Below are 57,671 nucleotides of genomic sequence, written 5' to 3' on the forward strand. Positions count from 1 at the left end.
CACCTTGCCAAGATTTAAAAATTCTCTTTTGCTTGTCTTTAGATAGGCTATCAATAATCTGCTTATGAGTTAATCCGGATTTTTGTAATCTTTTATAGGTAGAAGTTCGCCTGGCAATTTTTTCCATCAATTTTTTATCCTTTAACCATGGTGCATTGGTACCGTAGCTTTTTTCAAAACTATTTTGAAGCTTAGACATATGTTCTACCATTACATCTTCAGCTAATTGTTGCATCTTGTAATTAAGCGTAGTGTAAATTTTGAGTCCAGAGGTATAGATATTATAATCTGTTCCACTTTCATTCTGTACAGCGATCCAACGCAACATTTTTCTACGAACTTCCTCCCTAAAGTAGGGTGCAATACCAGCGTTGTAATCAAATTCCCTATAATCTAGATCAAGGTCTTCTTGAGAAAATTTTGTAACCTGTTCTTCCGTAATAAAATCGTTGTTGTACATGGCACGTAATACCAAATTACGTCTGCCCAAACTTTTTTCTGGAAAAATTCTAGGATTGTAGCCATACGTAGCTTTTAACATCCCTACCAAAGTGGCAGCTTGTGGAGCAGAAATATCCTTGGTTCTGGTATTAAAGAATTTAAGGGCAGCGCTTTCTATACCAAATGTATTATCACCAAATGAAACGGTATTTAAGTAATTGGTCAGTATTTCTTTCTTAGAGTAAGTTTTCTCCAATCGTTTGGCAATGATCATTTCCTTGACCTTATTGACAACTATATTTGTTTTATTTCTTTCTTTTCTTGGGTACAGGTTTTTCGCTAATTGTTGGGTTAACGTGCTGCCACCGCCAGATGAATTATCACCTAAAAGTATAGTTTTAAAACCTACCCGAACAAGACTTCTAATATCAATACCAGAGTGCTCATAAAAACGTTCGTCTTCAATGGCGATCAAGGCGTGTATCAAATGTTCTGGAAAATCCTCGTACGCCACCGGTTGCCTATCATATAAATAATATTTGCCGATCAATACACTATCTGCGGTAAATACTTCTGATGCCATTTGATATTGAAAATTGGAAAGCTCCTTTTTTGAAGGGATTTTCCCCCATAACCCAATATTTATACTACTGATAAAAAGTATAAACAATGCAAAAAGACAGAGAATACCTAAGCCTATAATTTTAAGTAATCCTTTTTTTCTATTAGTGCTGCTACGTTTCTTCTTCATCATTTATGCAAGTTCTGATATAAATTTAATCTTACCAAGTTTTAACAATACCTTAAATTCTGATGTACTATTTTTGGGCAAAATTTAGACGATGAAGTATATCTTTTTTTTATTGGTACTAGCAGCCAATGTTACATTTGCAAATGATATGTATTGGTCAAAAACCGGGCATAGGGTAGTAGGTGAAGTTGCAGAGCAGCATTTGACTAAAAAAGCAAAGAGAGCGATCAATGATTTATTGGAAGGTGAAAGCTTGGCTGCTGTTGCAAATTTTGCAGATGAAATAAAATCTGATCGTGCCTATCGCAAATTTAGCGCATGGCATTATGTAAACATTCCTTTTGGGAAAACTTATGATGAAATAGAAAAGAACGAATATGGTGATTTGGTACAAGGGGTGAAAACCTGTTTGGAAATCATTAAGGACAAGAATAGTAGTAAGGAAGACAAGGCATTTTATCTTAAGTTTTTGGTTCATCTTATTGGTGATCTACATCAACCTATGCATGTGGGTAGGGCAGAGGATAAAGGAGGTAATGATATACAATTGCAATGGTTTGGCAATGGTACCAATTTGCATAGGCTTTGGGATTCCAATTTGATAGACGAAAATGGAATGAGTTTTACAGAGCTTGCTGTGGAATATCCTAAAATGTCCAAGCAACAAATTAAGTTTTTGCAAAAAGGATCTTTGCTAGATTGGGTTGAAGAATCTCACTTATTGGCAGAGAAAGTATATGCCTCAGTAGAGGTTGGGGAAAAATTAAGCTACCGTTATAGTTACGACTGGTGGCACACCGTAGAAGATCAATTGCAAAAAGGAGGCGTTAGGTTAGCGGCGGTTTTAAATGAAGCTTTTAAATAATTAGCGCTTAGATATTTTATTGCCAGAGATGTTTCGTTGTCTAGAACATCGAAATCTATCCGTATCATCTGTACGAAGTTTGGCGTGTTTTGTAGCACGACCTTGAACACGTTTGCGCCACATTCTAAAACTGCTTGGTTTCATTTCGCGACGCATAACTTCAATGGTTTCTTGTTCGCTAATTCCAAATTGAAAAGTTATGGCTTCAAAAGGAGTACGGTCTTCCCAAGCCATTTCAATAATACGGTCTAATTCTCTTTCTGTAAATTCTTTATTCATAGCGTGATAAAGGTACTACATGAAATGATAAAGTAGAAACTTGTTCATATTTTGTTGTAGCTCAAAAAAAGTAAACAATAGGATAAAAAAACAAATCCGGATAGTGTATGAAAACACCATCCGGAAGCTGTAAAATTTTGATACTATATATAAGGTATAAAACTTACACCAAAACATTCTTTAATTCATTTCTATATTCTGAGGGGTTTTGCCCTGTAAATGCCTTGAACGATTTATTAAAATGAGAAAAGTTGTTGAAACCACATTCAAAACAAACTTCAGTAATGCTTAATGGTTTTTCCGCCAAAAGTTTAGAAGCGTGTACCAAACGGTATTCATTTACAAATTGTACAAAGGTCTTATTGGTGATCTTTTTAAAGTATCTACAGAAAGAGGGTATGGTCATACTGACCATAGATGAAATTTGCTCTAAGGTAATTTCTTCCCTAAAGTTATTCTTGACAAAATTAAAAACGATATTTATCCTGTCATTATCCTTTACATCTGTAGCAAAAGAGAATCCTTCTGCGTTCAACAAGCGCATATCGTCAGAATTTCCGAGGTCGTTCAATATATTAAGTATGGAAAGTAAGCGCTGAAAATCTGTTTGATATTCTAACACTTCCATTTTATCACCAATTTTTCTTTTGGTTTTTCCAGAGAAAGCAATACCCCCGCTGGCACTATTAAAAAGCTTTTCAATTTTCTTCATTTCAGGAATCTTAAAGAAATCTGTTCCAAGAAAATCGGTTTTCATTTGCACAACGGTTTCACTGGTGTTACCGGTAAGTGCATCGGTAAACCCGCAATGTGGTAAATTACTACCTATTAATATAAGGTCGCCATTTGTATAATAAGATACGTGACTACCTATTTGTCTTTTTCCTGAGCCACCATTAACATATACCAGTTCTAGTTCTGGGTGGTAATGCCACAGGTTATTTCGGTTAATTCTGTTCTCATCAAACTTTTGGTAAGTAAATGAATGACCAAAATCGGGCTTTATGGCTTCAAATGTAGGTTTATGTTTTACCATGGTAATACTTGTTTGTACTATAAAATTAAACATCAAGTTTTAGATGTTCTTTGCAAAATTAACTAAAATATGTGTAATCTTAACATAGGGGTAATAACGAGTATGTAAGTAGGTTAAAATAGAACATAAATTGGGAAAATATGATGTAGTAAGAGCTTTATAACGGCTGTATGTTTGTAGTGTAAATTATAATGAACCCGTAAAATAATTTATTATGAAAAACCTAGTAAAATTCACAACAGTTGTTGCCTTTATGTTCGCTACAGTAGCAGGCATGGCAAGAGAGCCAAAGTTAAACCTATTATCTGCAGGAAAAGCCAAGAGTGTGGTTTTAACGATGGATGCATCTTCTAACGGTGTACAGGTTAAGTTAATGGATTCTGATTTAAATGTTATTTATTCAGAGAAAATGACACAGGGTCATTTTAGCAAGAAATTAAATTTAAAAGATTTGACAGATGGTGTATACTTCCTATCTGCCGATGATAACATGACAAAATATTCATATACTATTGTTTTAGATAACAATGATGTGAAAATCGTAGAATCTGATGAAGATATCAAGCCTTTCTTTAGAAAGACCGATAACATGATCTTCATGAACTATTTAAACTTAGACAAGTCTAAATTATCTATAAAGATATACGATACAGAAAGTAGAACAGTATTTACACAAGAAGTAGCAGACGAAATGATCGTTGAAAAAGCTTTCAATTTCGCAGATGCTTTCCCAGGTACTTACACTGTAACAGTGAAGTCAGCTGGTAAAACATATACTGAAGAGTTTGTTGTTAATTAAGTTGATTTAAGTTGATTAAGAAGGGGACGGGAGCGTCCCCTTTTTTGTTTTCTATACTTTTAAGTACGTAAATGCCCAGTACATAAGGGCAAATTGTATTGGTAGTCGCAATAAAAGTGCCCATTTAGGAAAACCGGCACTAGCCTTTTCACTAGACAACATATAAAAGTGAACCAATAAAAATACTGCTAACATCGCTATTATACCATAAATAGCAAGGTCTTTTGTTTCTTTGAAAAACAACCCTACACCTAAAATAATTTCAGCAATACCACTTAATAAGACTAAAGCTTTATGAAACGGAAGGTACCTGGGCATTATTCTCAGATATACCTTGGGTTTTATAAAATGTAAGGTACCTGCAATAATATAAATTGCGCCCATTACATATAAATGCCAAGGATATGTCATAAGTGAATAAAGTTATGCTTTTGTATTAGCTGAAATCCAGTTCATTATTTTTTCTTCTAGAAGTGCTAATGGAACACAGCCAACTTCAAGAACTTTTTCATGAAAAACCTTAATGTCAAAATCTTTACCAAGGTTGGCTTCAGCTTTTGCCCTAAGTTCTAAAATTTTAAGCTGCCCTATTTTATAGGACAAGGCTTGACCAGGGTTTGCCATATATCTTTCAATCTCTGCAGTAATACTAGCTTCGGATTCAGCCTCGTTATCCAAAGAATATTGAATTGCTTTTTCCCTAGACCACCCTTTAGAGTGTAGACCGGTATCTACCACCAAACGAACTGCACGATGCATTTCTGCACCAAGCATCCCAAAATATTGGTAAGGGTCCGTGTAAAGTCCTAATTCTTTACCTAATGATTCTGTATATAATGCCCAACCTTCACCATAGGCACTATACCAAAGAGTCTTTCTAAACTGTGGTAAACTTTCATTTTCTTGTGTCAATGAAATTTGAAAGTGGTGACCTGGTATAGCTTCATGTAAAAACAGATCTTCGTCAGAATACGTATTGTAAGAAGTAACATCTGGTATGGGAACATAGAAAATACCTGGTCTTGTACCATCTAAAGACCCGGGATTGTATTCTGCGCTGGCCGATGCTTCTCTGAAAGCCTCTGTTCGTCTAACCTCGAACGGAGTTTTCGGTTGTTTGCTGAACAAGGCATTTACCTTGGGCATCATTTTTTTATGAATGTCGTTAAAATTATCAATAACCTGTTGGGGGTCTGTAAATGGCATTAACTCTTTTTTAGCGCGAACTTCATTAAAAAATGCTTTTAGATCCCCTTTAAAGCCAACTTGTTTTTTAACGTTTTCCATTTCTGCACTAATTCTGGCAACCTCTTTTAACCCAATTTCATGAATTTCATCTGCCGTTAAATTAGTGGTAGTGTATAATTTAATTTGGTGCGCATAAAAAGCATCTCCATTGGGTATACCTTGTATACCACTGGTTTCTCTGCCGGCATTTAGATATTCGGTTGCCATAAAATCATGCAATTCTTTGTAGGCAGGAATAATTTTGTTGTTAATGATTTTCGTATAGGTATCCGTCAACCTTAATTGATCTGATTCGCTAAAGTCAGCTGGAAAGTTCTTAATTGGAGAATAGAACAAATTGTTTTCTAACTTGGCATCTGCAACACTGGCTAACTGCGGTAAAACTTTTTTGATAAGTGATTTTGGCAGAACATTTTTAGCCTTTATACCCTCTTGCATTTTAGTTTTTGCAGATTGAAGCCATACCACATAATCTTCTAAACGCTTACTCCAGTTTACGTAGTCGTCGGTTGTTTTAAATGGCTGTGCACTTGTACCACCTGCTAATTGCCCCATCATAAGATTCATTGACCACATCTGATCAATAGGCGTATAATTTTCAAAAGCAAGACCTTCTAAGTTAACCTTACACTCCCATTTAAGAATTTCTTTGGACATTTGCTCACTTTCAGAAAGTTTTGCGTCTTCAAATTTTTCAGCTCTTTCTAAATACGTTTGGTAATAGTTTACCAATTCCTTCTTAAACGAATCAGAAAGAAAATTAGGTAGGGTGTCATTATATCTATTATCACCTTGAAAAGTGGCGTTCAGCGGATTCAGTTTTAATCCGTCGTCATAATAATGAGCCAATAAAGTTATGAAGCCAACATTATGAACGGTAGGATTTGTAGAAACCTCTCCATTAGTTTTTAGTTGGGCTTGGGTATAAAGCCCAGTTATTAAGGCAAATGCAATTATTATGTTTTTCATTAAGATGGGTATTAAAAATTAAGATAAGTACTTTTTGAACCTATCTTTCTTGTACTGTGGTACAGATTCGTTGTTCATGAACAGTTCAAGTAAATCTCTTGATTTAACTTTTGAGAACATTAGTTCATAAAATTGCTGAATGGTTAAAGTGTTTTTAGATTGCTCAACTAAAATTATCTCATCACCTTTTGTTACGCTACCTTCCTTTAAGATTTTAACGTAAGTGCCCGGGTGGTTATGGTCAATAAATTCTTTAAGTATTTTTTGTGATCCAAATCTAACTCCTAGTTTATAACAAGGTTCACGTGGTTGGGTAATTTGTACAATAGCCTCGCCAATTTTGTAAATATCTCCAACACGTACTTTAGATTCATCAAAGCCGTCTACCGTTAGGTTTTCACCAAACATGCCCCAGTCCCATTTCAAATCCGGGTAGCGGCTTTTCCAATAATCATAGTAATCGGCAGAAAAAAGGTAGCACGCTTTATTTGAGCCGCCATGATGTACACGGTCTATAACCGTATCGTTCTTAACATCATTTTCAGTTAAAAATAACGATGTAGATGTTGGGTATTTAAAGATGCCGGTTTGCTCATTGGCACCGTTCCATTCAAAAGTAACCGGGTCTCCTAAATTTGTAGAAATCACCTTCATGCGGTGAAGATAAAAAAAGCACCAATAAATATGGTAATAGGTTTACTTAAAGTTGACCAAACAGTTATTAAATTGGTTAAAAACAGGTTCTGTGAATCGTTAATCAACGATTTTAATACTTAAATTTTACAAATTTCTAAATTCAATAATAAGCTATAGTCTTAATTGGTTAATATGGTATCAGCTGCTATTCTGTTATTTTGAGTATTAGATGATGAAATGTTCTCTGGAAAGTACCAGAAGGGAATGTTAACTAATACTTTTTCAATAGTCTTAGATTCTGAATCCAATTTATTTTCTTTTGTAGGTCCGGTAATAGTCAAAATGTGTTTTCCTTCATCTAGGTTTTTAATATTTAAATAAGTTTCAAAACCCATTCTGTCTTTTGCATTTGAGCTAATAATAAAATCACTTAAGTATATATTTGAATCTATATGTATCTTGTAGATTTCATTAACAGTTTTAAGGTATTCTTTTAAATTCAATGAATCTTTTATTCCAGCAGCATCATTAAAACCGCTTTTAATTCCATTAGTTGTCGAAGATTGAAAACCTCTATTATCGTCCTTAGGTATAAGGTTAGAGTTTTTATCATATATAAAATCTTCCATTTCTTTATTATGTAATAAAAAAACAGGCAGAAATCTTGTTTCAATTAATTTTGATGGGATTGAAGCTATATTAATAAAATATGTTTCTTTAGTTGATAGATTATCGTAATGTTCGCTTAGTATTTGATATTGAGAAGAATAATTTGTTGAGTTTAGATAATTTGAGCTTTTATATTCTAAAGTGTTAATAATAACAACTATAAGGTAAATGGGAAGTAAAATAAAACTTAAGCGTTTACCCAATTTATTGTCTAAAAAATTATAAGCTAATGGACGATATAAAAATGATAAAGTAAGTTTGCTGAACACCCAGTAGATAGGGAAATATAATGTTGATGTCCATTTTTTCTTTTTTAAAAACCCTTGACCTAAAAAGTCAATAAAAACTATTATAGATGAAAGAAAAAATGGGATTATGAATGTAATAATTATAGTTCGTATTGCCCATTTTGGAAGAAAAGTAAGAAGTTCGAAACTTTGAATAATTAAAACGAAACTAATGGTTACTGTAAAAAAACCGATAACATAAAATATCATTAAAAATGAAGCTGCAAAAATGATACTGCAATAGGCTTCGAGGCTGGCTATGTAACGGTCAAATGATCCAACTTTTTTCTTTAAATAGGAGGTGAATTTATCGGAATAATTAAGGGAAGCGTAATTAATATCGCCGGAAACATACCTTAAGCCTATGGCACCTATCCATAAACCTCTTAGAAGTACGTGAATAATTAAGTTGAAAGTAAATATTTGACAACATATTAATGCAATTGCCCAGATCGTTCCAAATTGTTCAACGCCAGAAATGTTACTAGTTATTGCTTTTAGCTTCAAAGGCTCATAAGCAGCAAACAATCCATAAATAGCAAATCCCGAAATAATCAATTCTAATTGCCAACTTTCTTGTTGTAAAGTATCTAACCATTTTTTAAACTTCGGTGAATTGTATTTCATATATTATTTCTTTGTTGAAAGATAACAACATTTAACAAAAAAGCCACTACATTTTTTGTAGTGGCTCTTATGAAAATTATAGGAAAAGGAACTTACTTCACCATCTCATAACTACGTTTAATAAACTCTGTTAATGCCTTACCTTTAAGTAAGCCTTTGGACAACTTTGCCAAGTCAAGTGATTGGTTGATCAATCGCTCTTTTTTCTTCGCAGTTTTTGTATTTAAAAACTCGCTGACCAATGGGTGATTGGTATTGACGATAAGGTTATACATATCTGGCATAGCTCCCATACCGAACATACCACCGCCACCGCCGGTCTGCTGCATTTCTTTCATACGGCGCATAAACTCAGGTTCTGTAATGGTGAACGGAGAAGCGTCACTATCCATTGCTTCCAATTGAACGGTAAAGCTTTTATCTGTAATAGCTTCTTCCAATTCTTTTTTCAAAGTTTCTTTTTCTTCATCTGAAAGTTTAGAGATTTGAGTTTCCTCTTTTTGGATCAACTTATCTATATGGTCTGCATCTACACGAGCAAAAGATATGTTCTCTTTAGAACCTTCAAGTTTTTGCATTAGGTGACCAATAATTGGTGAGTCTAATAGCAATACTTCATAACCTTTAGCTTTGGCTGTTTCAATATAGCTGTGTTGCGCTTCTTTATCGGAAGCATACAGAATTATGGTTTTACCATCTTTATCTGTCTGTGCATCTTTAATTTTTTCCAATAGCTCATCATATGTAAAGTATGAACCATCTACGGTTGGGTAAAGTGCAAATTTATCTGCTTTGTCAAAGAACTTGTCTTCAGATAGCATTCCGTATTCAATAACGATTTTGATATCGTTCCATTTAGCTTCAAAATCTTCTCTGTTGTTTTTGAACAAAGAGTTTAGTTTATCGGCAACTTTTCTGGTGATGTAAGAAGATATTTTCTTAACGGCACCATCTGCCTGTAAATAAGAACGAGAAACGTTTAACGGAATATCTGGAGAGTCTATAACTCCACGTAACATAGTCAAGAATTCAGGAACAATACCTTCAACGTTATCTGTTACGAAAACTTGATTTTGGTATAACTGAATTTTGTCTTTCTGTACATTAAGATCATTTGTTAATTTAGGGAAATAAAGAATACCCGTTAAGTTAAAAGGATAGTCAACATTTAAATGAATGTTGAATAATGGCTCCTCAAATTGCATTGGGTACAATTCTCTGTAGAACTCTTGGTAATCTTTTGCTTCTAAATCAGCCGGTTGTTTTGTCCATGCTGGGTTAGGGTTGTTAATGATATTATCTACTTCTTGGGTAGGAGCTGGGTCATCTTCTTTTGCATCTTCCGGTTTCGGTAAAGTTTCCGTTTTCATTCCAAATTTAATTGGAATAGGCATAAACTTGTTGTACTTGCTTAACAAACCGCTGATCTTGCTGTCTTCAAGAAACTCGGTTGAGTCTTCTGCGATATGAAGAATTATTTCTGTTCCACGGGTTTCTTTTTCTGCCGGTTCCATTACAAACTCTGGAGAACCGTCACATGACCAATGTACCGCAGGTTCGTCTTTGTAACTTTTTGTAATGATCTCTACTTTATGTGCTACCATAAATGCAGAATAGAATCCTAGACCAAAATGACCAATAATTCCAGAATCTTTTGCAGTATCTTCATACTTGTTCAAAAACTCCTCTGCGCCTGAAAATGCTACTTCGTTAATGTATTTTTTAACCTCATCTTCTGTCATACCAAGACCTTGGTCAATGATATGAAGTTTTTTACCTTCTTTGTCCGCCTTAATTTCGATAATGGGGTTACCATACTCTACTTTGGCTTCTCCAATAGAGGTCAAATGCTTTAATTTTAAAGTTGCATCTGTTGCGTTAGAAACGAGTTCTCTTAGAAAAATTTCATGATCACTGTACAAGAATTTCTTGATCAGTGGAAAAATGTTGTCTACCGACACATTAATTTTACCTGTTGCCATTTTTTATATGTTTTATGCCACATTCATCGTGACCATTGTTAAATGTTTGCTTCACGGGTAAGGACAAAAAAAATACCATAGTAGGTAAGAGTGACAAACTGACAGTTGAAGGGTCGTAAAAGTTTAACAAATATTTTTGTTTAATTTTTAAATAAAAAAGTTAAACATAATGTATATTTGTTCTGTGATTGGGAATAATTGCTATGAAAAAGTTTTTCAAACACAATCACACGTTGATTATTTATTGGTTAGGTTGTTAAGAACGTGTTACTGCTAGGTGGCACGTTCTTATTACAAAAACCAGCATGAATTATTTTCTACTGTTCATTTTTTCTGCCATTTTTAAATAAAAAGATATGTGCGCTAAAGCTAAAAAGGTTACTAAAGAAGTTATAATAGCCAAGTTTATGGATTATGTTTTGGAGCATGAACATTTGCCAAAAACGGTCTATAAGTTCTGTAAGGTCAATGCAATTGAAGAAGCGGATTTTTATTTGTATTTCGGTTCTATTGAGGCTTTGAAGAAGGGAGTTTGGAATTCCTTTTTTGAAAATACAATCAATGTCATAGAAAAAAATGCAGATTATCAATCATATGCCAATAGAGATAAAATGCTTACGTTCTTCTACACTTTTTTTGAGGTTTTGACCTTGAATAGAAGTTATGTATTGTACATCATGGAACGTGCAGAGAGTCCTTTGAAAAATCTAGCCCAATTAAAGGATCTTAGAAAAAATGTAAAAGATTACGCCAAACGCCTTATTACGGAAGGAAATGAGCAAAAGACTAGTAAGATAACAAAGCATAATCCACACTTGTTTTCAGAAGGGGCTTGGTTGCAGACCTTATTTTTAATGAATTTTTGGAAGTCGGATGATTCTGCAGCTTTTGAAAAAACTGATGTTGCCGTTGAGAAATCTGTTAATACAATTTTTGATGTTTTCGATAATACACCATTAGAGAATATCCTAGATTTTGGAAAATTTCTTTATAAAGAAAAATTTGCCTAATGTAATCTAAAGGTTATGAAAACACTTGATAAAATACCTACCGGGAAGATAGAAAGAGCAAGTAAACTGGTAAAGACAGGCGCTAAAATAGGTGGTAACTATGCTAAATATTTTGGTAAAAAAATCATCAATCCAGAAACTACCAAAGATGAGTTGAACGAAGACAATGCGGCAGATATCTATGATGGGTTAAAATCTTTAAAAGGTAGTGCCCTAAAGGTAGCTCAAATGCTGAGCATGGAAAAGAATTTATTGCCCAATGCCTATGTTGAGAAGTTTTCATTATCACAATTTTCAGTTCCCCCTTTATCTGCACCTCTGGTTAGAAAAACCTTTAAAAAATATTTAGGTAAGTTTCCTGAAGAGGTTTTTGACTCTTTTGAAAAAGATTCTATAAATGCAGCAAGTATTGGTCAGGTCCATAAAGCTACAAAAGACGGTAAGACCTTGGCGGTAAAAATTCAATATCCAGGTGTTGCACAAAGTATAAGTAGCGACCTAGCTATCGTTAAGCCTATTGCCATTCGTATGTTTAATTTACAGGGTAAGGATTCGGATAAATATTTTAAGGAAGTTGAACATAAACTTGTAGAGGAAACAGATTATATTTTAGAAGTTGCTCAAAGCAAGGAAATAACTGACGCTTGCAGGGTAATTCCCAATATAAATTTTCCAAATTATTATACTGATTTATCTAGTGAGCGTATTATCACTATGGATTGGATGAGCGGTAAGCATTTGAGCGAGTTTACCAAGACCAATTTTGAACCAGAGACAGGTGATAAGTTGGGGCAGGCTCTTTGGGATTTTTATATGTATCAGATCCATGCCTTACGAAAAGTGCATGCAGACCCGCACCCGGGCAATTTTTTGGTCAGTGAAGACAATGAACTTATTGCTATAGACTTCGGATGCATAAAAGAGGTGCCAGATGCTTTTTATGTTCCTTATTTTGAATTGGCTGATCCAAAAAATATTTCCGACGATAAAATGTTCACTGAAAAATTGTATCAACTTGAAATTTTGATGCCTACGGATACTCAACAAGAAATAACGTTTTTCAAATCTATATTCCACCAACTCTTAAGTTTGTTTACATCACCCTTTCATAAAAAAGATTTTGATTTTGGTGATGAGGTTTTTTGGGCTAAGATTGCAGATTTGGGCGAGCAGTTTTCATCGGATAAGCAAATAAGAAAGATGAATGGTAATAGAGGGTCCAAACACTTTTTGTATATGAACAGAACTTTTTTTGGTCTGTATAATTTACTTCATGATCTAAAGGCGAATATTAAGGTGGATAACTACAGAAAGTACCTTTAAGTAGGTAACAGTCATAACAAGTGTTGGTTATATTTTTAATGTGATTTCTTAATAGTTGTTTATATTGCAACACTAATTCAACCTGAACGATCAGGATTAAAAAATTACTATGTATAATTCTAAAATAATTGGCTTAGGTCATTATGTACCTGAAAATGTAGTGACAAATGATGATTTGTCTAAGGTGATGGATACAAATGATGCTTGGATCCAAGAAAGAACCGGTATAAAGGAAAGAAGACATGTAGTTAAGGGTGATGGCGATACTACAACTACAATGGGTGTTAAGGCGGCCAAAATAGCTATTGAAAGAGCTGGTATTGATAAGGATGATATAGATTTTATAGTGTTTGCCACTTTAAGTCCTGATTATTATTTTCCTGGACCGGGAGTTTTGGTACAAAGAGATTTAGGGATCAAGACCGTTGGGGCATTAGATGTTCGTAACCAATGCTCTGGGTTCGTATATGCGGTTTCCATAGCAGACCAGTATATAAAAACGGGCATGTACAAAAACGTACTTGTTATAGGTTCAGAGCTGCACTCCCATGGTTTAGATATGACAACGCGGGGTAGAAGTGTTTCCGTAATTTTTGGAGATGGAGCAGGAGCGGCTGTACTTACAAGAGAAGAAGATACTACAAAAGGTATATTATCTACACATTTACATTCAGAAGGTCAACATGCAGAAGAACTTTCATTGATAGCTCCGGGTATGGGTAATAGATGGGTAACCGATATTATGGAAGATAGCGATCCTAATGATGAATCTTACTTTCCCTACATGAACGGGCAGTTTGTATTTAAAAACGCAGTGGTTCGTTTCAGTGAGGTTATAGTGGAAGGTTTAGAGAAGAATAAATTAAATGCTACCGATATTGATTTGTTGGTACCGCACCAGGCAAATTTGAGAATATCTCAGTTTATTCAAAAGAAATTTCAGTTAACAGATGATCAAGTGTTCAATAACATCATGAAATACGGTAACACCACAGCGGCATCAATTCCAATTGCCCTTACAGAGGCATGGGAAGCTGGTAAGGTAAAAAGTGGTGATCTTGTTGTCTTGGCTGCATTCGGCAGTGGATTTACCTGGGGTAGTGTAATCATAAGATGGTAAAAAATAAAGCACCCATGGTTTTGCCATGGGTGCTATATAGTTTTACTCAATAAGAAAAAACCAACCAATCTTCTATATTAAATATCACTATACATAATAATAGACGTATATAATGTCTAATTGTTACGAACGGTCATGTACTATGTTATCACGGTGCGATAAAAATAAATTCTTTTGAGATAAGGTATAAAAGAAGAAACCCGGACATTCCAAAATGAATTGGAAGCCGGGCTTCAAATGCTGATAGGCTATACTAAACACTAACCATTAACTATAAACATATAGCGTTACCAACAAAATCTTTGTACTCGTAAGAGTATCTAACTCTACTAATAGACGAAATATTGCCTAATTAGTTACTTATTAAGTGCATTTTTAACATTTTTTTATTATGAAAAAGACCCTAGTTTTCGGAGCCTCCTTAAAACCAAATCGATATAGCAATTTAGCAATACATAGACTGGTAGATTCGGGGGTGGAAACCTTTGCCTTTGGTTTAAGGGAAGGTAAGGTTTCAGGAGTCAATATCAGTAATAAGTTAGACAAAATTAATGATATTCATACAATAACCCTATATATAAACCCAAAAAGACAAGAAGAATATTATAATAGCATTGTATCGTTAGCGCCTAAACGGGTTATTTTTAATCCTGGTACAGAAAACCCAGAGTTTTATAACATATTGAGAAATAATAATATAGAACCTGAAGTTGCCTGTACTTTAGTACTGTTAAGTACCGGGCAATATTAGGCAATGTCACCTATATCCGGAGATGTATTTTTCTTACGAATAAACCATAATCCTACAAAGGTAAGTAGTCCATTTAATGGCAAAAGTTCGTAGCCAAATACGTATCCGCCTAAATATGATGCTGGTAACTTGGCCAAAAGTAAAATAATAGAGACGCAAACAAGTGCAACGATCCATACATATTTGTCTTTCACTTGGTGCTTTGTGAAAATTCCAAAAGAAAACAAGCCTAGCAGAGGTCCATAGGTATATGATGCCACAGTTAGTAAACCATCAATAACATTTCTATCTAAAATATATTTAAAGGAAATTACCACGATGATTAGAAGTATGCTCATTCCAATATGGGTAATTCTACGTGTTTTTTTAGCTACTGATTCCGGTTTTTTTTCGGTATTAAGAAAATCTACACAAAAAGAAGTGGTCAAAGAGGTAAGTGCGCTATCTGCACTACTATATGCTGCTGCAATTAAACCGAGCATAAAGGTTACGGCTACTGTTATGCCAAGACCACTGTTCAGTGCAATCTCAGGGAACAATAGGTCGGACTTTGGTGCGCCATCCATTAGTGGTAAGGCTATATTATGAGCATCGGTATAGATGAATAATAAAGCACCCAAAAGCATAAATACAAAAGTGACGACTACAAGCACAACACTGAAACTAACCATGTTTTTTTGTGCTTCCCCCAAATTTCTACAAGTAAGGTTCTTTTGCATCATATCTTGATCAAGTCCTGTCATACATATCGTAATGAACATACCACCAAGAAAAGATTTAACTAAATGATTTTTAGATGAAAGGTCATCGGTAAAGAAAGTTTTGCTGTATTGCCCTAATTCTTGAGAATTTAAAAATTCAATAAAGGTCCAGTCCATTTTATCAAGAATAAAATATATGGAGAGTCCCACAGAAATCAACATGAATAGGGTTTGTAAGGTATCTGTCCAGACAATTGTTTTAATTCCCCCTTTAAAAGTATAGATCCAGATAAGTAGAATAGATAAAATTACAGTAATCTCAAAAGGAACGTTCCATGCATCAAAAACAAATTGTTGTAAAACTATTGCAACCAAAAATAGACGGAAAGCCGCACCAAGTACTCTAGAAATAAAGAAAGAAATGGCGCCAACCTTATAGCTCACAAAACCAAATCTATTATCTAGATATTCGTAAATAGAAGTTACATTCTGTTTATAATAAATTGGTAGTAATACAAATGCGGTAACCAGATAGCCTAAAAAGTATCCGAGTACAACCTGCATATAACTAAATTGAGAAGCATCTACCCAACCTGGAACAGAAATAAAGGTAACCCCGGATAATGATGCTCCTACCATACCAAAAGCAACCAAGTACCATGGAGATTGTTTACCGGCTTTAAAAAAAATTTCGTTAGAATCGTTTTTGCCGGTAAAATAAGATATGACCAGCAGTAAAACGAAATAACCGGAAATGAGCAATAGAATATGAGAGGCATTCATAAATTGAAATTTGCGGCAAATTACGAAAAGTTAAATGACCATTTATAAGTTGTGATAAACTGTAAAAGAAGTGGGTCTTTGTAGACTTGAAATGGTGCCCATAGGTAGCGATGATAAGGATTAATGTTAAATTTTAAGAAAACTATACGATACCCTTAATAAGTTTAATCGTAAATTTATACCCATATTTAACTATGGAATTTTCTTCTAAATTATTGGAAAATGCGGTTTATGAAGTCTCGCAGTTACCAGGTATAGGTAAGCGTACAGCTTTACGGCTGGTGCTTCATCTTTTAAAGCAACCAGAACAGCGTACAAGCAATTTGGCTACCTCATTATTGGATTTAAGAAGTAAAATTCAATTTTGTGAAAATTGCCATAATATTTCTGATACGGTGTTGTGTGAAATTTGTGCCAACCCGAAAAGAGATGACGCGTTGGTGTGTGTGGTAGAGGATATTAGGGATGTAATGGCTATTGAAAATACCGGTCAATTTAGAGGCAAGTACCATGTTCTAGGAGGTAAGATTTCGCCAATGGAAGGTATTGGACCGCAAAATTTGAAAATAGGGACCTTGGTAGACAAAGTGAAGAATGGCGTAATAAAGGAGTTGATTTTTGCGTTGAGTTCTACAATGGAGGGCGATACCACCAATTTTTATATTTTTAGACAAATTGAGGGTTTTGAAATAAAAACCTCTACAATAGCAAGAGGTATAGCCGTTGGTGATGAGTTAGAATATGCAGATGAGGTTACCTTAGGGAGAAGTATTTTGAACAGAGTGCCCTTTGAAGGGTCGCTTCGGCAAGATTAACTCTTGGTTTTTAGTTAAGTATCAATAAAAAGGTATTTATTTTATTATTTTTGTAAAAATTACAAACAAAACAAGCTTTAAATTATCGATATGTCAAAATTTGAATTGAAACTACCACGAATGGGAGAGAGTGTTGCAGAAGCAACATTGACATCATGGTTGAAGGAGGTAGGTGATACGATTGAAATGGACGAGCCCATTTTCGAAATTGCCACGGATAAAGTGGATAGTGAAGTGCCTAGTGAGGTAGATGGTGTTTTAATTGAAAAATGTTTCAATGTTGATGATGTTGTTGAAGTTGGGCAAACGGTAGCAATAATACAGGTAGGTGGCGATGTTGAAATAGCAGAACCTGAGCAAAAGGATAAAGAAGTTGAAACGGAAGAGCCTGTGTTACAAGAAATGGTATCTGCAGCAGAATCTGCCGTTATGCATGCCAGGGCCCAAACATCTGTAGCGCAATTGAACGGAACTTCAGATCGCTTTTATTCTCCATTGGTAAAGAATATAGCAAGACAAGAAGGTATTTCTTTTGATGAGTTGGAGACGATTGCAGGAACCGGAAAGGACGGCAGGGTAACCAAAGACGATATTTTAAACTACGTTAAAAAGGGAGAAAGTAATCCTGTAGAAAGAATTTCTGCACCAGAAAGAGCAGCTGTTCAAGAAAGGGTAGCGGTAACACAAAAAGTGGCAGCACCAGAAAAGGTATCTACACCGGTAGAAGAAAAAGTAACGGCACCAGCAGCTCCGGAAAAGGTAGCCCCCGCTACAGCATCTACGCAAGCCCCAACTTCTGAAAAACCTAAAACACAGGTTTCTCGAGGAGATGAGATTATACCAATGTCAAGAATGGGGAAATTGATTGCCAAACATATGACTGACAGTGTTTCCACATCTGCACATGTTCAAAGTTTTATAGAGGTAGATGTAACTAATATTGTTACTTGGAGAAATAAAATAAAGGACGCGTTCTTTAAAAGGGAAGGAGAGAAGTTTACCTACACACCTATTTTTATGGAAGCTGTGGCCAAGGCTTTGAAGAAATATCCTATGATGAATATTTCTGTTGATGGCGATAGCGTAATAAAAAAGAAAAATATTAATATAGGTATGGCCGCTGCTTTACCGGATGGCAATTTAATCGTACCTGTAATTAAAAATGCAGATCAATTAAATTTATTAGGTATAGCTAAAGTTGTAAATGATTTGGCAGACCGATCTAGAAACAATGCCTTAAAACCAGACGAGGTGCAAGGTGGTACCTATACGGTTACCAATGTTGGTACGTTTGGTAGTGTTTTTGGAACTCCCATTATTAATCAGCCACAAGTAGGTATATTGGCATTGGGTGCTATAAGAAAAATTCCTTCGGTAATAGAAACTGCGGAAGGAGATGTAATAGCGGTACGTAGTAAAATGTACTTATCCCATAGTTATGACCATAGAGTGGTCAATGGGGCTTTAGGTAGTATGTTCGCCAAGGCGGTAGCAGATTATCTTGAAAATTGGGATTTGAATAGAGAAGTATAGAATAATTAATTACTAATTGATAACACCTTGCTATATGGTATAGCAAGGTTTTTTTGTTTTAATGTTGATTGTTTTGGTGTTATGTCCTATAAATAAAATTAATCAATACTAAATTTATGTGCCTAAAAAACGAAAAGGTATCTTTGTTAAAAGTAGAACTTGTATGGAATTAAAGCTTACCAGACCAATTTGTTTCTTTGATTTGGAAACAACAGGGGTAAATGTAGCAAAAGATCGTATTGTTGAGATTGCAATATTAAAAGTATACCCTAACGGAAATAAGGAGAGTAAAACTTGGCTTGTAAATCCTGAGATGACAATACCTGAAGAGGTAGTTGCCGTTCATGGAATAACAAATGAGAAGGTTGCCAATGAGCCAACCTTTAAAGAACTATCTAAGGAAATTTATAAAATGATCAAGGATAGTGATTTGGGAGGTTTTAATTCAGATAGGTTTGATATTCCCTTATTAGCTGAAGAATTGTTACGGGCAGATATAGATTTTGATATGAAAAACACGGTATCTGTAGATGTGCAGACCATTTTTCATAAAATGGAAAAGCGTACTTTGGAAGCTGCATATAGATTCTATTGTGACAAAGAACTTACCGATGCGCATAGTGCGGCAGCCGATACCAATGCTACTTACGAAGTTTTGCTTTCCCAATTGGACAGGTATCCGGATTTGGAAAATAATGTCAAAAAACTATCGGAATTTTCTAGAAGAAAACAATCGGTTGATTTTGCAGGTTTTATTGCTTTGGATGAAGATGGTGAAGAGGTATTTGCTTTTGGTAAACACAAAGGCAAAAAAGTACATGCGGTATTGGAAAATGAACCTGGTTATTTTGGATGGATGTTAAATGCCGATTTTCCATTGTACACCAAAAAAATACTTACTCAGATTAAATTGAGCAAATTAAACAACAAGTTGAGTTGATCATGCGTACTCTATTAATAATTTTTTTATTGATTTTTGGTACTGTTCATGCTCAAGAGGTTTTGGTTGAAGGGCATGTTTTAGATGAGAAGACAAAAACACCCGTACCTTATGCCAATGTTAGTTTTTTAAAAACACTTAAAGGAACTTCAAGTGATGAAGACGGCTATTTTTATATAGACGTACCGGAATCTTACTTGGAGCGTGAGGTGCATATTTCGGCACTTGGTTTTAAGGACACCATAATACCGGCTAAAATTATTTCTCAAAAAAAGAAGATTCATCTTAAAGAAGAAACTTTTGAGCTTGAGGAAGTGGTTGTGTCGCAAAGCTTGGGAGATTCTCAGGTATTGAACCCGGTGAGCTCATATAGTATAAAAAGTGGATTTTCATCGGCAGAGACTCCTTGGGTATTGGCATTGTATTTTCCAAATATAGGAGCTTCTAAAAAATTTATTGAGAAAATAACCATTCACGTACAGCAGAATAGTAAATTTAAAAGAGCATCATCTAAATTTAGGCTTAGGGTGTATGATGTGGATAAGAAAACGCAGAAACCAAACCATGATTTAATACGTAAAAGTATAATTCTGGAGAGTTCTAAAACTGAGGATTTTGTATCTATAGATTTATCTAGTATGAATATCAAAATGCCCGATGAAGGTGTTTATATTGGGTTAGAATGGTTGTTCTTGCCTTATAATTGGTATACAAATACCTATAAACATGCTATCACCAACAAAAAAGTTGTTGAAGATAGATTTGCACCTACCTTTGCTGCAGTATATCAGAAAAACCAAAATTTTAAGACCATGGTTTATGGTATGGGAGAGTGGAGTGATTTTGCAATTAAGGCACCAGGTAATAATGAGAATTTAATACCTGCGGTAAGTTTAAAATTGTCGAAGAAAAGATAGATTGAAATGAAGATTATTTGTATCGGTAGAAATTATACGGCCCATATCAATGAGTTGGAAAATGAAAGACCAGAAGAGCCTGTTGTTTTCATAAAGCCAGATTCATCGGTGTTGCCAAAACAACAAGATTTTTATATTCCGGAATTTTCAAATGATGTACATTATGAAGTTGAGGTTTTGGTGAAGATCAAGAAAGTAGGAAAACATATTAGTAAAGAATTTGCACCCACCTATTACGATGAAATTGGTTTAGGTATAGATTTTACGGCAAGAGATTTACAATCTAAACTAAAAGAAAAAGGCTTGCCATGGGAGAAAGCCAAAGGTTTTGATGGTGCAGCGGTAATAGGGGAGTGGTTACCAAAAACCGATTTTGAAAATATCAACGACTTAAATTTTACGTTGGTAAAGAACAATGAGGTGGTGCAAAAAGGCAATACCAGTTTAATGCTTTGGAAGATTGATGAGATTATAGCTTACGTGTCAACATTCTTTATGTTGAAAAAAGGAGATATTATTTTTACAGGAACTCCGGCCGGTGTTGGCAAAATAAGTCCAAATGACTATCTTTCGGGGAGTTTGGAAGATAAAGAACTTTTTACCTTAAAAATTAAATAATGATTTATAACCTTGATAAGATTAATGAGATGGCAGAAGGAGATCAGGATTTTATAAATTCTGTTATTTCTGTTTTTTTGGAAGAAGTGCCCGAAGATTTAGAGGCTTTAGAGAATGCCTTGCAAGCTAAAGACCATGATCAAGTATATAAATTGGCCCATAAAATTAAACCTAACGTAGATTTGTTGGGTATGGAGCAAACACGTGCCATAGCCTTAGAAATTGAGACCCTTGGTAAACAAGAGGCGAATATGGCTGAGATCGAGACAAAATTTCCATTGCTTAAGACAGATATTAATCAAGTAGTGGCAGAACTAAAAAATGACTTTCAGTTATAATGCTTGCTGAAATTATTACCATTGGCGATGAGATTCTCATTGGTCAAGTTGTAGATACCAATTCCGCTTTCATAGGAAAAGAACTCAATAAAATTGGTATTTCGGTTTATCAGATAACATCTATACAAGATGAACGGGTTCATATGTTGAATGCTTTTAAAGAAGCATCTGAGCGCGTTGACGTTGTAATTATTACCGGCGGTCTGGGACCCACCAAAGATGACATTACTAAACACACTTTGTGTGAGTTTTTTAATGATGAACTTGTAGAGAATGCGCAGGTTCTAGCCCATGTAGAAGAGCTTTTTGCAAAGTATATAAGTAATACACCAATTTCCGATATTAATAGAATGCAAGCTTTGGTGCCAAGTAAGGCCGAGGTTTTGCATAATGTCAATGGCACAGCTCCAGGAATGTTGATGAGAAAAGGAGAGGTAACATTTGTGTCGTTGCCAGGTGTACCTTTTGAGATGAAGCATTTATTGAAATCTTCGGTAATACCAAAGTTAGTAAACTATTACAAGCGACCACATATAATGCATAGAACAATAGTAACCTATGGTATGGGAGAAAGTGCTATTGCAAAACGAATAGAAGCATGGGAAAATGCATTGCCTTCTAATATAAAGTTGGCATATTTACCCAGTTTAGGTAAAGTTAGGCTTCGTTTATCTGGTAAATCGGTCGACTATGACGAGTTGGTAACCGCAATGAATCTACAGAGTGAAAAGCTGTTTCCATTGATTGATGATATTGTTTATGGTTTAGAAGATGATCAAAGTCTAGAAGAAATAGTAGCTAAATTATTGATTGATAAAAGTTTTACGCTTTCTACGGCTGAAAGTTTTACGGGTGGTATGATCGCAGAGAAACTAACTTCGTTACCTGGGGCATCTGGCTATTTTAAGGGGAGTGTGGTCAGTTATGCTACCGAAACTAAAATTAATGTGCTAAAAGTACCGATCAAATTAGTAGAAGACTATTCTGTGGTAAGTGCAGAGGTTGCCGTTGCCATGGCAAAAGGTGCCAAAAAATTGATGAAAACTGATTTTGCAATTGCAACAACCGGCAATGCAGGACCTACAAAAGGAGACTCAAAAGCAGATGTTGGAACAGTATTTATTGCAATTGATGGTCCTACCTCACAATTTGTGCAAAAATTTCAAATGGGAAGCACTCGTGAACGGGTTGTGGAAAAGTCTGTAAATAAGGCATTTGAGCTGATTCAAAAAGAAATTTTAAAAATGTGAACTTTATTGTTGTTGGAACGATAAAAAAGATATAAATTTGCACCCTGTTTAAAAGAAAAAGTCAGCACGATGTCAAAAGTTTGTGAAATTACGGGAAAGAAGGCGATGTTTGGAAACAATGTTTCGTTTTCAATTAATAAGACGAGAAGAAGATTTGATGTAAATCTATCTAAGAAGCGTTTTTACATTCCAGAAGAAGACCGTTGGATTACACTTAAAGTTTCTACAAGAGCTTTAAAGAGTATCAATAAGAAAGGAATATCTGCTGTTTTAAAAGAAGCAAAAGCAAAAGGATTCGTAATTAAGTAATCTGGAAAATAGAGCGTTAAGATGGCAAAGAAAGGCAATAGAATACAAGTTATATTAGAGTGCACTGAGCACAAAGAATCTGGTCAACCAGGTACTTCAAGATATATTACTACAAAGAACAAGAAAAATACTCCTGAGAGATTGGAAATTAAAAAATTCAATCCTATTCTTAAGAGAATGACCGTTCATAAAGAAATTAAATAGATTTTCATATTAGGAAATCACAAAAAATTATAAGTCATGGCTAAGAAGACCGTAGCAAGTTTACAGACAAGTTCTAAAAGATTGACAAAGGCTATAAAAATGGTTAAGTCACCAAAATCAGGTGCTTACGTTTTTGTTGAGCAAGTAATGCCACCAGAATTGGTAGATGCTTGGATCGCCAAGAAATAAGAATTATAACTTTTAGTAGTTATTGAGCCCCTTTCCTACGAAAGGGGCTTTTTAATTTTTATATTTGAATAACCATATGATGAACAATGAGCTTATTTAAAAAAATATTTTCTTCCCAGAAAAAAGAAACCTTGGATAAAGGTTTGGAAAAAACGAAAACCAGCTTTTTTTCTAAATTAGGTAAAGCGGTTGCCGGTAAGTCAAAAGTAGATGATGATGTATTGGATAATCTTGAAGAAGTATTGGTGTCTTCAGATGTAGGGGTAGACACAACTTTAAAGATTATTGAAAGAATTGAAGCTAGGGTAGCACGTGATAAATATGTGGGTACAGACGAGCTGAATTCAATTTTAAGAAGTGAGATTGCAGCACTTTTGTCCGAAACCAATGACGGTGACATATCTGATATACAAATTCCCAAAGATAAAAAGCCATATGTAATTATGGTAGTAGGTGTCAACGGGGTTGGTAAAACTACGACCATTGGTAAATTAGCACATAGATTTAAAAACCAAGGTTTAAAAGTTGTATTAGGTGCGGCAGATACGTTTAGGGCAGCAGCTATTGATCAATTGCAGGTTTGGGCAGATCGTGTAGATGTTCCTATTGTAAAACAACAAATGGGTAGTGACCCTGCATCCGTAGCTTTTGATACGCTTAGTTCTGCAGTTACTCAAGATGCAGACGTAGTAATTATCGATACCGCTGGGCGTTTACATAACAAGGTGAATTTAATGAACGAGTTGACCAAGGTAAAACGCGTTATGCAAAAAGTGGTAGAAGATACACCGCATGAAGTCTTGTTGGTCCTTGATGGTTCTACAGGTCAAAATGCATTTGAACAGGCTAAGCAGTTTACGAAGGCCACAGAAGTAACGGCATTGGCCATTACCAAATTAGATGGTACTGCAAAAGGTGGGGTGGTCATCGGAATTTCTGATCAATTTAAGATTCCTGTAAAATATATTGGAGTGGGTGAAGGTATTGAAGATTTACAGGCATTTAATAAGTACGAATTTGTAGATTCATTCTTTAAGATTTAAAATTGAGATACGGCTGGTTCATTTTTCCTCTTTTATTATGTAATCTGAGCTGGGGGCAAATGAACCACCCAAAAGCTAGTCCCTTCGCCAGGATTGAGCAAGAAATAGGGCTCTCAAAAATTACCGTAGAGTATTCGCGGCCATCTGCCAAGGGTCGTACATTATTTGGTAATCAACCTAATGGAGCACCAGGCTTAGTGCCTTATGGACGTATTTGGCGGGTAGGGGCAAATGAGTCAACTAAAATTACGTTTAGTACCAACGTAATAATCTGTGATAATTCTTTGGAAAAGGGTACTTATGCCCTTTATGCATTTCCAAATGAAAACAAATGGGAAATCGTATTCCATAAAAATCTAACGCATTGGGGAGATGGTAGAAAGAATTACGACCCCAATGAAGATGTACTACGTATTGCTTTAGTGCCAACCGAAGTGAAAGATTTTCAAGAAATTTTTCTGATTTCATTCGATGATATCAATCACAACGGAACATTGATGAACTGGAATTGGGGAACAACACAAATATCTATACCCATTCATTTTGATACCAAGGCTATCATGAAAGTGCAAATAGCGGATAAACTTTCAAATGCTCCTAGTGCCCAAACGTATTATGAAATTGCTAGATATTATCAGGAGCAAAATATACATACAAATGAGGCAAAAGAGTATGTTGAAAGGGCTATTGAATTAGGTGGCGATACTTATTATTTTCATAGAGTACGCTCATTAATATTGGCTGATCTAAAAATGTTTGATAAAGCAATCACAGCAGCAAAAATTTCTATGAAATTGGCGGAGAAGGAGGGGAAAGATGAATTTGTTCGCCTCAATCAAGATAATATTGCATATTGGAAAGCGCTTAGCATAACTAAACAATAAGAATATGAAAAAACTCCTTTTGTTAATGGTCATCATTTTTTTGGGTGCCTGTAAAACTGAACAGGATACAAAAGAAAGGCATGAAATTGTTCTTTGGACTCCCTATGACGATTCATTAGAAGTAGCTGGTAATGCCGATCATGATAATACTCGTATGCGGTACAAATTGATTCAATCTAAAGTGCTTGATAAAAATGAAGTGTTCAGACCGCTATATAAAGAGGTTTCTAACCTGACGGAAGAAGAATACAAACTACTGCTGCCTATGATTTTAGAGCAAGATATTTTTGTAATTCGAAATCATATCAAAGAAGGGAGATTAACTTATGAGGACCTGGTTCTGTTTTATTTATACCGTATTTATAAATATGAATTGGATAATGCCACAACGTTAAATACCGTAATTGCTCTTAATGAAGATGTGGTTCAACAAGCTCGCGAGTTGGACGCGCAAAATGAAAAGGGAGTTGCCACCCAAATACAACATCCAATTTATGGCATGCCCATATTGTTAAAGGATAATATTAATACCGTAGGAATGAAAACGACGGCCGGTTCAATTGCTCTTATGGAAAATAAAACGGAAGATTCATTTATAGTACGGCAACTTAAAAAGAATGGCGCTTTAATTTTGGGTAAGGTAAATTTAAGCGAGTGGGCTTATTTTTTATGTTCAGGTTGCCCAGTAGGGTATAGCGCATATGGTGGTCAAACTTTGAACCCCTATGGTCGTAGAATATTTGAAACAGGCGGTTCCAGTTCTGGTAGTGGAACTGCAGTTGCGGCAAACTATGCAGTAGCGGCTGTTGGTACAGAGACATCAGGGTCTATATTGTCACCTAGTAGTCAAAATTCTGTTGTGGGCTTAAAACCAACCATAGGTTTATTAAGTAGGTCAGGAATAGTTCCTATATCCAGTACTTTGGACACTCCCGGTCCTATGACCAAAAATGTAAAGGACAATGCTATTTTATTATCGGCTATGTTGGGTTATGATGAGGTGGATAGCGCATCTGTGGAAGATAACTATCCGGGCATTTTATCCGCAGGCCTGAATCCTGAACCTCTAAATGAAATTAGGTTAGGAGCCATTAAAGAGCTAATGGAATCTGATAGTATCTATAGAAAAACTATAGATAAATTAAAAAATGAAGGTGCTACAATCATAGAAATAGTACCTCCGGAAGTAAGTATGGACGGATTCTTAAGTATACTAAATATTGACATGCGAAATGATTTACCCTCTTATTTAAGGAATTATACGGATTCTAACTTAGTGAAGATAAAATCTATTGAAGATGCAGTAGCATTCAATAATAATGATTCTTTAGAAAGAATCCCTTATGGTCAAGCACTATTTAATGGCATAGTTTCAGATACCACAACTAGCTCAGAATTAGAGGAAATAAAACTGAATTTAGAAAAAAATGGACGAACGTTTTTTAATTCAGCTATGGATAAGAATAGGTTAGATGCAATACTTTCTATTAATAATTATCATGCAGGTTATGCCGCTGTTGCAAAATATCCGGCGCTTACAGTGCCAATGGGTTATAAGCCATCTGGAGAACCAATTAGTCTAACTTTTATAGGCAAACAATTCACTGAAGCCAAATTGCTTAGAATTGGTAAAGCATATGAAGAAAAATTTCCTGTCAGGATCATGCCTACAGACTACAGAAATTAAAATCGTTCTAGGTGTCATGAAAAGAAGGGGATTTATAAAGAACACTTTTCGATGGGGAGCGGGATTAGGGTTGTTGGTCGGTTTATATAGTTGGCAAATAGAGCCTTTTTGGCTGAAATATGTTCATTTAAAAATGCCATTAAAAAACTTACCTGATGCCCTTGTAGGTAAAACACTGATGCAGATTAGTGATATACATATCGGTAATTCGTTCGACTATCAATATATCGTAGATTCGTTTCAAGATGCACAAAAGTTGAATCCTGATTTTGTAGTCTATACTGGAGATTATGTAACCTATGAAAATAATGAACAAATCGATCAGTTGAATGAGGTGCTACAATATGTGGTAAAGGGTACTTTAGGTACTATAGGTATTCTAGGTAATCATGATTATGGTATCGACTTTGTCGAAGAGCCTGTGGCAAAGACCATCACTGAAAGTTTAAGGGCAGTAGGCGTCACCATGTTGAGAAATGATGCCATTGAAATAGACGGACTCAATTTTTTGGGAATGGATGATTTTTGGGGAAGTAATTTCTATCCTTTGAAAGCTACCACTAAATATAGGCCTGAAATGGCGAATATCACTTTATGTCACAATCCTGATGTATGCGATTTACCTGTTTGGAACAATTTTAAGGGGTGGATATTATCTGGTCATACCCACGGTGGGCAAGTAAAACCACCATTTTTGCCCGCTCCATTACTTCCTGTAAAAAATAAAAATTACGATGCAGGTATTAAAAAATTGGGAGAAGGAAAAACGCTTTATATAAACAGTGCCATAGGATGTCTTCGCCAAGTACGCTTAAATGTAAGACCAGAGATTACGGTTTTTGAGCTTACAAAAGAAGTTTAAGGTATTCTGTAGTTAATCAATGGATTGTATTACAGTCTCGGAAGGTAATCTAAATTTACCTATTAAATTGGGTTGTGTGCTATCTTCCTTATGCCTGTAGCCGATTGCAACCGAAAATAAAACTTTATGATCTTTGAGTTTTAGAATTTCCTTGTATTTTTCAGGTTCAATACCTTCCATGGGTGTAGAGTCTATTTCCATAGCTGCACAGGCTGCCAAAAAGAAACCTAATGTTATGTATACTTGATGGGTAAGCCAATTAATGGTTTTTTCATGCGGTTGTGGTTTTACAAATTGTTTATAGAACCTCACAGAACCTTCATTTAGATTTTCTTCAACTCTTCTTTCAAATTCTAGCAAGTTGTCCATAACGCTAAATACAACTAAATGACTAGCATCCTTAATTTTGGAAGCATTAAAATAAGATGCTTCGGCTAAATCATCTTTTATTTGTTCATTCGATACAAAAGTAAATAACCATGGTTGGCTGTTAATTGAAGAAGGACTTAGTTTGAGTATATCCTTTAAATCTTGAATATCTGAATTTGATATCTTACGGGTTGCATCATATTTTTTAGTTGTGTACCTATTTTCTGCAAATTGCTTAAAGTCCATTGTATCTAAATTGATTTATTTCTAGTTTTATAACTTAGAATAGTAGTTTTTATTCTAATATACAAGGTTAATTTTCTATTACTGCATTTATCAATTCCCATAATTCGTTGTCAAAACTAGAAGGTCCTAAAAGTTCTTCATTGCTAGCTCCGCCCATACGTACTATAGCTATATCTAAGCTTGGTACCATATATAACTTTTGATCGTTTAAGCCAAGTCCTGCGATAAGGTCGTCTGGAGCATTAGGTATTAAGCTACCTGGAAATTCATCTTCTGAACTTGGTTGTCTAAAGCTGCTTTTACCGTTTAACCAATAGAGGTAGCCGTAAGCAAGGTTGTGGTTTTGTGACGAATTGGTCATGGCATTAAAATATTCTTGGTCGGAAAGAATAGAGGTGCCATCCCAATTACCTTGGTTAAGGTTTAAAATTCCGAAGCGGGCCATACTTCTTGCAGTACTGAAAAATACGTTGTTATATCCTATTTTAAGGAACAAACCTTGCATACCAATAGGTTCTTTGATTTTTTCGGAGAAATATGCATTGAAATCTCTTTCTGTAGCGTTAGCAATTACATCATCTAACAAAGTATACGGTCCGTTATGGTAGTACCAAAATGTATTTGGGTCATTTAAAAAGTTTAAGCATTCCGGGTCAGTACAGAAAATATCTTCAACCGTATAATCTAGACCGGTTGTCATTGTCAATTGGTTCTTAATAGTAATATTCTGTTCTTGATTTAAGGGCATATTTGTCCATCCCTCACCTAAATAGGTAGATGTGGGTTCCAGTATATTTAAGAAACCTTCTTCTTGGGCAATACCTGTTAACATTGCAGTTAAATTTTTTCCAGCGGAATTCCATGCATGATTGTCGTCAGATTTAAAATCACCAAAGTATTTTTCTATGACAATTCTTCCGTCCTTTATTATAATGAAAGCATCTGTATTGTTATTTTCTAAAAAGAAGTATAAGTTACTGACTTCATTTTCATTCCATCCTAATGTTTCCATAGAAAGGGTTTCCCACTCGTTGGTTCTGGAAATAGGTGGAAAATATGTTTCGGTAGGTACTGGTGTTACAGCAGGTGGCGTTCCACTTTTTTCTGTTTCAGTTGATGGTTCAGAATCACTTGAACATGAAACAAAAACAGATAGTAGGGCAATTAGGCTGAAATATTGGGAGAATTTCATTTTAAATTTAAGTTTTGGGCGTTAATAAACCGTAATCAACTAAAGATTACAAGTAAATTTGTCCATATCTAACGTTTTTAAATACCCAAATCGTATTTTTGCACCCCAATTAAAATTATGAGGACAAAATCTCTTAAGAAGAACAAAATCAACGTAGTAACGCTAGGTTGTTCAAAAAATGTTTATGATTCTGAAGTACTCATGGGCCAATTAAAGGCTAACGACAAAGAAGTTGTGCATGAAGAAGAAGGGAACATCGTAGTAATTAACACATGCGGCTTTATTGCTAATGCCAAAGAAGAGAGTGTTAATACCATTTTAGAATATGTTCAAAAGAAAGAAGAAGGTGCGGTAGATAAAGTTTTTGTAACCGGTTGCTTAAGTGAACGCTATAAGCCAGATTTGCAAAAAGAGATACCAAATGTAGATGAGTATTTTGGCACTAGTGAATTGCCAGGGTTATTAAAAGCGCTAGGAGCAGATTATAAGCATGAGTTAATAGGTGAGCGTTTGACCACTACACCAAAAAACTATGCTTATTTGAAAATAGCCGAAGGTTGTGATAGACCTTGTTCATTTTGCGCTATTCCATTAATGCGTGGTAAACATAAAAGTACACCAATTGAAGAATTGGTGACAGAAGCTGAAAAACTTGCCGGCAAAGGGGTAAAAGAACTTATTTTGATAGCTCAAGATTTAACTTACTACGGTCTTGACCTTTATAAGAAAAGAAATCTTGCCGAATTATTAGAGGCATTAGTGAAAGTTGAAGGTATTGAATGGATACGTTTGCATTATGCATTTCCGGCAGGTTTTCCAATGGATGTACTTGACGTAATGAATAGGGAACCAAAAGTCTGTAACTATTTGGATATCCCATTACAACATATATCGGATAGTATTTTAAAAAGTATGCGTCGTGGTACTACAGAGGCTAAAACGACCAAATTGTTAAAAGAATTTAGAGCAACGGTACCTGAAATGACCATTAGGACCACCTTAATTGTAGGGTATCCAGGGGAAACCGAAGAAGATTTTGAGATTCTTAAAAACTGGGTGATTGCCATGCGTTTTGAACGTTTGGGATGTTTTACATATAGCCATGAAGAAAATACACATGCCTATAGTTTGGTTGATGATGTGCCCGAAGAAGTAAAGCAAGAACGTGCGAATATCATCATGGAAATACAATCTCAAATTTCTTGGGAATTGAACCAACATAAAGTAGGTGAAACATTTAGATGCATAATTGATCGTAAAGAAGGAAATTACTTTATCGGAAGAACTGAGTTTGATTCACCGGATGTGGATAATGAAGTGTTGATCGATGCTACTAAACATTATGTGAAACAGGGAGAATTTGTAAATGTGAAAATTACAGAGGCCGCAGATTTTGATTTATACGGTGAGCCTGTTTAAAAAAAAATCCCAATTCTAGTTGGGATTTTTTTTTACCTAAAAAGTGATGTTTACAAATGGGATTATTGGGCTAGAATAAACACTTTCGTCATCATCATATAACACATTAAATTTGGCACCAATAGAGATTTTATTATTAATGTTGTAGCCTGCGCCAACAAATAATGCGGATTCCCAAAAATCATCTTTAATTTCACCAGTAGGTGTTTCTTGTTTTGTATTCACTTTTAATTGGGCAAACTCCAACAAGCTCATTAATTTTTTAGATAGATTGTATTGTCCAATAACGTTAGCACCAAAGGTTGTAGTTTTTTGAACATTTTTAATGGAATTATAACTTCCTTGAACTCCCGCGCCTAAACTAAAATTATCGCTTACATTATATATTAAGTTAGGTGACAAGCTAATATTGGTGCCTCCTAAAAAATTGAGTCCAAAGCCACATCCAAATTTTAGGCGTGGATCAACAGTGACCAAACTATCAACTGTTTGTAGTTGCTCTGTTGTTGTGCTATCTAAGGAAACAGGAGTGTTCATTGTAGCTGAACTATCTATTACCGAGATATTGGTTACTTGTGAAGATACTTGTGCGCAAATAGCAAAAAAGACCAATGACAAGGCATTGGTTAAGACAGATTTTTTCATTTTTAAATTTTGGTTATGTGTTATATAGAGTTTAAATATAAATCATTTAATATTAAACTCGTTTAGCCAAAATTAGCATAAAAATAAAAATTATGTTCGTAACTATAATTTTGGTATCGTATTAACTAATTGATTAAAAGATAATTATGTTCAAAGTTCTTTCTTCATCATGCCTATAGTGAAATAACCGAGCAGAATTATTATAAGTCCTGTTATTCCCCAAAGCCACCACTTATTTTCAAAAAGAGGAGCAGTAGTTATAGATTCTTTTTTTTGTATATCTATTGTCTTTCCTAAATTTAAATTAGTAATATTTTGAGGTAAAATTATTTTTGTCTTGGCAATGTCGTAATTTGGAGATTTGTCTGTATTTTTTCCATACACCATAAAGTAATTGGCAGGCGCGGTAAAGCGTGTTGTTAAGGTGTGTATAAAACCTCTTAGTGCTACACTGGAAATGTTCAGGGGTTGATTGTCATAGTTTAATATAATGATACGTACTTTTTTTGCTAGTATACTAGGAAGTTCAAAGTTGTTATCTTCCATTGAAGAAAGTGTTTTGGTGGTCAGAGGTCTATAATTATAATACCAGCCTTTTTCCGATTTAACACTATCTGCTAAATATTGTAATGATATGGATCTATAATAGTCAAAATTATCATCTACTGTGACAGTTAAAAAATCTAATGGTACCTTGGTGCTTAGTTCCACATCAACAATAGTATTCTTTTCTTGTTCTTTTACTTGAAATGATTGTACCTGATAATTTCGATATGCGGCTTCCTTTTTTGCCTTTTTAAGAATTTTCACCGTAGCTAATTTTGGCTCTACATCACTCTTGATCAATAAGCGATAATACCTATAGCTGGTATCGGAAAATTTTAGAGTTGTAAAGGCGTAATTGGTCTGGTCATTGTTTATGGATAGAATGCGATAATCTTCCAAAATGGTGAACCATTGTTTTTGATGCTGACTACCCTCTAAAGTTATTTCCCAGTTGAAATTTTGGTCTTTTAAATCTAGTATAATCTCATTGATGGTTTCTTTATTTGGCAATTCATAGGTGAAGTAATATCCTTTTGTATTATGAACCCGATTCAAAAGATTAAAAGAAATTTCGTCGTTGGCCTGGGTTGCCTTTGAAGTCTTGTGTATATAAGGCGCTTCAATAGTATCTGTTGCGGTTATGCCATAAATTCTAATATCGCTTAAGTTGGCATTCAAATCTTTAAATACGGTATTTGGTATTTCAATGTTGTGCCATAAGCTATCTATCCCTTTTAGTTCTATTTTTTTAGCATAGGAATGCATTTGCGCAAAAGAAAATGATGTTATTATAAAGGCAAAGAATGTTAAGTGATAATTATTTGACTTCATCTGAAATAATGTGTTTGTATTTATTGTAAAGAAATGAAATGATCAATAATAAAACTCCAAGGGAAACGAATACTATAGTCTTAGCAATAGTATTCAATGAAGAAATATCATAGAAAAACAATTTGATCAATGTTAATGAAAATAGTACGATAGCACCTACACGCAGGTATTTTTTCTTTTTCCAAATTCCTAGTGCAATAAGAAGTAGAGCATAAACGCCCCATAAAATGCTTAGACCTAGTTTGTATGATTGATTAGATCCTGCTAGATCCATCCAATTTAGCAACTCGCTATTAAGAATCCAGATGATAGAAATGTGCAGTAAAATTTCAAAGGGTATTTTGTAGTTGATTTTTAGATATTCCTTTTGGGCTACTTTGTAAATAGCAAAAAGTAAGAAAGCAAAAAATGCAAATGAAATATAACGTATGTATATATTATTTGTTCCAATATTATAAAACTCGGCGAGTTCCTGTGTTATATAGTTTTCGCGTAATTCGCTAAGTATGTAAAGACCACTCGTTAAAAAAGTAAATGTCGTTAAAAGAGCAGCAATCAAAGATACAATACCTAGGGTTTTGTTTTTTATCTTGAAGTTGTTTATCAAACCTAATGCGGAGATAAATACCATAGTGTAAATTATAAGCCAAACAGATTCAATATCAACAATATTGTAGTTGTATTCAGGGTAGTTGCCAATGGAATTCTCGATATTAATTTTAGAGGCTTGAAAAGTATTGTTCCAATAGTGTTCAATTTCAAAATATAAAGCTAAATATAGCGTACCAAGAAACAAGGCAGGTATACATATTTTCATACAATTCTGTACAAAAGATGGTTTTGTTGATGGAGTTTTTAATTGAAGCCAGGTCATGAATCCGTAAGCGGAAATACAAATTAAAGAGGTTAAAAAGGTAGTGTTTAATATGGGGCTCCATACATCAGAAGTATTTCTCCAATGATATCCCTGTTCCCAATCCATCATTAAACTAACCATGGCCAGAGCCACCATAATAAAAGAAAGATACTCATAGAAAGTTACCTTTTTTGTTCGTCCTATCCAGAATAAAAGGACAGCTTCAAATGCCCAAATCAAGGTTACCCAGTTGCCATCTAATTGAACAGGAACAGCAATGGTGATAAACGAAAGAACAAAGCCAGAAGTCATGAAAAATAACTTTCTGTCTGCCAATTTTCTTTTAAAAATTATTACCGTGATAATAAAATGAATCAACGCATTAAAAACCGTAAATAGACCCAGATAAGACTCACCGCCCTCATAATTATAAAGCCATGCAATACCAAAACCGTAAAATATAAAGGAGTTGAGTAAGATTAATACAATGTCGCCAACCTTAAACACCTCGGTTTTAACTAGTTTAAAAGCTAAAAATGTAATGTAAAATATAGTAAAGAAAGTAGCTAAAAAGGTAAAGCCTAAAATAAAATTATTATGATAATCATCACTTTCCAAAAAGAACCAATAGCTATATATAAGCCAAGTAAAAGTAAAGGAAACATAGTAGAGTACTTTCCAATATTTTTTAAATGAAATTGCCAATAAGCCCACATTAATTAAGGAGATGTAGCTAAATAAAGCAGTTATGTTGCCAGAATCATTACTTAGTAAGAACGGCACTGCGTAGGCCCCTACAAGACCAATATGTGCAATTACCTGTTTGTGGTAATTTATTGCTGCTACAACACCAAAAACGGTACATAGGAGCATTATACCAAAGGCTACTAGTTGTGGAAAGAGCGCATAAAGATCATATGCGGCAAATGTTATAAAGTACAGTATTGCAAGCGCACCACTGACCAAAACGGCACTATAGCTCTCGTATTTTGCTTTTAATTTAATACCAAATCCAATTAAGCCTAAACCTACTAAATAGCCAAGTATAATTCTTGTTAGCGGACTAATTAAATTATTTTCTATAGAGTATTTTGCGCCTATGACAACACCAATTACCGTAATCAATATTCCAATTTTATTGATGAGGTTTTCACCAATAAATTTTTCGAGATTTGATTTTTTCTTGTGTAGAGTTGATTTCTTTTTTGGTGGGTCTACCGGTTTATTTGAGTTAGGGTCAATTGTCTGTTTAAATTGAACGGGGTTTTCGGTAATTTCCGGTTCTATCAATTTGGAAGTTTCAACAATAGGCTTGGATATAGGTTTTTCTTGAAACTTTTTATTAGAATCTTCAGTAAACTTTAAGGCTTGGGTATTTCTTAATATTTGAATATCCCTTCGTATTTCATTTACTTCAATATTAAAATCTTGCTGCTTTTTTAAAAGAATTTCTAATTTTTGCAGCAAGATATTTATTTGGTCTTGGTCGTTAGCCATAAGCATTGGTTTACGCCCCAATAAATTAGGGTCTTCTAATGTAAACGTAAAAGAAGCAGATTTGTTGGAAGATTTGCCAAATTCCTTTACCAAATAAAATATCCCTTAAACGAGATAAACTGTTTAAGGGATATTGGTAATTACCAATTGATCAAGAATATTGGTTAATCAAAATTATTTTTCAAAATACAGGTAGATATACATAGCTGCACCAAAATTAGATGCATCTGTAGAAACCAAACGCCAACCATCTTTTGCGTAGCTATCTAATTTTTCTTGAATTTCTTTGTTGGAATTATCTACAATATGGTATTTGTCAAACGTAAGTTTCGAATAATAAATAAGTGTTTCAACTTTGTATTGTTTCATAATATTTTATTTAACCATGAATAGGGCGTTTGCAAAAAACAGCTTACCATTTTCCCAGAAGCCTCTAAAAAGTGGATTGTCTACCATATAAATAACTTGACCACGCCCCATTTCTTCTGTACCGAAGATTAAAGTTTCCGCAATTTTTTTCTTTGCTTCGCTACCGGCAAAACCTGACACAGGTTCGTTATTACCTTCGCTCAAATACACTGCGCTGCCATTTTCTAGGTAATTGTAAGAACGGGCACCTAATTTGAGGGTAAAATAAGTGTCATCGTAACCATAAGCTAACGGATTTGTGTTATCTACCGTGGCCTTGAAAATTGCTCCGGTAATAGCAGATTTTATTTGTTCTCTTTCAGAAATTTCAAATGATCCTATTGTAGTGGATGAGTCTTTTTCAATCTCTTTTACAGATAATTTAAAATCTTTATCAGATGAGGTAATTCCATCAATTGCACCGCCCATGGCAATTAATTTTCCACCACGTTTTACCCAGTCCTTTATTTTTTCCTTGTTATATGAGTTTAGAAAACTATTATACCCACGTCCGTCAGGTAAAATTAAAATATCATAATTGCTTAGGTCAATACGGTCAAAATAATCATGTCCCAATACAGAAATAGGGTAATTAAGTTGTTGTTCAAAAAAGTTCCAAATTTCACCAAAACGCAAAGTTGACGTTGGCTCACCAGAAAGAACGGCGATATTTAATTTCTGAATTACATCTACATAACCAGAGCCGAAATCTTTTCCGCTTTCAACAAAACCTGTATTTGTAGAAATGACATTCTTAGAATTGTTTTCTGAAGCTGAAATAAGGATATCATTGAAATTCTTAAGGTGCTTATTGTCACTTTTAGTAATAATCAATGTGCCTCGTTCATGTGAAATACCATCTAATGTAAATGGCTTATGGGCAAAACGTACTCGAACTTTGTTACGCAGTAATTCTGCTAGAAATTGAGCATCTTTCATACTATTCCAATCAGCTAAGTAAGCATAACTGTCCGGTTTTAAAACACCGTATTCAGTACCACTATGAAGAGGTACGGATTTAGCTACACTGGTTTCTGAAGCTATCGCGTCTAAACCATAGGCATAGGGTAAAGACCATGCGGTGATATCATAGGTAACCGAGTCGCTTAACTTTGCGGTGGGCTCGAACAGTACTTTTACCAAGGTGCTTTTTGGTTGGTTTGTAGAAATGACCAAACTTTTATTAGTACTTTTTATTGAGCCAGATTTACCGGTGGCATAACTGTACCCTTTAAAGGTACTATTGGTACCTGCTTGAAATTCAATTTCATGTTTACTCAATAAATCTGCTAAAGCCTCTATTTTATCGGGGTTACCGTTCATCACATAAGTGTTGTATTTAAAATTTTTGTCACGGTAAAATTTCTTGAACTCATCATTCAGTTTAGTAACATTTTTTGAGGCCACTTCAACGGTAGATAAGCCGGTGGTATGATGATGTGCAATTCTATCTTTTAAGGTAAGCGTATCTCCAATACTCGTGATAATGCCAAGTCCGGCACGTCCACTACCACCTTGTTCGTAAGTCATTCCAATTCCACCATTATATGTCGGGTAAGTATCGCCATAGCTTGGGTATAAAAGATCAAAGACTTCTTTAGTAAAATAGAACCATCCATTAGCATCAAAATATTTTGCATGATTCTTTCCAATGGTTTCTTGAAATTCTCTTTGAAAATCTGTAATAACTTCATGAAAAGGTTCAGCTGCAGGAGCAAAGTAATAGGGGTTGTCAACACCTTGCTCATGAAAATCAACATGAACATGGGGTAGCCATTGGTTAAATTGTTTTAGGCGCTGCTGACTCTCAACTTGTGTTAACCATGCCCAGTCTCTATTAAGGTCAAACATATAATGGTTGCTTCTACCGCTCCACCAATTTTCATGATGCTCCTTGCTTTGAGGGTCAACTTGATTTGGCGAGTTTTTAAATTGATTGTACCAGTTTACGTAACGATCTCGTCCATCTGGATTAATACATGGATCAATTAATACAACTATATTTTCTAAATATGCTTTCTTGCTTGTGAAAAGGTCGTAAATGGTTTGCATAGATGCTTCTGTGCTAACACTTTCATTGCCATGTACATTGTAGCTCAACCAAACAATAGCTTTGTCCGGAGAACCTTCTCCATGTATACCTTTCATATGCTCTTCCCTAATTTGATCTAGGTTTTGCATATTTTCTTCAGTAGAAATGGTTGCCAATATCAAAGGTCTTCGTTCATTGGTTTTTCCATATTCAATAAGTTTCATGCGTTTAGGTTCAGCCTTTGCCAAATATTGATAGTAATCTACTACCTGATGGTGTCTTGTAAATTGAGTGCCAAGTTCGTAGCCTAAAAACTCTGAGGGCGATTTTAATTGAGCTAGCCCTAAAAACGGAATAAATAGTAATGCAATGCGTAAAGTTAGTTTCATATAGGTTTGTTTGTGTTCTGAGTCAGCCAAATCTATTAAAATAAATGCAAATTGTACCTTATCTAATCTGTAATTCACCGAGTAAACAGGTATTTAACAGTACCGGTAATTAACTTATATTTAGGAAATGTAAAACGAAAGGGTTTTATATTTACCAAGATTTTAATTTTTATATGGATATTGACTGTTTGCCCTTAGTAAAAACGGGCTATTTTTCGAAATTAATTTGCGATTATGTTGCCGCAGATACTAAGCTTAAACCATTGTATAATCGTTTTCCGAATTTAGATGGGTTCAAAGGGCAAATAGAAGAAAAGGGTAAACAATTTACCCAATCGCAGAGAAGTGTATTGTTTGGTTCATTGATAGAACAGTATAAAGGAATCAACGTTTCTAAGCAAACCAATGTTAATATTGAGCTTTTAAAGGAGAAAAATACATTTACGGTAGTTACTGGCCACCAGTTGAATTTATTTACAGGTCCGCTTTACTTTCTTTATAAGATTATTTCTACCATAAACCTTACCAAAGAATTAAAAAAAGAATTTCCGGATCAAAACTTTGTACCGATCTATTGGATGGCCACTGAGGATCATGATTTCGATGAAATCAATTATTTTAATTTCAAAGGACTAAAATTTCAGTGGAACAAAGAGGCTTCTGGAGCTGTAGGTCATTTGCCTACGGAAGGATTGGAAGAGGTTTTTGCCCTTTATTCTAAAACTATTGGTGATAGTAAAAATGCCCAAGTATTAAAAGAATTATTTGAAAGTGCCTATTTAAAGAATGATACCCTGACCGATGCAACTCGCTTTTTAGCGAACGAAATTTTTAAAGACCACGGTTTGGTAATTGTTGATGGTGATGATGTTGAGTTGAAGAAATTGCTTGTACCATACATGAAAAAAGATATTTTTGAGCAAACAGCTTTTAAGAAAGTATCTGAAACTATAGAGGAAATTACCCAAATATCTTCTGATTACCCTGTACAAGTAAACCCACGTGAAATCAATTATTTCTATTTAAAAGATGGTATTAGGGAAAGGCTAGTGGAAAGTAAGGGAAAATATGCCGTTAATGATACTGCCATAACTTTTACGAATGAGGAGTTGGTGAGTGAAATGGAAAATTTTCCAGAAAGATTTTCTCCCAATGTTATTGCCAGGCCTTTATACCAAGAGGTTATTTTACCCAACCTTTGTTATATAGGCGGCGGCGGAGAAATTGCATATTGGTTAGAATTGAAGGCTGCATTTGACGCCATGCAAGTAACGTTTCCTATTTTATTGGTCAGAAATTCAGCTTTGATCATTACCGAGAAACAAGCCGATAAATTAGAGCGAATGAATATTTCCAAGTCAGATGTATTCTTGAGCCAGAATAGCTTGATCAATAAAAAAATTCGTGAAATCTCTAATATTGATATTGATTTTGCTCCACAGAAAAAATTGTTGGAAGAGCAATTTAAAGAAATGTATGCGCTTGCAGAAAAAACAGATAAGTCGTTTTTAGGCGCGGTAAAGGCTCAAGAGGTAAAACAGAAAAAAGGCTTGGATGCCTTGGAAAAAAGGTTGCTCCAAGCGCAAAAAAGAAAATTGAAAGACCATGTAGTTCGCATGACCGAACTGCAGAATGAAATTTTTCCGAATCAATCTTTACAAGAAAGACAATTAAATTTTTCTGAGTTTTATTTAGCATATGGTGAAGCATTGTTACCAATGCTATTTAAGGCGTTAGAACCTTTGAGTTTAAATTTTACGGTCATCACCCAAAAGTAAATAATGGGTAAAGGCAAAACGCTACATAAGATAAACGTACTTGCTATATTATCCTTTATTGCCATTACGGCAATTACTTTTTTCAAAAGTGCGTTAGAATTAGAAGACGCGGAGCAGGCTTATTATTCTCAGTGGTTACGTTGGGGTTATGATGATCAGCCACCCCTTTATACGTGGTTACAGTATGGTTTTAATACTGTTTTTGGTGTGGGCAAATTGGCATTCTCTTTACTTAGGGCTGTCTTGTTTGCAGGAACATTGTTATTACTTTACAGATTTTCAGGATTACGTATTAAGGAGGCGGATACATCTAAATTGGCTGTTCTGGCATTGGTTTTAATACCCGTATATATAGATTTTACTTTTCGTAGACTCTCGCATACAAGTTTACTTTGTTTATGTGTAGTTGCCTCTTATTATAGTATACAGCTATTGTTAGCGCGTAAATCTATTTTAAATTATCTTTTGCTTGGATTGGTTTTAGGTGTAGGTATAATGTCTAAATACAATTATATATTCTTTCTGGTGACTTTTGCCGTGGTCGCTTTGTGGGATAAAGAATTGAGAGCTATCGTTTTCAACCCAAAAATACTATTGTCGGTTTTGGTGTCCGTTCTATTAGTTGGTCCTCATTTATATTGGTTATTAGGTCCATATGAATATCAATCTTTTCTAACCTCTAGTATAGAAGAAAAAATAGGAAAAGAACAAGCTAAATCGGGTTTTTCAATGCTACCCTTTATGATCTATTTAAAAGGCTTGTTTGCTTTGATGTTTCCTGTTATCACCATAATCAGTATAGGCTACTTCTCTAAAAATTTAAGTTTTAATAAGCTTGGAATCAATTGGTTTTTTAAAATGTTAATTACGCAATTACTGGTATTGGGTTTGTTTTTTCTCATTTTTCAAAGTCAGAAAGTTGAGACCAGATGGTTGCTACCACTTTTTATTCCTTTTGTAGTTCTACTGCTGGAAATTGTTGATTTAAAGAATAGTAAGAAATTAGTTACTGTTGGGTACTGGGTTTTTATATTGGTTATAGGTATACAAACCATAAGAACACCAATAGAAAAGGTGATGAAAATACCTTCATCTGTACATTTTGGTTTTGAGCCGGTTGCCAGTAAGTTGAGCAAGAATTATAATACTTATCATTGGGTGCTACCTAATGTTACTTATGCCGGTAATGTGCGCTTACTACATCCAGAACGAACCATACTTTCTGCAGATGATTATTCGTTAACCGCATTGGAATTGCAGCATGAGGGGGAAGTTGAAATAACGATCGGTCCATCTGTAGAAAAACAGACCACACCTGTAGATAGTCTCATAGGTTTTGGGAAAGAAAAAGAAAATCTATATTTCTATATCAATTAAGGAACTAGGAATTCTCCCTTCCAAATGTCATCGGTCTTTGTAAAAAGAGCCCTAATATGGTTAGGTCTTTTAAGTTTTAGATATTCAATTTTAGTTGGAAAAATATCGATTATGGTGAAATGGTTTTTGTCTTCTACATATTCCACATGATCAGGATTCTTAATTGCTGTACCGGGGCTAGTTTCTGTGATGTAATCTTTTCTGCTATTGGGCTGAATATTTTGCCAAGTTGATTTTAATCTTTCGGTATTTGTTACTATTTCAGCAATACCTTCTACTTTTAACTGTATCATTTTATCAGGATGGTATAAAAGCAAGCTAACTTGGTTATTTACATGAATATGATTTATCTTTTGGGTTCGGCCATCGGTATAAATAGTTAAACGTAAATTTTCGGTCACCTCACGAAGTACTACGGTACGCAGTCTTGCAATAGATTCATTGCCGGTAGTGGCCATTGTAATGAACCTAAATGGGTGCCCTCTTTCAATTACACTTTTTTTGATCTCAATACTTAACTCTTCAAAAAATGAACCTGTCATTGTGGTAATTTATTTAATAGTAAAAATAAATGAAAAATAGGGTAGGGTAATGGTTTAGTTAGTTGTTATAAAGATAATAGCTATGAAAAAGAAATTGAAAAGGTTCAATTTTTAGCTTTTGGTTTAATTTGGTTTTTGATTTATTTAAAAGCTCGGGGTGGTTTCCGAGCTTTTTTTTTGGATTCTTTGTAAGGTATTAAAAATACGTGCGACCAATGTGCAGAATACTGATTGCTATGAAAAAGAAATTTTAAAGTATTCGGTTTGATAATTGGTTGATTAAAAAGCCCGGGTGATTACCGGGCTTTTATATGTTATATATTTAAATGATTGATAAGAGAAGTAAATTGCTCTTAACCAGATCGGTAAAAAGTATCGATCAAAGCACTACTATCATTTAACTTTATATTCTAAACGCATAGTTATTGATGCGGTCTTATTTTTAGAAGAGGTGTTATAGGCACCGCCCCAACTATAGTCTTCTCCAGAATTTTGACCGGTTATTTGAAAAACACCCATATTGGCAGAGACCAGATCACCTAAATTACTACCTGCATTTTCGGCAATTTTCTCTGCACGTATTCTGGCATCCTCGGTTGCTTTGGAAATCATCTCAATTTTAAGGTCTGCCAATTTTGTATAATAGTACCTTGGGGGCAGTGAGTTAAACTGAACACCTTTATTTAAAAGTTCGGTAATTTCTCTAGAAACACCTTCTATTAAAGCTACATCTTCAGATTCTATTTTTAAAGTTTGTACAAGTTGGTAACCTTTAAAAATATTGCCAACGTAATTTCCATTTTCATATTTGTTGTCTCGCATTTCTGTAGTTTGAACACTATTAAAAATAATGCTCTTAGTATCAATGCCCTTAGATGTTAAATATTCTCGAACAATTTCCTTGTCTTGGTTTAATTGGTCGAAAGCTGTTTTTAAAACAGTGCTATTGGTAGAAAATTGACCTTCCCATACAATGAGGTCAGAGGTGAAATTTTCATTGCCCAAGCCTGTAACCGATATCATTTGGGGCGGGTTTGCCCTTTGTATATAAGCGTTGCCTAAAAAATATGCGGCAATGACAATTGCCGCTCCAAAAATAATTGCACTAATGTGTTTCATGAAAAATATTTAAATCGAGTCTAAATATATTAAAAGATACTTTTCAAGAACGGTCAATTTGCTATTTTTGCCCATGCAAAATAAAGTCCTAATACTAGATTTTGGTTCTCAGTACACCCAATTGATTGGAAGACGCGTACGTGAACTAAACATTTTCTCCGAGATTAAACCTTATAATAAATTACCAAAAGACCTTTCTGAGTATAAAGCGGTAATACTTTCTGGATCGCCCTTATCGGTTAGGGGTGAAGATGCCGTTCACCCAGATCTGTCTGAAATTAGAGGTAAAAAACCATTGTTGGGCGTTTGTTATGGCGCGCAGTATTTGGCACACTTTAATGGTGGTAGTGTGGAAAAATCGAATACACGGGAATATGGTCGTGCAAACCTTAGCTTTGTTAAGGAGAACGAACCATTTTTTGATAAAGTAGATGCAGGTAGCCAAGTGTGGATGAGCCACGCCGATACCATTAAGCATTTACCAGAAAATACAACTCTTTTGGCAAGTACACATGATGTTGAAAATGCCGCTTTCAAATTTGAGGGCGAAGAAACATATGCTATTCAGTTTCACCCAGAAGTGTATCATTCAACAGATGGAAAACAGGTGCTGGAAAACTTTTTAGTGCATATTGCCGGGATGGAACAGACTTGGACGCCTGATGCCTTTGTTGATAAAACAGTAGCTGAATTAAAGGCGAAAATAGGCGATGAAAAAGTAATCTTAGGGTTGTCCGGTGGTGTAGATTCTTCTGTTGCAGCTGTTTTATTACATAAGGCAATAGGTAAAAACCTGCACTGTATATTCGTAAATAACGGACTTTTAAGAAAGAACGAGTTTACCGATGTACTTAAGCAGTATGAGGGAATGGGCTTAAATGTAAAAGGTGTAGATGCTTCGGCACGCTTTTTGGGTGATTTAGCAGGAGAAAGCGATCCAGAAACTAAGAGAAAAACAATAGGTAGGGTTTTTATTGAGGTTTTTGATGATGAATCTCATTTGGTAGAAAACGCAAAGTGGTTGGCACAAGGTACTATTTATCCAGATGTTATAGAATCGGTTTCGGCAACTGGCGGACCTTCACAAACAATAAAGAGTCATCATAATGTAGGTGGTTTGCCAGATTTTATGAAATTAAAAGTGGTAGAACCTTTAAAGATGTTATTTAAGGATGAGGTAAGAAGAGTAGGTGCTAGCTTGGGTATAGATAAAGCTTTGTTGGGTAGACATCCTTTTCCAGGTCCTGGTCTGGCAATTCGTATTCTTGGAGATATCACTCCAGAAAAAGTGGCTATTTTGCAAGAGGTGGATGCTATCTTTATTGACGGATTACAAAAATGGGGACTATACGATAAGGTGTGGCAAGCCGGTGCTATGTTATTGCCCGTTAACAGCGTAGGTGTAATGGGAGATGAACGTACCTATGAAAAATGCGTGGCACTTAGAGCCGTGGAAAGTACAGATGGTATGACCGCCGATTGGGTGAACTTACCTTATGAATTTCTACAAAAAACATCAAATGATATCATTAATAAAGTCCCTGGCGTTAATCGTGTCGTATATGATATAAGTTCTAAACCGCCAGCAACAATTGAATGGGAATAGTATGAAATATATATTTAATCAAGTTTACATTATTTGGGCATTTTGCGTATTGGTCTCTTGCACTGCAATGGCTCAGAAATTTAATACACATGAGGTTAAAAGAGGAGAGACCTTAGAAAGTATTTCTAAATTATATGGGGTTTCTACTGAAAGTATTTTGCAGTACAATAAAGAGATAAAAACCGGTCAGGATTTAAGACCTAATACTATATTGGTAGTACCAAGTGCAAAAATTGCGACTAAGCCGGCAAACACTCCTACCAAAAATAGTACAGAGATTGCACAAGATGCAGAAAATTCTAGAGAGCCAATAGGCTATACAGAGCACCGTGTTAAGAAAAGGGAAACCATTTTTGGTATTACCCAAATGTATAATATTACCGAGGATGAATTAAAAAAATATAATCCGGTTTTATATGCCTCGCCCCTTCAGAAAAAGATGGATCTGCGTATTCCTAAATATGCCGCTCCAAAAGTTGAAGATGTGGGTATGAACGATGAAGATTTTGAAAAATACATTGTTGCCGCAAAGGAAACCAGATGGAGTATTGCACATAAATATGGCATTACCATAGATAGCATGTTGGTTTTAAATCCTGGGCTATCAAAGTCGGACAATTATTTATCTGAAGGTTATGAATTGGTTATGCCTAAAATAGCCGGTAGTACGGTAAAGAATCAGGTAACCCAATTATACACCTCTTATACGGTACCTGCAAAGATGAATTTTTATCGTTTAGAGAAAGAATTTGGAGTAAAATCAGATGAAATAGTGCGCCTTAATCCAGAAATTACAGAACGTGGTGGGTTAAAAGAGGGTATGGTTATTCGTATACCTGAACAAAAGGTAGAAACTGGTGATATTAATACGGACAACTATATTTTTTATGAGGTTAAACCAAAGCAAAACGAATTTAGGCTGACTAGAAAATTTGACATGACATGGGCAGAGCTAACCCAATTGAACCCTGATTTAAAAGATGGCTTAAAGGCAGGCATGGTACTTAAGTTGCCAAAAGATAAAGTAGGTGATTTTGAAGTGAAGAATGCTCTGGTATTGGATAAAGTGAATTTATTGGATAGCATTAATGTTGCCGTAAAGCCAAAAGTACTGTTCATGTTGCCATTTAGATTGGACAAGGTGAATTTGGCGGATAAGGAAAGCGCTGAAAAAACAATTGATTCTAGAAGAGATATGACCGTTAGTTTAGGTCTGTATTCCGGTGCATTGGTAGCCATAGATTCGTTAAAGTCTTTAGGAGTATCAATAGATGTGAAAACGGTTGATAATCAATTGGATTTAGGTAAGACAAAACAACTATTGCAAGCAGAACAATTAGGTGGTTATAGTGCGGTTTTTGGTCCTTTGGACAATCCTTCATTAAAAGAAACCGCAGTTCAAGCTTCTAGATATAACGTTCCGGTATTGGCGCCGGTAACGGCAAAAAGCGATTTAAGTTTAGAAAATGTGTTCTACTCTTATACGGATGAAGAGGTATTGTGGAAACATATGTTAGACTATGTTGAAAACAATCATACAGATGAAACACTTTTGATCATAGCAGATGAAGATAATAAAAAGGAAAAAGATGCTATTATAGAAAGATTTCCATCTGCAAAAGTGGTAGTCGTAAAAGAAGAGGAGAAAAATATTGGTATTAACAGAGATAAACTACAGACCCTGCTATCTGACCAAGTACCTAATTGGGTTTTTGTAGAATCTGATAATTATAAGTTGATTTCAAGTATAGTCTCCATATTAAATTCTTTTAATAATACTGCCTTTGATCCTTTGGTGGGTAAAGATAAAGTTAGTGTTCGCATGTTTACAACAGACATGAACTCTGCGTTTGAAAATGATGTGATTTCCAATACACATTTATCAAATTTAAAGTTCACTTACCCTTCAGTGAATAAAGAGGTTGCCAATAGTTCTTTTGTAGATAGGTATAGAAAACGCTTTGGTGATGATCCCAATAAATATGCGGTAAGAGGTTTTGATCTTACCTATGATTTGTTGTTGAAATTAGCTTATAAAAACAACTTGTTGGAAGCTTCTAGATTCATAGGTGAAACAGAATACAATGGTAATAAGTTCAATTATCAAAGAAAAGGTGTTGCGGGCTATTATAATCAATCGTCATATATAATGATGATGGATGATTTAAGAATTAAAACAATAGAATAAAATGACATCAAAAGTAACGTATAACGGTGGTCTTAGAACTGAATGTGTTCATTTAAAGTCCAACAATTCTTTTGTGACCGATGCTCCCGTTGATAACAATGGTTTAGGAGAGGCATTTTCACCAACTGATACCGTGGCTACGGGCTTGGCAAGTTGTATGTTGACTATGATGGGTATTAAGGCAAACGGGTTAGAGGTAGACTTGAAAGGGACTACGGCATCCGTAACTAAGCACATGGCGGCCTCACCTAGAAGAATTTCTAAAATAGAGGTTGAGGTTCATTTGCCGGAACAAGTTTCTGAAAAGGATAGAAAGATATTGGTGCATACAGCAAATACATGCCCGGTACATTACAGTTTACACCCGGATATTGAAAAAGTAATCACCTATTATTGGGATTTGTAAAAAGAACATATCATATTTTTTGGCTTTTGATCGTTTTGTGCATTGCTTCTGTTCAAGGTCAAGAGGAAGTTAAATGGTCACCGGAGTTTAGGTTTACTTGGAACGATTTTAAAGGCAAGGTTCCGTCCGGTAGTGGTGCAGCAGCTACTACGGCCAGTGGAATTAGTTATGATTTTTCTACATTTTATGAAAACGGGGAAATGCAGGTGGACTTTAATGTATACGCATATTTTTACCCCACAAAATCTTGGTATAAACCAAAAATATGTAATGATGTAACATTATTGCATGAGCAGTTGCATTTTGATATTACGGAGCTATACGCACGTAAATTAAGGGTAAAGTTGGCAAATGCCACTTTCACCGATAATGTTAAGGAAGAGGTTCGTAAATTGTATAGGTCAACCATTAGGCAGTTGAACGATTTTCAGAATAAGTATGACGCAGAGACCAATTACTCCAGAAATTTGCCTGTTCAAGAAAGATGGGTGAAAGAAATAGGGGAGGCACTTGACCATTAGAGATCAGTATAAATTAAAAAGCACCTTTATATTCAAGGTGCTTTTTATTTTTTGGATATGAGTGTTTCTATATGTCGCAAATAGTGACACCTTGCTTTAAGGCATCTAATTTATTTTCCCAACTAGGTACAAACTCTTGTGCAACATGACCCTTATAACCTGTTTTCAAAATAGCTTTCATGACTGCAGGATAGAAAATTTCTTGGGTTTCATCTATTTCATGTCTGCCAGGGTTACCTCCTGTATGGTAATGACCATAATATTGATGGTAGTTTTCAATATTTCTTATAATATCGCCCTCCATTATTTGCATATGGTAAATATCATATAGAAGTTTAAAATGTTCAGATCCAATAGCCTCACAAAGAGAAACGCCCCATTCGGAATTGTCGCACATATAATCTTTGTGGTTTACTTTACTGTTCAATAATTCCATTTGAAGAACAACACCATGTTTTTCTGCCAAAGGCATTAGCCTCTTTAATCCGGTTGCACAATTGCGCAAACCTACAAGGTCGTCCATTCCGTTTCTGTTACCGCTAAAACAAATTAAGTTGGTGTAGCCAGCTTCAGCAACAAGGGGAATTACGCGTTCGTAATCAGCAATAAGTTCATCGTGTAAAGAAAGGTCGTTAAAACCTTTTTCAATACCCATACCTGCTCCCCAGCACATAGATGCATGAATATTGTATTTTTTTAGAAGAGGAAATTCTTCTGGTCCAACTAGATCGATCGATCTAATGTCAAGTTCCACTAAGCTTTTAAGAAAATCTTCAAAAGGAATACTGCCGTAACACCAATAACAAACACTATGGTTTATATTGTATTTTAATTTAGCCTTAATGTCAGGTTTGGTGTTGTTTGCCACTGCGGCAGATGTAGTTAAGAAACCAACAGAGGCAGCCGCTGAGGTTCCAATAAAATTTCTTCTTTTCATGTTGTTTTGAGATGTTGATTTTTTAAAGATAATTTTTTTACATTTAATAATGGAAATAATTCCCGATAAGGAAAAATTAATAGAGCTGGCACATTATAGGATGCCATTTGGTAAATATAAGGGCAGGTACTTGGTAGATTTACCAGAACCCTATTTGGTGTGGTTTCAACAAAAAGGGTTTCCTGATGGTAAATTGGGAGATTTGTTGCGATCTATGCTAGAAATCAAAACAAACAGCTTAGAATCGGTAATTCGAAAAATACAAAAACATTTTCCTAAGGAAACCCGTTAAGTTCTATCCTCAATTTGTAACTTTGTCTCCCGTAACATAGAATTCGATACATGGCACAAACCAAATACATCTTCGTTACGGGAGGCGTTACTTCTTCGTTAGGAAAGGGCATTATTGCTGCATCTTTGGCGAAATTACTGCAATCTCGCGGATACAAGACTACAATTCAAAAACTAGATCCTTACATTAATGTAGATCCAGGAACCTTAAACCCTTATGAGCATGGCGAGTGTTATGTAACTGATGATGGTGCGGAGACCGACTTGGATTTGGGTCATTACGAGCGTTTCTTAAACGTACGTACCTCACAGGCAAACAATGTTACTACAGGTAGAATTTACCAAAGCGTAATTGAAAAAGAACGTAGAGGAGAATTTTTAGGTAAGACCGTACAGGTAGTTCCGCATATAACCAATGAGATAAAAGAACGTGTGCAGTTGCTAGGCAATAGTGGCGATTACGATATTGTAATTACAGAAATTGGTGGTACTGTAGGTGATATAGAATCGTTACCATACATAGAAGCGGTTAGACAGTTACTTTGGGAGTTGGGTGATGATAATGCCATAGTAATACATTTAACCTTGGTACCTTTTTTATCTGCAGCTGGCGAGTTAAAGACAAAGCCAACACAGCACTCTGTTAAGACTTTAATGGAAAGCGGTATTAAAGCCGATATTTTGGTATGTAGAACAGAGCATGAGATTTCTAATGAAATAAAGGATAAGTTAGCACTTTTCTGCAATGTTAAGCGCGAAGCGGTAATACAAAGTATTGATGCATCTACTATTTATGATGTTCCATTATTAATGCAAGAAGAAGGCTTAGATACCGTAACATTGCAGAAATTAGCATTGCCAAATACCGTAGAGCCGGATCTTACCCGTTGGAATGAATTTTTGATAAGGCATAAAAACCCTAAGAACGAGGTTACTATTGGTTTGGTTGGTAAGTATGTTGAGTTACAAGATTCTTATAAATCAATTTTAGAGGCATTTATACACGCTGGAGCATCAAATGAGGTTAAGGTGAATGTAAAATCGGTACATTCTGAATATATAACCGAAGATAATTACAAAAACAAGCTTAAAGGATTAGATGCTATTTTAGTAGCACCTGGTTTTGGTGAGCGAGGTATAGAAGGTAAGGTAAAGGCTGTTGAATTTGCTCGCGTAATGCAAATACCGTTTTTAGGTATTTGTTTAGGTATGCAAATGGCGGTCATAGAATATGCACGCAATGTTTTAAAACTTGCCGATGCAAATTCAACCGAGATGGATGAGAACACTCCTGATCCGGTTATTAGTATTATGGAAGAGCAAAAAACTGTAACCGATAAAGGAGGTACAATGCGTTTAGGTGCTTGGAATTGTGATTTAAAAGACGGTAGCTTAGTGAAGAAAATGTATGAAGGTGCTTCTCAAATATCTGAACGTCACCGTCATAGATATGAATTTAATAATGCATATTTAGAGCAATTGGAAAATGCCGGACTTTTAGCAACTGGTTTTAACAAGGAGACCAATTTGGTTGAAATTGTGGAGTTAAAAGATCATCCATGGTTTATAGGTGTGCAATATCACCCAGAATACAAAAGTACGGTTGCCAATCCGCATCCATTATTTGTAGGTTTGGTAAAGGCAGCTTTAGACCATAAAAAGGCACAAAGTAATGCCACATTGGCATAAACTTCATATTTGGGCATATATTTGCAATCTTAAAAAATTCAAAATAGACCCAATTAATTAGAAACACCACATGGAAGAAAAGAAATTTGATGTACAATCCATCATAGGCTTTGTGCTTATTTTTGGAATACTCATCTTCATGTTTTACCAAAACAGACCTACTCCAGAAGAGTTGGCGGCAGAAAAGGCAAAACAAGAGCAAGTAGAAGCTGCGAAGGCATCAGAAAATTTAGAAACAGAGACTGTAGGTAACAATGAACCACAGTTAGATTTACAAGATTCTACAGCAGTTGCCAATTACCAAGGTAAATTAGGTGCATTTGGGTTTACAAAACCATCTAATGATATTACCACCTTGGAGAATGATGTTCTTTTGTTGAAAATCAGTAATAAAGGTGGGCAGATCGTAGAGGCGAAAATGAAACAGTACGTTACTTATGATTCTGTACCGGTTTATTTGGTAAAAGATGGTAACGCTTCTTTCGCATTAGATTTCTCTACATCTGACAACAGGGTGTTGAATACGGCAGATTTGTATTTTGAGCCATCAATGTCAAATGATAATGGCAATCAAGTTTTGTCGTTGAAAGCAAAGACTTCAAACAATCAATATTTGGAGTATAGGTATGTCATGAAACCAAATGATTATTTGGTTGATTTTATGATTAAATCCAAAGGATTGGATAACGTCATTAGTACAAGTAAACCTGTAACATTAGATTGGAAGTTAAAAGGTATTCGACACTCAAAAAGTATTCAATATGAAAATAGGTATACGCGTTTAACCTATAATCATGAAGATGGTAAAATTAGCAAGTTATCTGAAGGAAGTGATGATGAGGAAACCGAAGAGGATATAAAATGGATTTCTTACCGTCAACACTTTTTCTCAAGTATATTAGCAGCAGATGTACCATTTAAAAATGGAGATTTGACTTCGGTTAACTTGGTAGAGGAAGAAAGTAGAACCTTTGGTTTTACAAAAGAATATGCATCTGCGTTACCAGTGGACTTGGAAGGCGGAGAAATTTCTAAAGATTTACATTGGTATTTTGGTCCAACAGATGTAGATACCCTTTCAAAGTATGAAGATTTGGGTCTAGATGATTCCATTCCTTTTGGGTGGGGTATTTTCGGTATGATCAATCGTTATGTGTTTACGCCATTCTACGGTCTTTTAAGCACGTATTTTCCTTATGGTATAGCAATTGTGATCATGACGATATTGGTACGTTTGGCAATGTCGCCTGTAACATATAAATCCTACTTGTCACAAGCAAAAATGAAGGTGTTGAAACCTGAAATTACTGAGCTTGGCGAGAAATACAAGGATAATGCCATGAAAAAGCAACAAGAAACCATGAAGCTTTATGGTAAGGCAGGGGTAAGCCCCATGAGCGGTTGTATACCAGCGGTTATTCAAATGCCGATATTCTATGCACTTTTCATGTTTTTTCCAACATCGTTCGCATTACGTCAAAAATCATTTTTATGGGCAGATGACCTTTCTTCTTTTGATACTATTTATCAATTCCCAGAAGGATTCTCTATTCCATTTTACGGTGATCACGTGAGTCTGTTTCCTATATTGGCATCTATAGCTATTTTCTTTTATATGATGATGACTACAGGACAGAATATGCCAACTCAACCAGGTATGCCTAACATGAAATTTATCATGTACTTAATGCCATTTATGATGTTGTTTTTCTTTAACAACTATGCAAGTGGATTGAGTTTGTACTACTTCGTTTCTAACTTGATTACTATTGGTATTATGCTGGTCATTAAGAATTTTATACTTGATAATGATAAAATTCATGCCCAGATACAGGAGAATAAGAAGAAACCTAAAAAGGAAAACAAATTCCAAAAGAAAATGCGCGAGATGATGGAACAAGCAGAAGCGCAAAAGAAGAACTAATTTTATTGTTCTATATAAAATGAAAAGCCCTTTCAAATTTGAAAGGGCTTTTGCCATTAAATAGAGTTGGTTTGGTAAGATTTGGGATGGTAAAGATGTAATTAAATTAAAGTTCAATAAAAAGTTAGTTGTAAAGGGTGGCTTATTGTATGTTAAAATAGTCTGTACTGATGTTAGTCATTTTATGGCATAAAAAAACCTTCCCATAAAGGAAGGTTTTTAAATTTGGTGAATAGCGCTAGCTTATTACAATGCATCTATCGCTGCTTGTGGTAAAAGGACCTTGTTAATAACGTGTACAACACCGTTGCTAGCTTCAACATCGGCAATAATAACTGATGCATTATCCTCGCTTGCATCCTCTAAATGAACGGTACCATCTTTAATGTTAATACCTACATTTTCACCTTGTACGGTTGCAATAGTTTGGCCGTCACTTAAATCCGTAGAAAAAGCAGCTGTTCCAGAAACTACGTGAAAAGTTAAAATAGTAGTCAATAATTCTTTTTCGGCTTCGGTATCAAAATCCGCAAGGCTATTATAATCCTCTCCTAAAGAATCTAGTAATGCTGCGAAGGCATCATTAGTTGGGGCAAATACTGTAAAGGGACCTTCCCCGTTTAAGGTTTCTACCAAACCAGCATCTGCTTGCACCAGAGCATCTACCAATAAGCTTAGGTCGTCTGTAGCTACTGCAGTATCTACAATGGTTTTCAATTGTAAGCTCATAACAAAGTCTATTGCCGCTTGTGGTAATAATACTTTATCAATAGTATGTGCAACACCGTTAGATGCCATAATATCTACTGCTGTAATATTTGCGTTGGTATCGGAAGCATCACCGATTACGAATGTATCCCCAGAAGAAATTATTTCAACGCTGTTGTTTTCAAACGCCGTTGCAACCTGTCCTGCAGCCAAATCAGTAGATTTTACTTCAGCGGCAATAACGTGAAATAATAAAATATTTTTTAATAAGTCAATTTCTTCATCTGTATCAAAATCATCAATGCTATTATAATCGTCGCCTAAAACCTCTAACAATGCTACAAAGGCATCATCTGTAGGTGCAAATACGGTAAATGGTCCATCAGAACTCAAAGTAGCGGCTAAATCAGCCTTAATTACCGCTGCCTCTAAAAGGGATAAAGGTTCGGTAGCTACAACAATATCCACCAATGTGCCATTCTCTTCAGGCATTTCCTCTCCGTTCAAAGCATCTATAATAGCTTGTGGTAGTAATACTTTATTAATAACGTGAACCACTCCATTACTGGCCTCTACATCTGCAATAACTACTTTAGCATCAATTTCAGTGGCGTCATCGATGAAAACATCACCATCAATATTAATGGTTAAATCTTCACCTTGTACTGTAGTCACCATCATACCGTTGGACAAATCGGTAGAGTTGGCAGCTACACCTGCAACTACATGATAAGTTAATATTGAAGTTAAGATCGCTCTCTCTTCGTCCGTATCAAAATCTGCCAAAGTATCAAAATCATCTAATTGGTTCAATAGTTCGGTAAAGGCATCATTAGTTGGTGCAAAAACGGTAAATGGACCGTCGCCGCTTAATGTGCCTACTAAATCAGTGCCTTCTGAGTTGTCAGCAGTTGTAAGGGCAGAAACTAATGAGGTAAGCGCATCTTCCGCCTGAGCTGTCTCTACAATGTTCATTTCGTTTGGTGTCATAGGTGTTACACCGTCATCATCATCACTACATGACCATGTAACTATGGAAATGGTGAGTACTAGTAAAAAATTTCGTAATCGTAACATTTTTTTCATAACTGTGTTTTTAAGGATTGTTCAATTGAATATGTAAGATGTTTAACATTAATGGCTATAAAATACATATATGGTAGTAAAACATCTACAATGCTAAAAATACGATAGTTACATTTTGTTTAAACAATTTTTAAAAAAGTTTAACAAAATATTTTTAACTCAATAAAATTAGCTGCTAGTACGTAGTTGATCTGAGCTCTTCTTTTTATTAAGATTGTAGGCAGTGAATAAAGAGTATGTGTATTTTTAAATAAATAGACTTTGAATTGAAATTTTGTAATTTTGTTGCGACCAAGATGAAGAGATGAAAAAAGTAGTAATAGGACTTTCTGGAGGAGTAGATTCAAGCGTGGCGGCATACCTTTTAAAAGAGCAAGGTTATGACGTTATTGGCCTGTTTATGAAGAATTGGCATGATGATTCGGTGACGATATCAGAAGAATGTCCGTGGTTAGAAGATAGTAACGATGCCTTGATCGTTGCAGAGAAGTTGGGTATTCCATTTCAAACGGTTGATTTAAGTGCTGAATATAAAGAACGTATAGTTGACTACATGTTCAGGGAATATGAAATGGGGAGAACCCCAAACCCTGATGTGTTATGTAATAGGGAGATCAAATTTGATGTCTTTATGAAAATAGCGATGCAGCTTGGGGCAGATTATGTAGCTACGGGTCATTACTGTAGAAAAGGCACTATCAAAAATACAGACGGTACCGAAACCTATCAGTTATTGGCAGGGAAAGATGGTAATAAAGATCAGTCTTACTTTTTATGTCAATTATCGCAAGAGCAATTATCAAAAACCTTATTTCCAATAGGGGAGTTGACCAAGCCACAGGTGAGGGAAATTGCCGGAAAAATGAATTTGATCACCGCTGATAAAAAAGATTCTCAGGGTTTATGTTTTATTGGTAAAGTAAGATTGCCTGAATTTTTACAGCAACAATTAAAACCTAAGACCGGTAAAATTGTTGAGGTTCCTGCCGGGTTAGATGCTTATGCACAAATAGCGCCAAGTTTTGATGATAAAAAATCAGAGTTGGCCTACTATGCGGAGAAACCGGTATATCATTTAAATGATGGTAAAGTAGTAGGTGAGCACCAAGGGGCACATTATTTTACCAAAGGGCAACGTAAAGGCTTGCATGTTGGTGGAACAAAAGAACCTTTATTCGTAATCGATACTGATGTTAATGAGAATATCATTTATACAGGTCAAGGTAAGGCACACCCAGGTTTGTATAGAAGAACTTTGTTTGTAAAGGATGAAGAAATACATTGGGTTCGTGAAGATTTAGCTCTGAAAATGGATGAGAAGTTAGAGGTAAAAGCACGTATAAGATACCGACAAGAACTACAGGAAGCTACCATATATAAAGTAGAAGGTGGTATGTACGTAGATTTTAAGGAAATGCAATCTGCCATTACCGAAGGTCAGTTCGTAGCTTGGTATTTAGAAGATGACCTTATAGGATCTGGGGTTATTTCTTAAATTTATATGGGGTTATAGGAGGATTAATAATAATCAAAACTGTAACATATTATTCCATAGTAGGTATTACGGAGAATCAATGCTTGCGTTGAAAATTATAGTAACTATTGAATATAATCCTTTGGTGTTTTCCAGGGTAATTTACCTAGCTCATGCAAAATAGAATTTCTGAACTTTTCAAGATAGAATTTCCAATAATTCAAGGAGGTATGATTTGGACCAGCGGATGGCGATTAGCCAGTGCGGTTTCCAATGCCGGTGGTTTGGGAGTTATTGGTGCCGGTAGTATGTATCCAGATGTTTTACGTGAGCATATTCAAAAATGTAAAAAAGCGACTTCAAAACCTTTTGGAGTGAATATACCGATGTTATATCCTGATATTGATAAGTTGATGGATATTATTGTTGAGGAAAACGTCAAGATCGTATTTACATCCGCGGGAAACCCAAAAACGTGGACACCCTTTTTAAAGGAAAAAGGAATTACGGTTATACATGTTGTCAGTAGTTTAAAGTTTGCTTTAAAGGCACAGGATGCGGGAGTAGATGCCATTGTAGCAGAAGGTTTTGAGGCAGGTGGACATAATGGTCGTGATGAAACAACAACTATGGTTTTAATTCCGGCGGTTAAAGAGAAAATTCATATTCCCCTAATAGCCGCTGGTGGTATAGCAACAGGGAAAGCAATGTTAGCGGCAATGGTCTTAGGTGCAGATGCTGTGCAGGTTGGTAGTAGGTTTGTGGCAAGTGAAGAAGCATCTAACCATATGAACTTTAAAGAAGTTGTGGTTAAAGCCAAAGAAGGCGATACCCATTTGACGTTAAAGGAGCTTGCCCCTGTTAGATTAGTAAAGAACAAGTTCTATAATGATGTACAAAAAGCCTACGCTACAGGAGCAAATATTGAAGAACTAAAAACTCTTTTAGGAAGGGGGCGTGCCAAAAAAGGTATGTTTTTAGGCAATTTAGAAGATGGTGAGCTAGAGATTGGTCAGGTATCGGCTTTAATACATGACATAAAACCGGCTGGTGAAATTGTTAAAGCGCTGATGAAAGAGTTTAATGAGAGGAAAGCAGAACTTTCCTCTCTATAGATTAAACTTCTTTATCTTCCCCTTCGATCACCCGCTTTTTATTTCTCAAAGATCCAAGGTATTCAATAAGATCGCGAAGTTCTCTTCTTGAAATCATTCTACCCATTGCTGGCATTGCCGACATGGAATTCTCTCTACTGGCAATTCTCATTAAAGGGACTCTTAAAGGCTCCGCTTCAGAAGTTCTTAGTAGTAATTCTTTGTCATTTTCCTCAATAAGAACACCTTGTACTTTTTGTCCGTCTTTCAACGTAATGGTTACGGTGCCATAGCCTGGTGCCAAACGTATACTAGGTTCTATAAGCGCTTCTAGCAATTGTTGTCTGTTTAGGATATTGCCAATATTGTCCAATTTTGGTCCAACCTCTCCACCAGAGCCATTTACTGAGTGGCAACGTACACATTGTGCCGTGGGATTATTGTTGAATACAGATCTACCGGCCCACCAATTTCCACCATATAGCGTTTCTTGAAAAGAATCGGCGGAATAACCAGCCTCCTTAAGTTTGTCTAATTGAGCTATTAATTTTGGGTTTTCGGTTGCATTTACAGATTCCATTAAATCTAATAATATACCCTGCTTAAGTTGGTCTTTACTGGCTTTATTAATTAGG

53 protein-coding genes (2 of these 53 only partly in view) are annotated in these 57,671 nt (G+C 35.2%); 32 read left to right on the forward strand and 21 right to left on the reverse strand.

What is annotated here, in order from left to right:
- Nucleotides 1–1,195, reverse strand: partial view of a transglycosylase domain-containing protein gene (locus tag CSC80_RS13315; RefSeq protein WP_099192481.1) — the 5' portion only. 1,067 nt of this gene lie to the left of the window's left edge; the window shows 1,195 of its 2,262 coding nt (coding positions 1–1,195); its start codon is at nucleotides 1,193–1,195; its stop codon lies off the left edge, out of view.
- An 88-nt stretch (nucleotides 1,196–1,283) separates the two neighbouring features.
- Here CSC80_RS13315 and CSC80_RS13320 point away from each other — a divergent pair, with 88 nt between their 5' ends.
- The gene (locus CSC80_RS13320; RefSeq protein WP_099192482.1) at nucleotides 1,284–2,057 is read left to right on the forward strand and encodes a S1/P1 nuclease; all 774 of its coding nucleotides are present in this window, start codon (nucleotides 1,284–1,286) and stop codon (nucleotides 2,055–2,057) included.
- Here the strand turns inward: CSC80_RS13320 and CSC80_RS13325 are convergent, their stop codons facing one another.
- Together CSC80_RS13325 and CSC80_RS13330 are read right to left on the reverse strand one after the other, a co-directional pair.
- Complete coding sequence (locus CSC80_RS13325) at nucleotides 2,058–2,336, reverse strand: TIGR03643 family protein (RefSeq protein ID WP_071340039.1); 279 nt, start codon at nucleotides 2,334–2,336, stop codon at nucleotides 2,058–2,060. It abuts the gene before it with no gap.
- A 163-nt stretch (nucleotides 2,337–2,499) separates the two neighbouring features.
- A complete protein-coding gene (locus CSC80_RS13330; protein ID WP_058105794.1) occupies nucleotides 2,500–3,372 on the reverse strand; it encodes an AraC family transcriptional regulator in 873 nt (290 codons plus the stop codon).
- 214 nt (nucleotides 3,373–3,586) lie between these two features.
- Here CSC80_RS13330 and CSC80_RS13335 point away from each other — a divergent pair, with 214 nt between their 5' ends.
- Nucleotides 3,587–4,171, forward strand: coding sequence for a hypothetical protein (locus tag CSC80_RS13335; protein ID WP_058105678.1), 585 nt, complete (start codon nucleotides 3,587–3,589; stop codon nucleotides 4,169–4,171).
- 51 nt (nucleotides 4,172–4,222) lie between these two features.
- Here the strand turns inward: CSC80_RS13335 and CSC80_RS13340 are convergent, their stop codons facing one another.
- The 5 genes from CSC80_RS13340 to htpG form a co-directional block, all read right to left on the reverse strand.
- Nucleotides 4,223–4,582 (reverse strand): MauE/DoxX family redox-associated membrane protein, encoded by a 360-nt coding sequence (locus CSC80_RS13340; protein WP_071340037.1) that lies wholly within the window; start codon nucleotides 4,580–4,582, stop codon nucleotides 4,223–4,225.
- Nucleotides 4,583–4,594: 12 nt separating this feature from the next.
- A complete protein-coding gene (locus tag CSC80_RS13345) occupies nucleotides 4,595–6,388 on the reverse strand; it encodes a DUF885 domain-containing protein (RefSeq protein ID WP_099192483.1) in 1,794 nt (597 codons plus the stop codon).
- An 18-nt stretch (nucleotides 6,389–6,406) separates the two neighbouring features.
- Complete coding sequence (locus CSC80_RS13350) at nucleotides 6,407–7,042, reverse strand: MOSC domain-containing protein (protein ID WP_099192484.1); 636 nt, start codon at nucleotides 7,040–7,042, stop codon at nucleotides 6,407–6,409.
- Nucleotides 7,043–7,203: 161 nt separating this feature from the next.
- Complete coding sequence (locus tag CSC80_RS13355) at nucleotides 7,204–8,607, reverse strand: hypothetical protein (protein ID WP_099192494.1); 1,404 nt, start codon at nucleotides 8,605–8,607, stop codon at nucleotides 7,204–7,206.
- Between the two features lie 92 nt (nucleotides 8,608–8,699).
- Nucleotides 8,700–10,589 (reverse strand): molecular chaperone HtpG, encoded by a 1,890-nt coding sequence (htpG, locus tag CSC80_RS13360; RefSeq protein WP_058105795.1) that lies wholly within the window; start codon nucleotides 10,587–10,589, stop codon nucleotides 8,700–8,702.
- Between the two features lie 356 nt (nucleotides 10,590–10,945).
- Here htpG and CSC80_RS13365 point away from each other — a divergent pair, with 356 nt between their 5' ends.
- The 4 genes from CSC80_RS13365 to CSC80_RS13380 all read left to right on the forward strand — a co-directional run bounded on the left by CSC80_RS13365 (nucleotide 10,946) and on the right by CSC80_RS13380 (nucleotide 14,793).
- Nucleotides 10,946–11,599 carry a TetR family transcriptional regulator C-terminal domain-containing protein gene (locus tag CSC80_RS13365; RefSeq protein WP_074669735.1) on the forward strand — a complete coding sequence of 218 codons (654 nt, stop codon included), beginning with the start codon at nucleotides 10,946–10,948 and terminating at the stop codon, nucleotides 11,597–11,599.
- Between the two features lie 15 nt (nucleotides 11,600–11,614).
- On the forward strand, nucleotides 11,615–12,922 hold the full coding sequence (locus CSC80_RS13370) for an AarF/UbiB family protein (protein WP_099192495.1): 1,308 nt from the start codon (nucleotides 11,615–11,617) through the stop codon (nucleotides 12,920–12,922).
- A gap of 109 nt (nucleotides 12,923–13,031) precedes the next feature.
- Entirely contained in the window at nucleotides 13,032–14,042 is a 1,011-nt protein-coding gene (locus CSC80_RS13375; protein ID WP_099192504.1) for a beta-ketoacyl-ACP synthase III, read from the forward strand.
- Nucleotides 14,043–14,433: 391 nt separating this feature from the next.
- Nucleotides 14,434–14,793, forward strand: a complete 360-nt coding sequence (locus CSC80_RS13380; protein ID WP_058105686.1) for a CoA-binding protein — start codon at nucleotides 14,434–14,436, stop codon at nucleotides 14,791–14,793.
- Here CSC80_RS13380 and CSC80_RS13385 read toward each other — a convergent pair.
- Nucleotides 14,790–16,277, reverse strand: coding sequence for a sodium:solute symporter (locus tag CSC80_RS13385; protein WP_099192505.1), 1,488 nt, complete (start codon nucleotides 16,275–16,277; stop codon nucleotides 14,790–14,792). The genes CSC80_RS13380 and CSC80_RS13385 overlap by 4 nt on opposite strands.
- Nucleotides 16,278–16,471: 194 nt before the next feature.
- On the opposite strand from CSC80_RS13385, the gene recR reads away from it, so the two are divergent.
- The 14 genes from recR to CSC80_RS13455 all read left to right on the forward strand — a co-directional run bounded on the left by recR (nucleotide 16,472) and on the right by CSC80_RS13455 (nucleotide 27,866).
- Nucleotides 16,472–17,092, forward strand: a complete 621-nt coding sequence (recR, locus tag CSC80_RS13390) for a recombination mediator RecR (RefSeq protein WP_058105688.1) — start codon at nucleotides 16,472–16,474, stop codon at nucleotides 17,090–17,092.
- 90 nt (nucleotides 17,093–17,182) lie between these two features.
- Nucleotides 17,183–18,625, forward strand: a complete 1,443-nt coding sequence (locus CSC80_RS13395; RefSeq protein WP_099192506.1) for a dihydrolipoamide acetyltransferase family protein — start codon at nucleotides 17,183–17,185, stop codon at nucleotides 18,623–18,625.
- A gap of 163 nt (nucleotides 18,626–18,788) precedes the next feature.
- Nucleotides 18,789–19,565: a 3'-5' exonuclease gene (locus CSC80_RS13400; protein ID WP_099192507.1), complete on the forward strand. Its 777-nt coding sequence runs from the start codon at nucleotides 18,789–18,791 to the stop codon at nucleotides 19,563–19,565.
- A gap of 2 nt (nucleotides 19,566–19,567) precedes the next feature.
- On the forward strand, nucleotides 19,568–20,482 hold the full coding sequence (locus tag CSC80_RS13405) for a carboxypeptidase-like regulatory domain-containing protein (RefSeq protein ID WP_099192508.1): 915 nt from the start codon (nucleotides 19,568–19,570) through the stop codon (nucleotides 20,480–20,482).
- A 6-nt stretch (nucleotides 20,483–20,488) separates the two neighbouring features.
- On the forward strand, nucleotides 20,489–21,100 hold the full coding sequence (locus tag CSC80_RS13410) for a fumarylacetoacetate hydrolase family protein (RefSeq protein WP_071340025.1): 612 nt from the start codon (nucleotides 20,489–20,491) through the stop codon (nucleotides 21,098–21,100).
- The gene (locus CSC80_RS13415; RefSeq protein WP_058105693.1) at nucleotides 21,100–21,438 is read left to right on the forward strand and encodes an Hpt domain-containing protein; all 339 of its coding nucleotides are present in this window, start codon (nucleotides 21,100–21,102) and stop codon (nucleotides 21,436–21,438) included. Before CSC80_RS13410 ends, CSC80_RS13415 begins: the two co-directional genes overlap by 1 nt.
- On the forward strand, nucleotides 21,438–22,688 hold the full coding sequence (locus tag CSC80_RS13420) for a competence/damage-inducible protein A (protein WP_099192509.1): 1,251 nt from the start codon (nucleotides 21,438–21,440) through the stop codon (nucleotides 22,686–22,688). Before CSC80_RS13415 ends, CSC80_RS13420 begins: the two co-directional genes overlap by 1 nt.
- 69 nt (nucleotides 22,689–22,757) lie before the next feature.
- The gene (rpmB, locus tag CSC80_RS13425) at nucleotides 22,758–22,997 is read left to right on the forward strand and encodes a 50S ribosomal protein L28 (protein ID WP_036155860.1); all 240 of its coding nucleotides are present in this window, start codon (nucleotides 22,758–22,760) and stop codon (nucleotides 22,995–22,997) included.
- Between the two features lie 21 nt (nucleotides 22,998–23,018).
- On the forward strand, nucleotides 23,019–23,201 hold the full coding sequence (gene rpmG / locus CSC80_RS13430; RefSeq protein ID WP_058105695.1) for a 50S ribosomal protein L33: 183 nt from the start codon (nucleotides 23,019–23,021) through the stop codon (nucleotides 23,199–23,201).
- 36 nt (nucleotides 23,202–23,237) lie between these two features.
- Entirely contained in the window at nucleotides 23,238–23,390 is a 153-nt protein-coding gene (locus CSC80_RS13435; RefSeq protein WP_071340023.1) for a DUF4295 domain-containing protein, read from the forward strand.
- An 86-nt stretch (nucleotides 23,391–23,476) separates the two neighbouring features.
- Nucleotides 23,477–24,433 (forward strand): signal recognition particle-docking protein FtsY, encoded by a 957-nt coding sequence (gene ftsY / locus CSC80_RS13440; protein ID WP_071340022.1) that lies wholly within the window; start codon nucleotides 23,477–23,479, stop codon nucleotides 24,431–24,433.
- Nucleotides 24,434–24,492: 59 nt separating this feature from the next.
- Entirely contained in the window at nucleotides 24,493–25,317 is an 825-nt protein-coding gene (locus tag CSC80_RS13445; protein ID WP_099192510.1) for a DUF2911 domain-containing protein, read from the forward strand.
- Nucleotides 25,318–25,321: 4 nt separating this feature from the next.
- On the forward strand, nucleotides 25,322–27,004 hold the full coding sequence (locus CSC80_RS13450) for an amidase family protein (RefSeq protein WP_099192511.1): 1,683 nt from the start codon (nucleotides 25,322–25,324) through the stop codon (nucleotides 27,002–27,004).
- 16 nt (nucleotides 27,005–27,020) lie between these two features.
- Nucleotides 27,021–27,866: a metallophosphoesterase gene (locus tag CSC80_RS13455; RefSeq protein WP_099192512.1), complete on the forward strand. Its 846-nt coding sequence runs from the start codon at nucleotides 27,021–27,023 to the stop codon at nucleotides 27,864–27,866.
- Nucleotides 27,867–27,878: 12 nt separating this feature from the next.
- Here CSC80_RS13455 and CSC80_RS13460 read toward each other — a convergent pair whose 3' ends face one another.
- Nucleotides 27,879–28,481: a nitroreductase family protein gene (locus CSC80_RS13460; RefSeq protein ID WP_099192513.1), complete on the reverse strand. Its 603-nt coding sequence runs from the start codon at nucleotides 28,479–28,481 to the stop codon at nucleotides 27,879–27,881.
- A 67-nt stretch (nucleotides 28,482–28,548) separates the two neighbouring features.
- A complete protein-coding gene (locus tag CSC80_RS13465) occupies nucleotides 28,549–29,673 on the reverse strand; it encodes a serine hydrolase (protein WP_099192514.1) in 1,125 nt (374 codons plus the stop codon).
- A gap of 117 nt (nucleotides 29,674–29,790) precedes the next feature.
- Here CSC80_RS13465 and rimO point away from each other — a divergent pair, with 117 nt between their 5' ends.
- The gene (rimO, locus tag CSC80_RS13470) at nucleotides 29,791–31,092 is read left to right on the forward strand and encodes a 30S ribosomal protein S12 methylthiotransferase RimO (protein ID WP_074669722.1); all 1,302 of its coding nucleotides are present in this window, start codon (nucleotides 29,791–29,793) and stop codon (nucleotides 31,090–31,092) included.
- Between the two features lie 36 nt (nucleotides 31,093–31,128).
- On the opposite strand, the gene CSC80_RS13475 is transcribed toward rimO, so the two are convergent.
- The 5 genes from CSC80_RS13475 to CSC80_RS13495 form a co-directional block, all read right to left on the reverse strand.
- On the reverse strand, nucleotides 31,129–31,737 hold the full coding sequence (locus tag CSC80_RS13475) for a hypothetical protein (protein WP_099192516.1): 609 nt from the start codon (nucleotides 31,735–31,737) through the stop codon (nucleotides 31,129–31,131).
- 150 nt (nucleotides 31,738–31,887) lie between these two features.
- Complete coding sequence (locus tag CSC80_RS13480) at nucleotides 31,888–33,114, reverse strand: DUF3999 family protein (protein WP_099192523.1); 1,227 nt, start codon at nucleotides 33,112–33,114, stop codon at nucleotides 31,888–31,890.
- Nucleotides 33,101–35,560, reverse strand: coding sequence for a DUF2339 domain-containing protein (locus CSC80_RS13485; RefSeq protein ID WP_236973393.1), 2,460 nt, complete (start codon nucleotides 35,558–35,560; stop codon nucleotides 33,101–33,103). The genes CSC80_RS13480 and CSC80_RS13485 overlap by 14 nt, the downstream gene beginning before the upstream one ends.
- A gap of 81 nt (nucleotides 35,561–35,641) precedes the next feature.
- Nucleotides 35,642–35,836, reverse strand: a complete 195-nt coding sequence (locus CSC80_RS13490) for a DUF4177 domain-containing protein (RefSeq protein WP_058105705.1) — start codon at nucleotides 35,834–35,836, stop codon at nucleotides 35,642–35,644.
- 6 nt (nucleotides 35,837–35,842) lie between these two features.
- On the reverse strand, nucleotides 35,843–38,296 hold the full coding sequence (locus CSC80_RS13495; protein WP_099192602.1) for a M14 family metallopeptidase: 2,454 nt from the start codon (nucleotides 38,294–38,296) through the stop codon (nucleotides 35,843–35,845).
- Nucleotides 38,297–38,469: 173 nt separating this feature from the next.
- Here CSC80_RS13495 and bshC point away from each other — a divergent pair, with 173 nt between their 5' ends.
- Both bshC and CSC80_RS13505 read left to right on the forward strand, forming a co-directional pair.
- Nucleotides 38,470–40,074 (forward strand): bacillithiol biosynthesis cysteine-adding enzyme BshC, encoded by a 1,605-nt coding sequence (bshC, locus tag CSC80_RS13500; protein WP_099192524.1) that lies wholly within the window; start codon nucleotides 38,470–38,472, stop codon nucleotides 40,072–40,074.
- Nucleotides 40,075–40,077: 3 nt separating this feature from the next.
- Nucleotides 40,078–41,451, forward strand: coding sequence for a glycosyltransferase family 39 protein (locus tag CSC80_RS13505; RefSeq protein ID WP_099192526.1), 1,374 nt, complete (start codon nucleotides 40,078–40,080; stop codon nucleotides 41,449–41,451).
- On the opposite strand, the gene CSC80_RS13510 is transcribed toward CSC80_RS13505, so the two are convergent.
- Nucleotides 41,448–41,993 (reverse strand): pyridoxamine 5'-phosphate oxidase family protein, encoded by a 546-nt coding sequence (locus CSC80_RS13510; protein ID WP_099192528.1) that lies wholly within the window; start codon nucleotides 41,991–41,993, stop codon nucleotides 41,448–41,450. The genes CSC80_RS13505 and CSC80_RS13510 overlap by 4 nt on opposite strands.
- Nucleotides 41,994–42,386: 393 nt before the next feature.
- A complete protein-coding gene (locus CSC80_RS13515; protein WP_091602484.1) occupies nucleotides 42,387–43,112 on the reverse strand; it encodes an SIMPL domain-containing protein in 726 nt (241 codons plus the stop codon).
- A 73-nt stretch (nucleotides 43,113–43,185) separates the two neighbouring features.
- Between CSC80_RS13515 and guaA the strand changes: the two genes are divergently transcribed.
- Genes guaA through CSC80_RS13535 form a run of 4 tightly spaced genes read left to right on the forward strand, consistent with a single transcriptional unit; the run spans nucleotide 43,186 to nucleotide 47,833 of the window.
- Nucleotides 43,186–44,718, forward strand: a complete 1,533-nt coding sequence (gene guaA, locus CSC80_RS13520; RefSeq protein ID WP_099192530.1) for a glutamine-hydrolyzing GMP synthase — start codon at nucleotides 43,186–43,188, stop codon at nucleotides 44,716–44,718.
- Between the two features lies 1 nt (nucleotide 44,719).
- Nucleotides 44,720–46,906, forward strand: coding sequence for a LysM peptidoglycan-binding domain-containing protein (locus CSC80_RS13525; RefSeq protein ID WP_099192532.1), 2,187 nt, complete (start codon nucleotides 44,720–44,722; stop codon nucleotides 46,904–46,906).
- A gap of 1 nt (nucleotide 46,907) precedes the next feature.
- Entirely contained in the window at nucleotides 46,908–47,312 is a 405-nt protein-coding gene (locus tag CSC80_RS13530) for an OsmC family protein (protein ID WP_058105712.1), read from the forward strand.
- On the forward strand, nucleotides 47,300–47,833 hold the full coding sequence (locus CSC80_RS13535) for a DUF922 domain-containing protein (protein WP_236973394.1): 534 nt from the start codon (nucleotides 47,300–47,302) through the stop codon (nucleotides 47,831–47,833). The genes CSC80_RS13530 and CSC80_RS13535 overlap by 13 nt, the downstream gene beginning before the upstream one ends.
- A gap of 67 nt (nucleotides 47,834–47,900) precedes the next feature.
- Here CSC80_RS13535 and CSC80_RS13540 read toward each other — a convergent pair whose 3' ends face one another.
- The gene (locus tag CSC80_RS13540) at nucleotides 47,901–48,770 is read right to left on the reverse strand and encodes a TIM barrel protein (protein WP_058105713.1); all 870 of its coding nucleotides are present in this window, start codon (nucleotides 48,768–48,770) and stop codon (nucleotides 47,901–47,903) included.
- Nucleotides 48,771–48,819: 49 nt separating this feature from the next.
- Between CSC80_RS13540 and CSC80_RS13545 the strand changes: the two genes are divergently transcribed.
- The 3 genes from CSC80_RS13545 to yidC all read left to right on the forward strand — a co-directional run bounded on the left by CSC80_RS13545 (nucleotide 48,820) and on the right by yidC (nucleotide 52,674).
- The gene (locus CSC80_RS13545; RefSeq protein WP_058105714.1) at nucleotides 48,820–49,062 is read left to right on the forward strand and encodes a DUF3820 family protein; all 243 of its coding nucleotides are present in this window, start codon (nucleotides 48,820–48,822) and stop codon (nucleotides 49,060–49,062) included.
- 50 nt (nucleotides 49,063–49,112) lie between these two features.
- On the forward strand, nucleotides 49,113–50,750 hold the full coding sequence (locus tag CSC80_RS13550) for a CTP synthase (RefSeq protein ID WP_099192533.1): 1,638 nt from the start codon (nucleotides 49,113–49,115) through the stop codon (nucleotides 50,748–50,750).
- A 70-nt stretch (nucleotides 50,751–50,820) separates the two neighbouring features.
- Complete coding sequence (yidC, locus tag CSC80_RS13555) at nucleotides 50,821–52,674, forward strand: membrane protein insertase YidC (protein WP_071340008.1); 1,854 nt, start codon at nucleotides 50,821–50,823, stop codon at nucleotides 52,672–52,674.
- A gap of 246 nt (nucleotides 52,675–52,920) precedes the next feature.
- On the opposite strand, the gene CSC80_RS13560 is transcribed toward yidC, so the two are convergent.
- Entirely contained in the window at nucleotides 52,921–54,468 is a 1,548-nt protein-coding gene (locus CSC80_RS13560) for a fasciclin domain-containing protein (RefSeq protein ID WP_099192534.1), read from the reverse strand.
- 304 nt (nucleotides 54,469–54,772) lie between these two features.
- On the opposite strand from CSC80_RS13560, the gene mnmA reads away from it, so the two are divergent.
- Together mnmA and CSC80_RS13570 are read left to right on the forward strand one after the other, a co-directional pair.
- Nucleotides 54,773–55,963, forward strand: coding sequence for a tRNA 2-thiouridine(34) synthase MnmA (mnmA, locus tag CSC80_RS13565; protein ID WP_099192535.1), 1,191 nt, complete (start codon nucleotides 54,773–54,775; stop codon nucleotides 55,961–55,963).
- Between the two features lie 152 nt (nucleotides 55,964–56,115).
- The gene (locus CSC80_RS13570) at nucleotides 56,116–57,057 is read left to right on the forward strand and encodes a nitronate monooxygenase (RefSeq protein ID WP_099192536.1); all 942 of its coding nucleotides are present in this window, start codon (nucleotides 56,116–56,118) and stop codon (nucleotides 57,055–57,057) included.
- A 1-nt stretch (nucleotide 57,058) separates the two neighbouring features.
- On the opposite strand, the gene CSC80_RS13575 is transcribed toward CSC80_RS13570, so the two are convergent.
- Nucleotides 57,059–57,671 carry the final stretch of a HEAT repeat domain-containing protein gene (locus tag CSC80_RS13575; protein ID WP_099192537.1) on the reverse strand. Its footprint extends 2,819 nt past the window's final position, so the window shows 613 of its 3,432 coding nt (coding positions 2,820–3,432); its start codon lies beyond the right edge, outside the window — the gene reads right to left on this strand; its stop codon occupies nucleotides 57,059–57,061.

It is taken from the genome of Maribacter sp. 6B07 (assembly GCF_002700155.1).
GTDB classification, from domain to species: domain Bacteria; phylum Bacteroidota; class Bacteroidia; order Flavobacteriales; family Flavobacteriaceae; genus Maribacter; species Maribacter dokdonensis.

Excerpts from the sequence above, each read along its gene's own strand:
- CSC80_RS13320 (WP_099192482.1), top strand. The coding sequence starts at position 1,284 with ATGAAGTATATCTTTTTTTTATTGGTACTAGCAGCCAATGTTACATTT.
- CSC80_RS13325 (WP_071340039.1), bottom strand. The coding sequence starts at position 2,336 with ATGAATAAAGAATTTACAGAAAGAGAATTAGACCGTATTATTGAAATG.
- CSC80_RS13330 (WP_058105794.1), bottom strand. The coding sequence starts at position 3,372 with ATGGTAAAACATAAACCTACATTTGAAGCCATAAAGCCCGATTTTGGT.
- CSC80_RS13335 (WP_058105678.1), top strand. The coding sequence starts at position 3,587 with ATGAAAAACCTAGTAAAATTCACAACAGTTGTTGCCTTTATGTTCGCT.
- CSC80_RS13340 (WP_071340037.1), bottom strand. The coding sequence starts at position 4,582 with ATGACATATCCTTGGCATTTATATGTAATGGGCGCAATTTATATTATT.
- CSC80_RS13345 (WP_099192483.1), bottom strand. The coding sequence starts at position 6,388 with ATGAAAAACATAATAATTGCATTTGCCTTAATAACTGGGCTTTATACC.
- CSC80_RS13350 (WP_099192484.1), bottom strand. The coding sequence starts at position 7,042 with ATGAAGGTGATTTCTACAAATTTAGGAGACCCGGTTACTTTTGAATGG.
- CSC80_RS13355 (WP_099192494.1), bottom strand. The coding sequence starts at position 8,607 with ATGAAATACAATTCACCGAAGTTTAAAAAATGGTTAGATACTTTACAA.
- htpG (WP_058105795.1), bottom strand. The coding sequence starts at position 10,589 with ATGGCAACAGGTAAAATTAATGTGTCGGTAGACAACATTTTTCCACTG.
- CSC80_RS13365 (WP_074669735.1), top strand. The coding sequence starts at position 10,946 with ATGTGCGCTAAAGCTAAAAAGGTTACTAAAGAAGTTATAATAGCCAAG.
- CSC80_RS13370 (WP_099192495.1), top strand. The coding sequence starts at position 11,615 with ATGAAAACACTTGATAAAATACCTACCGGGAAGATAGAAAGAGCAAGT.
- CSC80_RS13375 (WP_099192504.1), top strand. The coding sequence starts at position 13,032 with ATGTATAATTCTAAAATAATTGGCTTAGGTCATTATGTACCTGAAAAT.
- CSC80_RS13380 (WP_058105686.1), top strand. The coding sequence starts at position 14,434 with ATGAAAAAGACCCTAGTTTTCGGAGCCTCCTTAAAACCAAATCGATAT.
- CSC80_RS13385 (WP_099192505.1), bottom strand. The coding sequence starts at position 16,277 with ATGAATGCCTCTCATATTCTATTGCTCATTTCCGGTTATTTCGTTTTA.
- recR (WP_058105688.1), top strand. The coding sequence starts at position 16,472 with ATGGAATTTTCTTCTAAATTATTGGAAAATGCGGTTTATGAAGTCTCG.
- CSC80_RS13395 (WP_099192506.1), top strand. The coding sequence starts at position 17,183 with ATGTCAAAATTTGAATTGAAACTACCACGAATGGGAGAGAGTGTTGCA.
- CSC80_RS13400 (WP_099192507.1), top strand. The coding sequence starts at position 18,789 with ATGGAATTAAAGCTTACCAGACCAATTTGTTTCTTTGATTTGGAAACA.
- CSC80_RS13405 (WP_099192508.1), top strand. The coding sequence starts at position 19,568 with ATGCGTACTCTATTAATAATTTTTTTATTGATTTTTGGTACTGTTCAT.
- CSC80_RS13410 (WP_071340025.1), top strand. The coding sequence starts at position 20,489 with ATGAAGATTATTTGTATCGGTAGAAATTATACGGCCCATATCAATGAG.
- CSC80_RS13415 (WP_058105693.1), top strand. The coding sequence starts at position 21,100 with ATGATTTATAACCTTGATAAGATTAATGAGATGGCAGAAGGAGATCAG.
- CSC80_RS13420 (WP_099192509.1), top strand. The coding sequence starts at position 21,438 with ATGCTTGCTGAAATTATTACCATTGGCGATGAGATTCTCATTGGTCAA.
- rpmB (WP_036155860.1), top strand. The coding sequence starts at position 22,758 with ATGTCAAAAGTTTGTGAAATTACGGGAAAGAAGGCGATGTTTGGAAAC.
- rpmG (WP_058105695.1), top strand. The coding sequence starts at position 23,019 with ATGGCAAAGAAAGGCAATAGAATACAAGTTATATTAGAGTGCACTGAG.
- CSC80_RS13435 (WP_071340023.1), top strand. The coding sequence starts at position 23,238 with ATGGCTAAGAAGACCGTAGCAAGTTTACAGACAAGTTCTAAAAGATTG.
- ftsY (WP_071340022.1), top strand. The coding sequence starts at position 23,477 with ATGAGCTTATTTAAAAAAATATTTTCTTCCCAGAAAAAAGAAACCTTG.
- CSC80_RS13445 (WP_099192510.1), top strand. The coding sequence starts at position 24,493 with ATGAACCACCCAAAAGCTAGTCCCTTCGCCAGGATTGAGCAAGAAATA.
- CSC80_RS13450 (WP_099192511.1), top strand. The coding sequence starts at position 25,322 with ATGAAAAAACTCCTTTTGTTAATGGTCATCATTTTTTTGGGTGCCTGT.
- CSC80_RS13455 (WP_099192512.1), top strand. The coding sequence starts at position 27,021 with ATGAAAAGAAGGGGATTTATAAAGAACACTTTTCGATGGGGAGCGGGA.
- CSC80_RS13460 (WP_099192513.1), bottom strand. The coding sequence starts at position 28,481 with ATGGACTTTAAGCAATTTGCAGAAAATAGGTACACAACTAAAAAATAT.
- CSC80_RS13465 (WP_099192514.1), bottom strand. The coding sequence starts at position 29,673 with ATGAAATTCTCCCAATATTTCAGCCTAATTGCCCTACTATCTGTTTTT.
- rimO (WP_074669722.1), top strand. The coding sequence starts at position 29,791 with ATGAGGACAAAATCTCTTAAGAAGAACAAAATCAACGTAGTAACGCTA.
- CSC80_RS13475 (WP_099192516.1), bottom strand. The coding sequence starts at position 31,737 with ATGAAAAAATCTGTCTTAACCAATGCCTTGTCATTGGTCTTTTTTGCT.
- CSC80_RS13480 (WP_099192523.1), bottom strand. The coding sequence starts at position 33,114 with ATGAAGTCAAATAATTATCACTTAACATTCTTTGCCTTTATAATAACA.
- CSC80_RS13490 (WP_058105705.1), bottom strand. The coding sequence starts at position 35,836 with ATGAAACAATACAAAGTTGAAACACTTATTTATTATTCGAAACTTACG.
- CSC80_RS13495 (WP_099192602.1), bottom strand. The coding sequence starts at position 38,296 with ATGAAACTAACTTTACGCATTGCATTACTATTTATTCCGTTTTTAGGG.
- bshC (WP_099192524.1), top strand. The coding sequence starts at position 38,470 with ATGGATATTGACTGTTTGCCCTTAGTAAAAACGGGCTATTTTTCGAAA.
- CSC80_RS13505 (WP_099192526.1), top strand. The coding sequence starts at position 40,078 with ATGGGTAAAGGCAAAACGCTACATAAGATAAACGTACTTGCTATATTA.
- CSC80_RS13510 (WP_099192528.1), bottom strand. The coding sequence starts at position 41,993 with ATGACAGGTTCATTTTTTGAAGAGTTAAGTATTGAGATCAAAAAAAGT.
- CSC80_RS13515 (WP_091602484.1), bottom strand. The coding sequence starts at position 43,112 with ATGAAACACATTAGTGCAATTATTTTTGGAGCGGCAATTGTCATTGCC.
- guaA (WP_099192530.1), top strand. The coding sequence starts at position 43,186 with ATGCAAAATAAAGTCCTAATACTAGATTTTGGTTCTCAGTACACCCAA.
- CSC80_RS13525 (WP_099192532.1), top strand. The coding sequence starts at position 44,720 with ATGAAATATATATTTAATCAAGTTTACATTATTTGGGCATTTTGCGTA.
- CSC80_RS13530 (WP_058105712.1), top strand. The coding sequence starts at position 46,908 with ATGACATCAAAAGTAACGTATAACGGTGGTCTTAGAACTGAATGTGTT.
- CSC80_RS13540 (WP_058105713.1), bottom strand. The coding sequence starts at position 48,770 with ATGAAAAGAAGAAATTTTATTGGAACCTCAGCGGCTGCCTCTGTTGGT.
- CSC80_RS13545 (WP_058105714.1), top strand. The coding sequence starts at position 48,820 with ATGGAAATAATTCCCGATAAGGAAAAATTAATAGAGCTGGCACATTAT.
- CSC80_RS13550 (WP_099192533.1), top strand. The coding sequence starts at position 49,113 with ATGGCACAAACCAAATACATCTTCGTTACGGGAGGCGTTACTTCTTCG.
- yidC (WP_071340008.1), top strand. The coding sequence starts at position 50,821 with ATGGAAGAAAAGAAATTTGATGTACAATCCATCATAGGCTTTGTGCTT.
- CSC80_RS13560 (WP_099192534.1), bottom strand. The coding sequence starts at position 54,468 with ATGAAAAAAATGTTACGATTACGAAATTTTTTACTAGTACTCACCATT.
- mnmA (WP_099192535.1), top strand. The coding sequence starts at position 54,773 with ATGAAAAAAGTAGTAATAGGACTTTCTGGAGGAGTAGATTCAAGCGTG.
- CSC80_RS13570 (WP_099192536.1), top strand. The coding sequence starts at position 56,116 with ATGCAAAATAGAATTTCTGAACTTTTCAAGATAGAATTTCCAATAATT.